This window comes from Streptomyces sp. NPDC091292 (assembly GCF_044757265.1).
Taxonomy (GTDB): domain Bacteria; phylum Actinomycetota; class Actinomycetes; order Streptomycetales; family Streptomycetaceae; genus Streptomyces.
This window is the reverse complement of sequence record NZ_JBIVUQ010000001.1, coordinates 481,047-536,377: the sequence shown is the minus strand read 5'-3', so window position 1 is coordinate 536,377 and position 55,331 is coordinate 481,047. Positions and strand designations below refer to the sequence as shown.

Annotated in this window: 56 protein-coding genes, 2 tRNA genes and 1 pseudogene (2 of these 59 cut by a window edge); 28 read left to right on the top strand and 31 right to left on the bottom strand. The window is 70.4% G+C overall.

Translation table 11 applies throughout. The annotated features are described in order from the left end of the window. The 14 genes from ACIQNU_RS02305 to ACIQNU_RS02240 form a co-directional block, all read left to right on the top strand. Positions 1–3,208: the 3' portion of a hypothetical protein gene (locus tag ACIQNU_RS02305; RefSeq protein ID WP_401359930.1), read on the top strand. The gene continues 149 nt to the left of window position 1, outside the view; the window shows 3,208 of its 3,357 coding nt (coding positions 150–3,357); its start codon lies beyond the left edge, outside the window; its stop codon occupies positions 3,206–3,208. Between the two features lie 4 nt (positions 3,209–3,212). Next, entirely contained in the window at positions 3,213–3,905 is a 693-nt protein-coding gene (locus ACIQNU_RS02300; protein ID WP_401359928.1) for a hypothetical protein, read from the top strand. Continuing rightward, positions 3,899–4,219 (top strand): hypothetical protein, encoded by a 321-nt coding sequence (locus ACIQNU_RS02295; protein WP_401359926.1) that lies wholly within the window; start codon positions 3,899–3,901, stop codon positions 4,217–4,219. The genes ACIQNU_RS02300 and ACIQNU_RS02295 overlap by 7 nt, the downstream gene beginning before the upstream one ends. Before the next feature lie 9 nt (positions 4,220–4,228). Then, entirely contained in the window at positions 4,229–4,579 is a 351-nt protein-coding gene (locus ACIQNU_RS02290) for a hypothetical protein (RefSeq protein WP_401359924.1), read from the top strand. Continuing rightward, positions 4,576–5,010, top strand: coding sequence for a minor capsid protein (locus ACIQNU_RS02285; protein WP_401359921.1), 435 nt, complete (start codon positions 4,576–4,578; stop codon positions 5,008–5,010). Before ACIQNU_RS02290 ends, ACIQNU_RS02285 begins: the two co-directional genes overlap by 4 nt. Positions 5,011–5,019: 9 nt before the next feature. Then, the gene (locus tag ACIQNU_RS02280; RefSeq protein ID WP_401359919.1) at positions 5,020–5,493 is read left to right on the top strand and encodes a phage tail tube protein; all 474 of its coding nucleotides are present in this window, start codon (positions 5,020–5,022) and stop codon (positions 5,491–5,493) included. After that, positions 5,493–6,011 (top strand): hypothetical protein, encoded by a 519-nt coding sequence (locus ACIQNU_RS02275; RefSeq protein ID WP_401359916.1) that lies wholly within the window; start codon positions 5,493–5,495, stop codon positions 6,009–6,011. The genes ACIQNU_RS02280 and ACIQNU_RS02275 overlap by 1 nt, the downstream gene beginning before the upstream one ends. Positions 6,012–6,040: 29 nt before the next feature. After that, entirely contained in the window at positions 6,041–6,214 is a 174-nt protein-coding gene (locus ACIQNU_RS02270) for a hypothetical protein (RefSeq protein WP_401359914.1), read from the top strand. 3 nt (positions 6,215–6,217) lie between these two features. After that, a complete protein-coding gene (locus ACIQNU_RS02265; protein WP_401359912.1) occupies positions 6,218–9,268 on the top strand; it encodes a phage tail tape measure protein in 3,051 nt (1,016 codons plus the stop codon). Continuing rightward, entirely contained in the window at positions 9,268–12,606 is a 3,339-nt protein-coding gene (locus ACIQNU_RS02260; RefSeq protein WP_401359910.1) for a hypothetical protein, read from the top strand. Before ACIQNU_RS02265 ends, ACIQNU_RS02260 begins: the two co-directional genes overlap by 1 nt. Before the next feature lie 12 nt (positions 12,607–12,618). Next, positions 12,619–13,119, top strand: a complete 501-nt coding sequence (locus ACIQNU_RS02255; RefSeq protein WP_401359907.1) for a hypothetical protein — start codon at positions 12,619–12,621, stop codon at positions 13,117–13,119. A 65-nt stretch (positions 13,120–13,184) separates the two neighbouring features. Next, positions 13,185–13,976 (top strand): peptidoglycan-binding protein, encoded by a 792-nt coding sequence (locus ACIQNU_RS02250; RefSeq protein WP_401359904.1) that lies wholly within the window; start codon positions 13,185–13,187, stop codon positions 13,974–13,976. Between the two features lie 20 nt (positions 13,977–13,996). After that, positions 13,997–14,194, top strand: a complete 198-nt coding sequence (locus tag ACIQNU_RS02245) for a hypothetical protein (protein WP_401359901.1) — start codon at positions 13,997–13,999, stop codon at positions 14,192–14,194. A 31-nt stretch (positions 14,195–14,225) separates the two neighbouring features. Next, a complete protein-coding gene (locus tag ACIQNU_RS02240) occupies positions 14,226–14,492 on the top strand; it encodes a hypothetical protein (protein ID WP_401359898.1) in 267 nt (88 codons plus the stop codon). A gap of 684 nt (positions 14,493–15,176) precedes the next feature. Here ACIQNU_RS02240 and ACIQNU_RS02235 read toward each other — a convergent pair. Beyond that, positions 15,177–15,446, bottom strand: coding sequence for an RNA polymerase subunit sigma-70 (locus ACIQNU_RS02235; RefSeq protein ID WP_401359896.1), 270 nt, complete (start codon positions 15,444–15,446; stop codon positions 15,177–15,179). Between the two features lie 308 nt (positions 15,447–15,754). Between ACIQNU_RS02235 and ACIQNU_RS02230 the strand changes: the two genes are divergently transcribed. Continuing rightward, complete coding sequence (locus ACIQNU_RS02230) at positions 15,755–15,919, top strand: hypothetical protein (RefSeq protein ID WP_401359893.1); 165 nt, start codon at positions 15,755–15,757, stop codon at positions 15,917–15,919. 60 nt (positions 15,920–15,979) lie between these two features. Here ACIQNU_RS02230 and ACIQNU_RS02225 read toward each other — a convergent pair whose 3' ends face one another. Genes ACIQNU_RS02225 through ACIQNU_RS02215 form a run of 3 tightly spaced genes read right to left on the bottom strand, consistent with a single transcriptional unit; the run spans position 15,980 to position 17,621 of the window. Then, a complete protein-coding gene (locus ACIQNU_RS02225; protein WP_401359890.1) occupies positions 15,980–16,834 on the bottom strand; it encodes a helix-turn-helix domain-containing protein in 855 nt (284 codons plus the stop codon). A 27-nt stretch (positions 16,835–16,861) separates the two neighbouring features. Continuing rightward, complete coding sequence (locus tag ACIQNU_RS02220) at positions 16,862–17,389, bottom strand: DUF6879 family protein (protein ID WP_401359887.1); 528 nt, start codon at positions 17,387–17,389, stop codon at positions 16,862–16,864. Further along, positions 17,361–17,621 (bottom strand): hypothetical protein, encoded by a 261-nt coding sequence (locus ACIQNU_RS02215; RefSeq protein WP_401359885.1) that lies wholly within the window; start codon positions 17,619–17,621, stop codon positions 17,361–17,363. Before ACIQNU_RS02215 ends, ACIQNU_RS02220 begins: the two co-directional genes overlap by 29 nt. A 233-nt stretch (positions 17,622–17,854) precedes the next feature. On the opposite strand from ACIQNU_RS02215, the gene ACIQNU_RS02210 reads away from it, so the two are divergent. From ACIQNU_RS02210 to ACIQNU_RS02200, 3 genes are read left to right on the top strand one after another with little or no spacing between them, the layout of a single operon-like run. Continuing rightward, the gene (locus ACIQNU_RS02210; protein WP_401359882.1) at positions 17,855–18,277 is read left to right on the top strand and encodes a hypothetical protein; all 423 of its coding nucleotides are present in this window, start codon (positions 17,855–17,857) and stop codon (positions 18,275–18,277) included. Next, positions 18,274–18,453, top strand: a complete 180-nt coding sequence (locus ACIQNU_RS02205; protein WP_401359879.1) for a hypothetical protein — start codon at positions 18,274–18,276, stop codon at positions 18,451–18,453. Before ACIQNU_RS02210 ends, ACIQNU_RS02205 begins: the two co-directional genes overlap by 4 nt. After that, entirely contained in the window at positions 18,450–18,953 is a 504-nt protein-coding gene (locus ACIQNU_RS02200) for a hypothetical protein (protein ID WP_401359876.1), read from the top strand. Before ACIQNU_RS02205 ends, ACIQNU_RS02200 begins: the two co-directional genes overlap by 4 nt. Positions 18,954–18,985: 32 nt before the next feature. Here ACIQNU_RS02200 and ACIQNU_RS02195 read toward each other — a convergent pair whose 3' ends face one another. Then, entirely contained in the window at positions 18,986–19,744 is a 759-nt protein-coding gene (locus ACIQNU_RS02195; RefSeq protein ID WP_401359873.1) for a GntR family transcriptional regulator, read from the bottom strand. A 96-nt stretch (positions 19,745–19,840) separates the two neighbouring features. Between ACIQNU_RS02195 and ACIQNU_RS02190 the strand changes: the two genes are divergently transcribed. Together ACIQNU_RS02190 and ACIQNU_RS02185 are read left to right on the top strand one after the other, a co-directional pair. Then, positions 19,841–20,077: a hypothetical protein gene (locus tag ACIQNU_RS02190; RefSeq protein WP_401359871.1), complete on the top strand. Its 237-nt coding sequence runs from the start codon at positions 19,841–19,843 to the stop codon at positions 20,075–20,077. Beyond that, the gene (locus ACIQNU_RS02185; protein ID WP_401359868.1) at positions 20,074–20,256 is read left to right on the top strand and encodes a hypothetical protein; all 183 of its coding nucleotides are present in this window, start codon (positions 20,074–20,076) and stop codon (positions 20,254–20,256) included. The genes ACIQNU_RS02190 and ACIQNU_RS02185 overlap by 4 nt, the downstream gene beginning before the upstream one ends. 171 nt (positions 20,257–20,427) lie before the next feature. Here the strand turns inward: ACIQNU_RS02185 and ACIQNU_RS02180 are convergent, their stop codons facing one another. Beyond that, entirely contained in the window at positions 20,428–20,658 is a 231-nt protein-coding gene (locus ACIQNU_RS02180) for a helix-turn-helix domain-containing protein (RefSeq protein WP_401359866.1), read from the bottom strand. A gap of 226 nt (positions 20,659–20,884) precedes the next feature. On the opposite strand from ACIQNU_RS02180, the gene ACIQNU_RS02175 reads away from it, so the two are divergent. Continuing rightward, complete coding sequence (locus tag ACIQNU_RS02175; protein WP_401359863.1) at positions 20,885–21,091, top strand: hypothetical protein; 207 nt, start codon at positions 20,885–20,887, stop codon at positions 21,089–21,091. Between the two features lie 80 nt (positions 21,092–21,171). Here ACIQNU_RS02175 and ACIQNU_RS02170 read toward each other — a convergent pair. After that, positions 21,172–21,366, bottom strand: a pseudogene (locus ACIQNU_RS02170) (ComEC/Rec2 family competence protein); the annotation flags it as partial. 199 nt (positions 21,367–21,565) lie between these two features. On the opposite strand from ACIQNU_RS02170, the gene ACIQNU_RS02165 reads away from it, so the two are divergent. Next, a complete protein-coding gene (locus tag ACIQNU_RS02165; RefSeq protein ID WP_401362560.1) occupies positions 21,566–21,748 on the top strand; it encodes a hypothetical protein in 183 nt (60 codons plus the stop codon). 445 nt (positions 21,749–22,193) lie between these two features. Here ACIQNU_RS02165 and ACIQNU_RS02160 read toward each other — a convergent pair whose 3' ends face one another. From ACIQNU_RS02160 to leuS, 4 genes are all read right to left on the bottom strand, one after another. Next, the gene (locus ACIQNU_RS02160) at positions 22,194–23,135 is read right to left on the bottom strand and encodes a helix-hairpin-helix domain-containing protein (protein WP_401359861.1); all 942 of its coding nucleotides are present in this window, start codon (positions 23,133–23,135) and stop codon (positions 22,194–22,196) included. A 366-nt stretch (positions 23,136–23,501) separates the two neighbouring features. After that, positions 23,502–24,347 (bottom strand): DegV family protein, encoded by an 846-nt coding sequence (locus ACIQNU_RS02155; RefSeq protein WP_401359859.1) that lies wholly within the window; start codon positions 24,345–24,347, stop codon positions 23,502–23,504. A 130-nt stretch (positions 24,348–24,477) separates the two neighbouring features. Then, on the bottom strand, positions 24,478–25,293 hold the full coding sequence (locus ACIQNU_RS02150) for a hypothetical protein (protein WP_401359857.1): 816 nt from the start codon (positions 25,291–25,293) through the stop codon (positions 24,478–24,480). Positions 25,294–25,448: 155 nt separating this feature from the next. Beyond that, entirely contained in the window at positions 25,449–28,325 is a 2,877-nt protein-coding gene (gene leuS, locus ACIQNU_RS02145; RefSeq protein ID WP_401359854.1) for a leucine--tRNA ligase, read from the bottom strand. Between the two features lie 568 nt (positions 28,326–28,893). Between leuS and ACIQNU_RS02140 the strand changes: the two genes are divergently transcribed. Both ACIQNU_RS02140 and ACIQNU_RS02135 read left to right on the top strand, forming a co-directional pair. Continuing rightward, positions 28,894–30,282, top strand: coding sequence for a cytochrome b/b6 domain-containing protein (locus tag ACIQNU_RS02140; protein WP_401359851.1), 1,389 nt, complete (start codon positions 28,894–28,896; stop codon positions 30,280–30,282). After that, the gene (locus ACIQNU_RS02135) at positions 30,279–31,886 is read left to right on the top strand and encodes an NADH-ubiquinone oxidoreductase-F iron-sulfur binding region domain-containing protein (protein WP_401359849.1); all 1,608 of its coding nucleotides are present in this window, start codon (positions 30,279–30,281) and stop codon (positions 31,884–31,886) included. Before ACIQNU_RS02140 ends, ACIQNU_RS02135 begins: the two co-directional genes overlap by 4 nt. Before the next feature lie 95 nt (positions 31,887–31,981). On the opposite strand, the gene ACIQNU_RS02130 is transcribed toward ACIQNU_RS02135, so the two are convergent. After that, positions 31,982–32,054: transfer RNA gene (locus ACIQNU_RS02130), tRNA-Ala, on the bottom strand. A 116-nt stretch (positions 32,055–32,170) separates the two neighbouring features. Between ACIQNU_RS02130 and ACIQNU_RS02125 the strand changes: the two genes are divergently transcribed. Then, on the top strand, positions 32,171–33,454 hold the full coding sequence (locus ACIQNU_RS02125; protein ID WP_401359846.1) for a glycosyltransferase 87 family protein: 1,284 nt from the start codon (positions 32,171–32,173) through the stop codon (positions 33,452–33,454). Here the strand turns inward: ACIQNU_RS02125 and ACIQNU_RS02120 are convergent. The 3 genes from ACIQNU_RS02120 to ACIQNU_RS02110 form a co-directional block, all read right to left on the bottom strand. Continuing rightward, entirely contained in the window at positions 33,433–33,666 is a 234-nt protein-coding gene (locus tag ACIQNU_RS02120) for a hypothetical protein (protein WP_255951692.1), read from the bottom strand. The two genes, ACIQNU_RS02125 and ACIQNU_RS02120, sit on opposite strands and share 22 nt — an antisense overlap. Before the next feature lie 3 nt (positions 33,667–33,669). Next, positions 33,670–33,867, bottom strand: coding sequence for a hypothetical protein (locus ACIQNU_RS02115; RefSeq protein WP_401359845.1), 198 nt, complete (start codon positions 33,865–33,867; stop codon positions 33,670–33,672). A 69-nt stretch (positions 33,868–33,936) separates the two neighbouring features. Then, the gene (locus tag ACIQNU_RS02110) at positions 33,937–35,301 is read right to left on the bottom strand and encodes an MFS transporter (RefSeq protein ID WP_401359843.1); all 1,365 of its coding nucleotides are present in this window, start codon (positions 35,299–35,301) and stop codon (positions 33,937–33,939) included. Positions 35,302–35,529: 228 nt separating this feature from the next. On the opposite strand from ACIQNU_RS02110, the gene ACIQNU_RS02105 reads away from it, so the two are divergent. Continuing rightward, entirely contained in the window at positions 35,530–36,402 is an 873-nt protein-coding gene (locus ACIQNU_RS02105) for a helix-turn-helix transcriptional regulator (RefSeq protein WP_401359841.1), read from the top strand. Positions 36,403–36,447: 45 nt separating this feature from the next. Here ACIQNU_RS02105 and ACIQNU_RS02100 read toward each other — a convergent pair. The 7 genes from ACIQNU_RS02100 to ACIQNU_RS02070 all read right to left on the bottom strand — a co-directional run bounded on the left by ACIQNU_RS02100 (position 36,448) and on the right by ACIQNU_RS02070 (position 40,849). After that, positions 36,448–36,520, bottom strand: a tRNA-Ala gene (locus ACIQNU_RS02100). 116 nt (positions 36,521–36,636) lie between these two features. Further along, entirely contained in the window at positions 36,637–37,305 is a 669-nt protein-coding gene (locus ACIQNU_RS02095) for a histidine phosphatase family protein (protein ID WP_401362380.1), read from the bottom strand. A gap of 41 nt (positions 37,306–37,346) precedes the next feature. Next, positions 37,347–37,805 (bottom strand): ribosome silencing factor, encoded by a 459-nt coding sequence (gene rsfS / locus ACIQNU_RS02090; RefSeq protein WP_401359838.1) that lies wholly within the window; start codon positions 37,803–37,805, stop codon positions 37,347–37,349. A 125-nt stretch (positions 37,806–37,930) separates the two neighbouring features. Further along, complete coding sequence (locus tag ACIQNU_RS02085) at positions 37,931–39,721, bottom strand: LCP family protein (protein ID WP_401359836.1); 1,791 nt, start codon at positions 39,719–39,721, stop codon at positions 37,931–37,933. 16 nt (positions 39,722–39,737) lie between these two features. Beyond that, a complete protein-coding gene (gene nadD, locus ACIQNU_RS02080) occupies positions 39,738–40,376 on the bottom strand; it encodes a nicotinate-nucleotide adenylyltransferase (RefSeq protein WP_401359834.1) in 639 nt (212 codons plus the stop codon). Positions 40,377–40,410: 34 nt separating this feature from the next. Continuing rightward, a complete protein-coding gene (locus ACIQNU_RS02075) occupies positions 40,411–40,572 on the bottom strand; it encodes a hypothetical protein (protein ID WP_401359831.1) in 162 nt (53 codons plus the stop codon). A gap of 124 nt (positions 40,573–40,696) precedes the next feature. Next, positions 40,697–40,849, bottom strand: coding sequence for a hypothetical protein (locus ACIQNU_RS02070; RefSeq protein WP_401359829.1), 153 nt, complete (start codon positions 40,847–40,849; stop codon positions 40,697–40,699). 133 nt (positions 40,850–40,982) lie between these two features. On the opposite strand from ACIQNU_RS02070, the gene ACIQNU_RS02065 reads away from it, so the two are divergent. Further along, entirely contained in the window at positions 40,983–42,173 is a 1,191-nt protein-coding gene (locus ACIQNU_RS02065; RefSeq protein ID WP_401359826.1) for a M48 family metallopeptidase, read from the top strand. Here the strand turns inward: ACIQNU_RS02065 and ACIQNU_RS02060 are convergent. From ACIQNU_RS02060 to proB, 5 genes are all read right to left on the bottom strand, one after another. Continuing rightward, positions 42,139–43,215, bottom strand: coding sequence for a hypothetical protein (locus ACIQNU_RS02060; protein WP_401359824.1), 1,077 nt, complete (start codon positions 43,213–43,215; stop codon positions 42,139–42,141). The genes ACIQNU_RS02065 and ACIQNU_RS02060 overlap by 35 nt on opposite strands. Positions 43,216–43,321: 106 nt before the next feature. Further along, positions 43,322–43,948, bottom strand: a complete 627-nt coding sequence (locus tag ACIQNU_RS02055; RefSeq protein ID WP_401359822.1) for a hypothetical protein — start codon at positions 43,946–43,948, stop codon at positions 43,322–43,324. Between the two features lie 88 nt (positions 43,949–44,036). Then, the gene (locus ACIQNU_RS02050) at positions 44,037–45,323 is read right to left on the bottom strand and encodes a glutamate-5-semialdehyde dehydrogenase (protein ID WP_401362377.1); all 1,287 of its coding nucleotides are present in this window, start codon (positions 45,321–45,323) and stop codon (positions 44,037–44,039) included. A gap of 116 nt (positions 45,324–45,439) precedes the next feature. Beyond that, a complete protein-coding gene (locus ACIQNU_RS02045) occupies positions 45,440–45,913 on the bottom strand; it encodes a hypothetical protein (RefSeq protein ID WP_401359821.1) in 474 nt (157 codons plus the stop codon). 139 nt (positions 45,914–46,052) lie between these two features. Beyond that, on the bottom strand, positions 46,053–47,159 hold the full coding sequence (proB, locus tag ACIQNU_RS02040; protein WP_401362374.1) for a glutamate 5-kinase: 1,107 nt from the start codon (positions 47,157–47,159) through the stop codon (positions 46,053–46,055). A gap of 446 nt (positions 47,160–47,605) precedes the next feature. On the opposite strand from proB, the gene ACIQNU_RS02035 reads away from it, so the two are divergent. Further along, complete coding sequence (locus tag ACIQNU_RS02035) at positions 47,606–49,684, top strand: hypothetical protein (protein WP_401359819.1); 2,079 nt, start codon at positions 47,606–47,608, stop codon at positions 49,682–49,684. A 300-nt stretch (positions 49,685–49,984) separates the two neighbouring features. Here ACIQNU_RS02035 and obgE read toward each other — a convergent pair whose 3' ends face one another. The 4 genes from obgE to ACIQNU_RS02015 all read right to left on the bottom strand — a co-directional run. Beyond that, positions 49,985–51,421, bottom strand: coding sequence for a GTPase ObgE (obgE, locus tag ACIQNU_RS02030; RefSeq protein ID WP_401359816.1), 1,437 nt, complete (start codon positions 51,419–51,421; stop codon positions 49,985–49,987). A gap of 182 nt (positions 51,422–51,603) precedes the next feature. After that, positions 51,604–51,861 carry a 50S ribosomal protein L27 gene (gene rpmA, locus ACIQNU_RS02025; RefSeq protein WP_401359814.1) on the bottom strand — a complete coding sequence of 86 codons (258 nt, stop codon included), beginning with the start codon at positions 51,859–51,861 and terminating at the stop codon, positions 51,604–51,606. A gap of 14 nt (positions 51,862–51,875) precedes the next feature. Further along, positions 51,876–52,196, bottom strand: coding sequence for a 50S ribosomal protein L21 (rplU, locus tag ACIQNU_RS02020; protein ID WP_103551359.1), 321 nt, complete (start codon positions 52,194–52,196; stop codon positions 51,876–51,878). 244 nt (positions 52,197–52,440) lie between these two features. Beyond that, on the bottom strand, positions 52,441–55,331 hold the 3' portion of the coding sequence (locus ACIQNU_RS02015; RefSeq protein WP_401359811.1) for an Rne/Rng family ribonuclease. Its footprint extends 1,201 nt past the window's final position; the window shows 2,891 of its 4,092 coding nt (coding positions 1,202–4,092); its start codon lies off the right edge, out of view; its stop codon occupies positions 52,441–52,443.

The following is a 55,331-nucleotide window of genomic DNA, read 5'->3' as shown; positions in this document are numbered from 1 at the left end:
GTACGTGGAGCAGCAACTCGACCCGAACGGCGTCAACGGCCGCTCATACCACCGGCTGTACCTGCGCATCGCCACGCTCCCCTCGGCCACGTGCACGGTCTACGCGGTAGGCCAGAGCGGGTATTTCCCGGTGGCCGTGCAGCTCACGACCACGGGCACACTGCGACTGCGCGACACCCTCAACGCCGTCGACGTAGGCACGGCGTCGGCAGCCCTCGCCACGGGCACCTGGTACCGGATCGAGCTGGACGTGGCCGAGTCCGGCGCGACCGGCACCACCCGGGCCGTCATCGGCTACCTTGACGGCGCCAACTTCTCCGGCACGGCTTTGATCGCGGGCAGCACCGGGTACTCCCGGGTGCGAGCCGGAGTCCAGACCACCGCGACGGCGGACATCTACATCGACGACATCGCGGTCAACAACCCTTCGGGGACGGTCCAGAACGGACTCCCGGGCCCTGGCCGCGTCGTCCACCTGCGACCTGCGGGCGCGGGTGACGCGAACGGCTGGGCAACGGCGGTCGGCGGGACTGCGGGCGCCGCGAACAACTGGACGCGCGTGAGCGAGACACCGCCGGACGACGCGACCTCCTACAACCAGAGCACGACCACCGGCACCACGACGGTGGACGAGTTCGCGGTGTCCTCACCGACAACGGCGGGCATCGGCGCGGACGACACGATCAGCGTGGTCCACGTCGGCGGCCGGATCGGCTCCGACGCGACCACCGCGGCGAGCATCGTCTACCGGCTGAAGAGCCAGTCCGGCGGGACCGTCGCCGAGTCGCCCTCGGTGTCCGTGGCGATCGCCGGGTGGCGCACGCACAAAGCCGCGATGCCGTACGTCCCCCAGCTCACCTCCTACACGGACCCGCAGACAGGGACGGCGTGGACGCGAGCGCGGCTCGCAGGCGCACAGATCGGGTACCGAGGGGATGTCTCGCAGACCACGGTGCGCAGGGTGTCCGGGCTGTGGGCGACAGTGGAGTACCAGCCGCGAACGGTGGTGCAGATCGGCCTTGCTCGGGAGAAGTCCTCCGCTAAGTCCGTCAAGCGGATCGGCATCCTCGCCGGCAAGCTCACTGACGACTTCGCGGACGGTGTGGTCGACTCTGCCCGCTGGCCGGAGTCGTACGGCGGCGTGACCGAGACCGGCGGCCGGGCCCGCGTGCCGTGCGGCCTCGACTACGCGGCCTACGCGTCCGGCAAGGCGTACCGTCTCACCGGGTCGCAGGTGTTGTGTCGGCTCTACCCGGCCACCGGGCCCGGCGGTGTCGCAGAGGCGTGGTCGCAGGTCCTCATCACCACGCTGACCGCTGGTACGGACGCGGTAATCGAGTACAACGGGATCGCCGGCACGCTGGCGATGTCGTCGCGTGTCGGCTACTTCGACCCGGACTATCTCGCGATCCCGTACGACCCGGTCGCGCACGCGTGGGTGAGGATCCGCGAGTCCGGCGGTTCGCTCCTGTGGGAGACCTCCCCGGACGGCGTCACGTGGACAACACGGCGCACGTCCGTCTCCCCCGGATGGGTGTCGGACGGCACGCTTCAGGTCCAGCTCATCGCCCACCGCGACGGCGGGACACCGGACTTCGCGGAGTACGCCTCCTTCAACGCGGCGCCCACGACGACCGTGATCCCGCTCGGTATGGCGGTCGAGACCGGCACCACCCGGCCGATCGGTCACGCTCGCACCGCACACATCGCCGCGGCACCCGCGCGCACCCGCGCTCACTCCGTCGGTCACACGCGCACGATCCACGTCAGCACAGGACGTACCAGCGACCATCCGCAGACGGTCAAGCATGCGCGCACGTTCCACGCGGGCACGGCTCGTGAGGACACACAGACCTTCCCCCTGGCGGCGGGTAGGGCGCTGCGTCTCGGCGCGGCACGGGTGGCGGACGGCGCCCGGCCAATCCAGGCCGGGCGCCTCACCCCCCTCGCCCCAGCGGACACCTCCGAGGCGGCGCACTCGGTCACAGCGGCCCGCCGGATTCGCCTCGGGACTGCGGCCACCGTCGACACGGCACGAGACCTCACTGTCTCGGGCGCCGTCCTCATCGGGGCCGCCCACGAGACCAGCGACGCGGGTCCGGTCACGGCACGCAAGGCCCTCACGCTCGGGGCAGCACCGGCAGTCGAGCGCGGCTCCTCCCTGCGGGGGCACAAGACGGCGACCGTCGGCGTCAGTGCAGTTATCGGCTCCGCGCAGCCGCTGTCGGCGCACAGGCTGATCCCCGTCACGACGTCCGTGGAGTCGACACGCGCTCTGGCCGTGGCCACAGCTCGAACGGTGCGGCTTGGGGCTGCGGTTGAGGCTGCCGATGCACGGGCGCTCATGGTGTCGGGCGCGCTGGTCCTGGGCGCGGCACGGGTACGGGCCGCCGGATGGGCGCTCGTCAGCGGGAAGCGCAAGGCCGTCGGCACGACACGAACCACCGAGTCCGCGAGGACGCTGGTGACGAGCCGCACGGTCGTCATCGGCGCGGCACACGAAACCACCGACGCCCTCACCGTGCTACTCGTACGACGAGCCCAGCTCGGCGTAGCAGGCAGCAACGACACCGCACTGCCGGTCGTCGGCTCCAGCACCCTCAACGTCACAGTCGCACCGGCGGCTGAAGCCAGTCACCCGCTCTCGGTCGGCAAACTGGTCCACCTCGGCCCCGCCCTGGAGGCCGAGGCCACGTGGCCAGCCCGAGTCCGACGGGGAGTCGACGTCGCCGCCGCGCGGGAGTCGGACGCGGCCACCGTCATGGGGCAGGCACGTACGGCCCGCCTCGATACCGCGCGGCTGGGAGAGATCGCAGCATCGCTGGCCGGTCGGTCCTCCGCTCGGCTCGGGACAGCCCGGCAGGCCACCGCCGCCACACCCATGCATCCGGGCCGGATCCTCCGTCTCGGAGCCGCGAGGCAGACGGCACGGGCGGTACTGCTCACTGCTGGGCACGTCGTCGGCATCGGAGCTGCGCGCTGCGCCGTGACGGCCGGGCCGGTGCGGCAACCGTTCCAGACCCGCCTCATCCGTACCGCACGCTGCTCCGACACCGCGCGCGCTGTGCCACCTGAGCGGCAGCGACCGGCCGACCGGCTCACCGCGGCGACTCACGGCCCGGTGCTGACCCCGGCGGCGGTAGGCCCGCGGCTGTCCGCAAGCACCGCAGGGCCTGCACTCAATACGTTCTCTACGACGGGAGGGTGACGGCATGCCCGATGTGGGCGATCAGGTGACCGCAACGCTGACGGTTTCACCGTACGACGGCACGACCGGGGCCACCCTGACGGTGACGGCGCCGGATGGCACGGCCACCGTGCCGGTCGTCGCCACCGACGATGACGGTGCGACGTGGACGGCGCCGGTGACCTACACCGCGGCGGGCCTGTGGCGACTGTCGTGGACGGTGACCGGGACCGGCGCGAGTGTCGAGCACGAGGTCGTGTCCGTCGCCCCGGCCCCGGCAATCACCAGGTCGGGCCGTTCGTACGCGACGACGACGCAGCTCGCCGAGTACCTGCACGCAGCGCCGCCCCTGGATTCGCCCAAGCTTTTGGATGACGCGTCCAGGGCCCTGGACGACGCGCTGAAGACGGCGGTGTACGACACCGACGACCAGGGCCTGCCCACGCATCCTGCGGTCGAGGCAGCGTTCGCGGAGGCGGTGTGCGCGATCGTCGAGTGGTGGGGCGAAACCGGCGATCCGATCGGTGCTGACGGCGGCTGGGACAGCGTGTCGGCCGGACCCGTGTCCCTGTCACGCAGCTCGGGTAGTACGGCGGCGACGCCGATCGCAGCCGGAACACTCCCACCTCGCGCCGCTGCCGCCCTGGGCAGGCTCGACTCGTGTCTGTTCCGGCTCGGGGTGGTTGGTTCCGGATGGTCAGGGGGCGGGCGATGGTGAGACAGGTCCCCGGGTTCCTGCTCCGGCACCGCGTCACCGTCGAGGCGTACCTCGGATCGTCGAGTAAAGGCGACCGGTACGGGGCGCCCGAGATCGTGCGGTGCCTGCTTGACGAGCGCACCCAGCAGGTCACGACACCCGGTGGCCAGGAGGTCGCCTCCAGCTCCTCGTACATCACCAGGCCCGGCCACCGGCCGCCGTTGAACTCGCGCGTGACGCTGCCGGACGGCCGGATCACGAAGGCCATCGCGGTCGGCCGGGTAGACGGCGGCGCCTTGGCGGTGCCGAGCAACACGCAGGTCTTTCTCCAGTAGGAGGTCGTCATGGCGCCGCGCTTCCGGCTCACCTTCAACGGGGCTCCGGTGGCGCGGGAGATCCACGCCGCTGCGGCCCGCGGACTGTACCTCGCCGCCGAGCACGTCCTCACCCAGTCGCAGGCAGTTGTCCCGATCGATGAGGCCGCGCTCCAGCGGTCCGGAACGGCGAGCGTAGATCCGCCGTCGCTGACCGCGGCGGTGTCCTACGACACTCCGTACGCCGTGCGGCAGCACGAAGAGCTGTCATACCGGCACGCGCCGGGCCGGACGGCGAAGTACCTGGAGAGGCCACTCAACGCGTCCCGTACGGAAGTCCTTGCCCTCATCGCCGCGCAGGTGAGGCGGGCCCTGCGGTGAGCGGCTACACCAGCAGCCTCTTGGACGGGATCGCCGGTCTCCTCGCTGAGGCCGGCGTCGGTGTGTTCCGGCCGGGTGGCGCGATCGGTGACGGCGAGACCGGCATCTTCCGCGCGGTGATGCCCGATCAACCGGACCGGGCGATCGGCCTGACCGCGTATCCGGTCGAGGACACCGACCTGACGGACGCGATCACCGGCGTCCAGATCCGCATGCGCGCGGGCCGAGATCCGGACGCGATCGACGACATGGCGGACGCTCTTTGGGACGCGCTGCACAACCGCCAGCACTACGAACTCGGCGGCATCCACGTCGCGCTGTCGTGGCGGCAGTCGCAGGCGTGGATCGGGCAGGACGCGCACGGGCGCATGGAGCTGACCTCGAATTTCTACTTCCGGACCACTCGGCCCGGCTCTCACCTGATCGATTAGGAGGACCGTATGTCCACTCCCACGCCCACGACTGCTCTCGCCCGCAGGTGGCGGCTGGAGATCGACGTGGCCCCGGCCAAGGATGGCTCGGACTGGCAGAACGTGGTCGGTATCACCGACTTCAGTCCGGCGGCCGAGCCGAACATCGAGGACAGCTCCAGCTACGACAGCGACGGCTGGGCCGAGAACACCAAGACGGGCCAGTCCTGGGAGCTGGGGGTGACGATCAACCGGAAGATCAACGACCAGGTCAAGGTGTACCACCCCACCCACGAGGTGTTCCGCGCCGCCGCGTTCGCGTTCGGTAGCGCCTCCGAGGTGCACGTCCGCTACATGGACCGCAACGGCCTCCCCGAGGCATACGAAGGCACCGCCCTCGTCACGTGGGCCCCGTCGGGCGGCGAGTACACCGCGCTGGACCAGGTCGAGATGACCCTCACCGGATCCGGCCCGCTGGTCCCGATCACGAACCCCCTCGCCTGATGGCCGCCGACTTCCAGGCGCTCGATGACTTCCTCGGCGACGGACTCGAACTCCCGGTCCGCGGCCGGGATGGTGTCGAGCGGATCTACCACATCGAGGACCCGTCCGCCGAGGACGGCATCAAGATCGAGCGCATCACCTCACTCGCAGCCCGGCTCGCTGCCGGCGGCGCCGCGCCGGAGGGCAAGGTCCTCGACGACGAGGGGGAGATCGACCTGTACCGGCTGTGCCTCGGCGCGGCGTACGAGCCGCTGCGGGCCGAGGTCTCGTGGTCGATGTTCAAACACGTCGCCCTTACGGTCATGTTCTGGGTGACGACGGACTCCGAGACCGCGCAGCAGTACTGGGCCACGGGCCAACACCCGGGAAAAGCACGGAACCGGGAGCAGCGTCGCCAGGCACAGCGCGGCTCCTCGGCGTCGGCTGCGGCGAATACGACGAGCGGACCGGCCTCTACGAGTGGTACGAGGGCGGCCTCAAAGCCCCGAAGGCGTCGCGGGGGTCAGCGCCCGACCTGAGTTGGGACCGGTTCCTGGAGCAGTGGCCCTTGATCGAGGCCGACCTGCACCAGGCGTACGGCATCGACGTCGAGTCCGGTGTCCTGCGCGAGCGGTCGTGGCGCTGGCTCCAGGTACGCATCCTCGGCCTCCTCTCCACTGAGTCACGTATCGCGCAGCACTTCTCACCACCTCCCGAAACACCCCGCACCCCCAGGAGGTGAGCCGTGGCGCTGACCGTCGGCGAGCTGACCGGATTCATCACGATCGACGACCGGGCCGTCACGCCGGCACTGCGCCGCGCGGAGGGGGCGCTCCGGGCGTCGGGCCGCCGTATGGGCTCCGACGCTGACGACTCAGGGCAGACCGCCGGGCAGCGGCTCGGTGACGGTGTCGTGCGCGGCGCGGACGGGCGACTCCGCAACGCGCGGGGACAGTTCGTGGCTGCTGGGCGGCGTTCTGGTGACGCTGTCGGTGACGGTCTGACGGACGGTACGACCGCAGGTGCCGGCGACGCGGCTGCGGCGGGCGAGTCCGGGCTGAGCAAGCTGAAGATGGCGGCGGCCGGAATCGGTATCGCGGCGGGCGCGGTCCTGATGGACGGCATCACGCAGGCGCTGGAGCAGGGCCAGATCACGGGCAAGCTCGCGGCGCAGCTCGGACAGACCCCGGCGGAGGCACAGCGGTACGGGAAGATCGCGGGGCAGCTTTACGCGAATGCGGTGACGCAGGATTTCCAGGGCGCGGCCGATGTGATTTCGGCGACGATGCGTGCCGGTCTGCTGCCGCCGGATGCGACGAATGCTCAGATCGAATCGATCGCGGCAAAGGTGTCCGACCTTTCGTCCACATTCGAATTGGATCTCGGGCAGTCGGCGAATGCCGTCGGGCAGATCATGAAAAACGGCTTGGCGCCGAATGCTCAGGTCGCGCTCGACATCATGACCAAGGGCATGCAGGCCATGGGTCCACGTGCTGACGACCTGGCCGACACTTTCAACGAGTACTCGACCATTTTCCGGTCGATGGGATTGTCCGCACAGCAGGCAACGGGGCTCCTGAGCCAGGGTATGCAGGCGGGCGCGCGTGACACGGATGTCGTCGCGGACGCCATCAAGGAATTCCAGATCCGCGCCACCGACGGCAGCAAGGCGTCCGCCGATGGATTCGCCGCTCTAGGCTTGAATGCCGAGAAGATGACCGCCCAGATCTCGAAGGGTGGCACGGATGCGTCCGACGGCCTACAGGTGGTCCTCGACAAGCTGCGCGGCATCGATGACCCGGTGAAGCGGAACGCCGCCGCCGTTGGCCTATTCGGTACGAAGGCTGAGGACCTCGGGCAGGCGCTCTTCGCACTGGATCCGTCGAAGGCGGCCGGTGACCTGGGCAAGGTCGGCGGCGCGGCCGACAAGATGGGCAACGCTCTCCGCGACAACGCTGGCGTCGCCGTCGAACAATTCAAGCGCCAGGCGATGCAGAAGCTCGTCGACTTCTTGGGCACTCAGGTCATCCCCGCTTTCCAGAAATTCGCGGCCTTCCTGAGCGAGCACAAGGGTGAAGTCATGGTGGTCGCGGGCGTGATCGCAGGGGTTCTGATTCCCGTTCTGATCACTCTGGGCGTCCAGTCGCTGATTGCTGGCGGGCGGATGGCGGCAGCGTGGTTTATGGCACTAGGCCCGGTCGGCTGGGTGATTCTTACGATTGCCGCTATCGCGCTGATCGTGTGGCAGAACTGGGACAAGATCAAGGCGTGGACACTGGCGGCTTGGGATTGGGTCTGGGGAAAAATCAAGTGGGTCGGAAATGCCATCTGGCAATTTTTCCTCAACTGGACTCTGCCCGGCCTGATCATTAAGCATTGGGACAAGATCAAGTCCGGTGCGACGACCGCATGGAATGCCATCATCGGATGGTTGAAAAAAGTTCCGGGCTGGATCTATCAAGCGTTCCTCAACTTCACCCCCATCGGCCTAATGATCAAGCACTGGAATTCCATGAAGGACGGTGCCATCTCCAAGGGGAACGCACTCCTCTCGTGGGTGCGCGGCTTCCCCGGGGCGATCGGACGCGGCATCGGATCCCTCGGCAGTCTCCTGTACGACAAGGGCCGGAACGTCGTCCAGGGCCTGTGGAGCGGCATCCAGTCGATGGGCGGCTGGATCAAGTCCCAGCTCATCTCGTGGGCCAAGGCTTCGATCCCGGCACCGATCGCGAAGGCCCTTGGGATCGCGAGCCCGTCCAAGGTGACCAAGGCGCAGGGCCGTTGGATCGCGAGGGGCTTGGTCGACGGCCTCACCGGCTCTTCGAAGCAGGTCAAGAGCGCTGCGACCAAGCTCGCTGACATCGTCCGCGACAGCCTCAAGCCGGGCAAGAAGAGGTCCAACGCACTCGCCCGAATCGGCGCCGACTCGAAGAAGCTCCAGAAGCTGGCCAGTCAGGAGGAGAAGCTCGCCGGGCGGCTGAAGACCGCATCGAAGAAGCTCGCCGACCTGATCAAGGCCCGAGACAAGGTCGCCGCGGACGTGAAGAAGGGCGTCCTCGACTCGGCGAACATCACGACCCAGGACACCGGCGGGTGGCCACAGACCGCCGAGTCCATCCTCGCCGGGCTCAAGTCTGATCGGGCCGCCGCCGAGAAGTTCGCGAAGGATCTCGCGCAACTGCGGAAGAAGGGCGTGCGCTCGGATCTGATCGCGCAGATCGCACAGGCCGGAGTCGAGCAGGGCTCCGCAGCTGCCGCAGCGCTCGCGAACGCGACACCCGGTCAGATCAAGCAGATCAACAAGGAGCAGGCCGCGCTCGTCACGGCGGCCGGCAACGCCGGGACCACTGCGGGCAACGCGATGTACGGGGCCGGAATCGCCGCCGCTCAGGGCCTCGTCAAGGGTCTGAAGTCCCAGCAATCGGCGATCGAGCGGCAGATGGAAAAGATCGCTAAGAGTATGTCCAAGGCGATCAAGAAGGCCCTCGGCATCAAGAGCCCGTCGAAGGTGATGGCGCAGGTGGGTGCCTACACCGCGGAGGGCCTGCGGCAGGGCATCGAGTCCGGACGCGGCGCGGTCAACCGGTCGATGGAGTCGCTGGTGTCGACTCCGCGTCCCGGCGAAACGGGATGGGCGGCCAGCGCGCGGCGGGGCGCGGCGGGGCAACGCGTGGTGTTGGAGCTGCGGTCGTCCGGCAGGGCCGAGGACGACTACTTGATCGAGCGGATGCGCCGCGGGGTCCGCACCAAGTCGGGCGGCGACGTGGAGCTGGCGCTAACAGGAAGGAGGGCCTGATGGCGTTTCCCGAGGATGCGCTGGGTGCGACGACGGAGTTTCAGATCGGTGGCGTGTGGACGGATGTCACCGAGTACGCGCTGACGCGTGACGTCATCACGCACAGGCGCGGGCGTTCGGGCGAGGGGCAGGCGGTCGACCCGGCCTCCTGCTCCCTCACTCTCAAGTCGCCCAACGGCCTATTCTCGCCCCGGAACCCACGCTCGCCGTACTACGGGCTGATCGGCAGGAATACGCCGATGCGCGTGTCCGTCAGAGCGGGCCAGCAGCGGCTACTTCTGCCCGATGAGTCCCCCAACGCGCGGGCAACAACCCCGAGCAGCAGCGCCCTCAACATCGCCGGGGCTCTGGACGCCAGGGTCGAGGTAGCCCTCCTCAACTGGCAGATCGGGACCGAGGTCGAGCTGTTCGGCAAGTACATGCCGACCGGCAACCAGCGCTCCTGGCAACTGTCCATCAGCGCCACTGGCGGCCTCAGTCTGCGTGTTTCCACAGACGGCAACGCCGTCGGGCCATCTGTGTCCACAGCCCCGGTGCCGGTCCCACCTTCCGGGCGACTCGCGCTGCGGGTGACGCGCGACAACACGACCGGGACCACGACGTTCTACACAGCGCCGTCGATCAACGGCACGTGGGTGCAGCTCGGCACCACGGTCACCATGCCCACTGGTGCGATCTACGCGTCAACCGCACCGCTGACCGTCGGCGACATCGAGGCTCTGGAGTACACGGCGCCGTCGGGCAGCGTGTACGCGGCCCAACTCCGCAACGGCATCGGCGGCACCGTCGTTGCCAGCGTCGACTTCACCACCCCGGCCATCGGCGCCCCCAGCTTCGTGGACACCACGGGCCTCACCTGGACCCTGTCCGGCGGCGCCGCCATCAGCAACAAACGGACCCGTTTCTACGGCGAATACTCCGACTGGCCGCCCCGCTGGAGCGGCGGCGGCAAGCTCATCACCGTCGAGGGCGAAGGCGCGGGGATCCTGCGGCGCCTCAACCAGGGGAAGAAGCTCCTCTCCTCGACGTTGCGCCGCAGGATCCCCGCGTACAACCCAGTCGCGTACTGGCCCATGGAGGAGGGCTCGGAGGCGACGCAGGCGTACAGCCCCATCCCTGGGGTGAAGGTGTTGGCCGCGTCGAATTTCGCCTGGGCGGCGGACGACACCTTGCCTGGCTCGTCGCCGCTTCCCGTGGTGCAGGTCGGCGCGTCCTTCGTGGCGCCTGTCCCGCCCACGCCTCCCGGACCGTGGCAGGTGGAGCTGGTCTACAACCTCGACACCATGCCTGTTGCCCAGGCGGTCCTCTTGGAGGTGCGGACGACGGGCACCGCGCGCCGTGTCCGCCTCCGCGTGGCCACCGGCAGCGTCCAACTCGATGGCCTGGATGCCGACGACGTGCAGGTGTTCAATACGTTTGTGACCGCCCCTCAGTTCACCGGAGGCTGGACCCGCCTACAGATCAAGGCGGTCCCTGCGGGCACCACGGTTGTGTACGCGATCCGCTGGATTGTCATCGGCGGCACGGGCTTCGGCGCCACCTCAACAATCACGGCCGTGCCTGGGTATGTCACCGACGTCCGGTCCAGCTTCGGCACGGGCCTCGACGGGCTGCGCTTCGGACATCTGGCCGTCTTCAACCGTGAGACAGACGCGCCCTTCAACTCGGCCGACCAGGCATTCAACGGGGAGACCGCTGGCACCCGGATGCGGCGCCTGAGCGGCGAGGAGGGGCTGCCCATACTCGTCACCGGGGTCATCGCCGATCAGGCCCAGGTCGGGCCCCAGCGGCCGGCGACGCTCCTGGAGCAGGTCGAGCAGGCTGCGGAGGCCGACGGGGGCATCCTCGTCGAGGACCGCGAACAACTCGGACTGCGCTACAGGGGCAGGGCGTCGGAGTACAACCAGGCGCCAGCCCTGACGCTGTCGTACCGGTCGCGGGCACTCACGGGGATGGAGCCGACGGACGACGACATGGGCGTCCGCAACGACGTCACCGTGACCAGGACCGGCGGGAGCAGCGGCCGGGCCGAACTCACCTCTGGCGCCCTATCCGTGCAGGACCCACCGGCGGGAATCGGCCGGTACGACGACAGCATCGACCTCAACCTGTGGTCGGACGCGCAGACCCAGCCGATGGCGTACTGGCTGATGCACCTCGGTACCTGGGACGAGGCCCGTTACCCGACGATCACGCTCCGTCTGCACAAGGCGCCGAACCTGATCCCGGCGGTTCTCGATCTGGTCGAGGGCGACATGATCCGCATCACGGATCTGCCGGAGTGGCTGCCGCCCGGTCCGCTTGATCTTCTGGTGCAGGGCTGGACCGAGCGGATCGGGACGCGTACGTGGGAGATCGATCTCGTGTGCGCCCCGGCCGGACCGTACCGGGTGGGTGTGGTCGGTGATGCGGTGCAGGGGCGGGTTGATGCGAACCCGGGCGGTACGGTCCTCCAGGCGGCGGCTGCGGCCGGGGACACGACGCTGACAGTGCATACTCCGGCGGCCGACGCGATGGGGCCCGCCCCGTGGATCACCTCGTTGGGGCCGTCGCCGACGTATCCGAGCGAGTTCCCGCTCGACGCCCGGCTCGGTGGTGAGGTCGTACGGGTCACCGCGAACCGGCCATGGGCCCATGACGCGTTCAACCGAACGGTGGGCGCTGGCGGCTGGGGTACGTCAACCGGCGGGCAGGCGTGGTCGCTGGTGGGCGGGGCGACGTCGGACCGGTCTGTGAACGGTGCTCGCGGTGTCGTGGCCCTGCCGTCGACACCGCCGACGGTGCGGTTCCAGACGGTGCCGGGCGCGGTCGGGGACTGCGAGGTGCGATGCCGGGTGTCGGCGTCGGCGGTGGCCACGGGCGCGCCGCTCATCCCCAGCGTGCTGCTGCGGTATGTGGACGCGTCGACCTACTACCGGGCCAGGGTGCATTTCGCACCCGCAGGCGAGATGTACGTGTCCGTCGCCCGGGATACGACGCAGGTCGGAGCGACTCCGCAGCTCCCGTACTCGTACACGCCCGGCGACGAGTTCGAGGTGCGGGTGCGGTTGACGGGGCATCTGGTGCAGATCCGGGTGTGGCCGGTCGGCGCGCTGGAGCCGTCGGTGTGGCACACGTCGGAGACCGTGGTGACGACGCCGATCGCCAGCGGACTGGTGGGGCTCACCGCGTCCGCGTTCGCTGGGAACACCAACGTGAGTCCGTCGTTGTTGTTCGACGAGTTCGTGATCGTGACCCCGCAGGCGATGACCGTGCAGCGCGCGGTCAACGGAGTGTCCAAGTCGCAAGCTGCCGGCGCGGAGGTGCGCGTCGCGCTGCCTGCCGTGGTGGCCCTGTAGAGAGGGGGCGGTATGGCGTACGAGCCGTGGCAGCCCGGCATGATCATGACGCAGGGACGTCTGGCGCAGTTGTCGCCGACCTGGGCGGACTGGACACCGGTGTGGACCACCAACACGGGCGCGAACATGCCCAGTTTCGGGAACGCGACGATTACTGCGCGCTGGGCGCAATCCGCGCTCACCTGCTTCTTCCGGCTGGAGATCACGTTCGGCAGCACAACCAACTTCGGCGGTGGCGGAACGTCCGACAACTGGCGCGTCAGCCTTCCGGTTCCTGCGGCGACTCTGATGCTGACCGTCGGGATGGGTGAGATCCAGGGGTCGGCGGCGGCGGAGCGGATGCCTGTGCGTGGGCGGATCACAACGGTGACAACGATGGAGATCGAGACGTCCGGCCGGAACTACAACAACACCGCCAACAACAGCAGCGGCTTGATTGACGCGGTGACCCCGTGGACGTGGGCGAATGCGCATGCGATCCGCCTGAATGGCCAGTACGAGACTGCGTCCTGACCGCACCATCCACCCCGCCCCGGAGCCGCCCGGCCCGGGGCTCTGTCATGTCTGGAGGCCCGCTCGTGAAGCTCGTTACCCGCAAAACCCTCGGCTGGCCCGCATCGGCCGCACCCACCCAGACGTCCACCAAAGGCGTCAAGGTCCACTACGAGGGCACCCCGGTCAGCACCAAGCTGCTCAAGGACCACGACGCCTGCGTTGCCGAGGTCAGAGCCATCCGCGCCTCCCACCTGGCGAACAAGAGGGAGAACTACTCGGACATCGCCTACAACTACCTGGCGTGTCCGCATGGTTACCTCTTCGAGGGCCGTGGCATCGGGAGGCGCACGGGCGCCAACGGCAACCAGGACCTCAACCGGGCGCATTACGCCATCTGCGGGCTGGTCGGCAGCGAGGGTTTGACCCAGCCGACCGACGCGATGCTGTCGGCGATCCGCGACGGCATCGAGCTGCTCCGCAAGCACGGCGCGGGCGACGAGATCAAGGGCCACCGCGACGGGTACGCCACCGCCTGCCCCGGCGGCCCGCTGTACGCCTGGGTCCAGAAGGGTGCCCCCCGGCCTGATGGCGGCATCCCGCCCGTCAAGCCGCCCACGAAGCCCCAGTACGAGCCCTTCCCGGGCGCCAGTTGGTTCGCCATGGGCCGCAAGTCCCCGATCGTGCTGGCGATGCGGAAGCGGCTGATCGCCGTCGGGTGCGGGCGATACCAGTCGACCAAGAACCCCGACGTCATCGGCTCCGGCGACAAGGCGTCCTACGAAGCCTGGCAGCGCAAATGCGGCTACACCGGCACCGCGGCGAAGTGGCCGCCCGGACCCACCACCTGGACCAAGCTCCGGGTCCCCAACACCTAACCCGAGAGGAACGATCCATCATGAAGATCTCCAGCATCACCAAGTCCATCGTGGCCGGGCTCGCCGCAGGCGCCACGGCTGCGGTCACCGCGGTCCAGGACGGCGTACTCGATACCGGCGAGGGCGTCACCATCGTTCTCGCTGTGCTCGGCGCCTGGGGCATCACCTACGCGGTGCCCAACCGGCAGCCGTCCGCGCACCCGTCTACGGACGCCTGATCCTGCCCTTACTGCGCGCACGGGAGGTGGCATGGATGCCGCCATGGTCACGGCCGTAGCTGCTCTGGTGGCGGGGCCGGTGGCCGCGGCGGCAGCCATCTACGGCCAGCGCGGCGCGAATCGGGCAGCCCGGGAGGGCGGAGTCATTGGCGGATACGACACCCTGACGGCGCGTCTGGTGGCCGAGCGGGATAAGGCGGAGGCGGACCAGGCACGGGCAGAAGCAGAGGTGCAGACGCTGGAGTTGGAGATCGCGCGGCTTCGGCTGTTGGTCACGCAGCTCGGGGGGTCACCGTGACGCGGGCCGAGTCGGTGCTGTACCGGAGCAGGCACCTGCTGTGGATGGTCGCGGGCCTCCTCATCCTCGGCGGCGGGGTCGCCCTGTCGCTGCTGCTGATCCACCGCGAGGCGGATGCGCGGGCGGAGGTGGCGCGGGAGGCAGACCTGCGTGGGACTGCGGTGTCGACGCTGGCGGGCGACGTGCGGGCGTTGCGGGCGCAGGTGAAGGCCGCGGGCCGTACGCCGGTAGCTCCGGACCCGACGCGTGCGGTGGACGACTTGCCCGCGCGGACGGCGGTTCCTGTGCCGATCCCGGGCCCGCGGGGCGCGGTCGGCCCGGCCGGGACGCCGGGTACTCCGGGGCCGTCCGGGGCGCCGGGCCCGACCGGTGCCGATGGGATACCGGGGAGCGCGGGAGCGACCGGGCCAACCGGCCCGACTGGCCCGTCCGGGGCGCCGGGAGCGACCGGGCCCGCAGGACCGCCAGGACCCGCCGGAGCAACCGGACGAGACGGAAGGGACGGGCAGCCCTGCCCCGACGGTTACTCGCTGCGGGCGCCCTCGTACGACCCGGGCGCGCTCGTCTGCCGGAGGAACGGTGCGCCTGACCCGTCCTCGTCGCCGGGCGGGCCGCAGGCTGCGGGGCTGGATCCGACACGCAGACAGTACGTATGACGCCCCCTCGCCTTCGGGTGGCGGGGCCCTACTTCTTGGTGGTGCGGCTGACGCCCTTGGTGATCTGTGAGACGCGCGGCTGTGAGACTCCGAGGGCGGCGGCCGTTTCGGCGAGGCTCATCGTCTCGCGCATGGTGGTGACGGCTTCCTGTCGTACGGCGCGGAGTTCGGCTTGGAGGTCGGGGACTGCGTCGAGGACGGTGCCGGTGGCGCGGGCGCGGTCGGTGGGGTCGGGGATGGCGGCGAGGGTGGCGATGACGGCGCGGATGGCGGTGGTCGCATCGGGGGTCTCGGTCATGGATTTAAGGGTACCCCTTGACATTGATTTAGGGGTACCCCTAAACTAGTACTACACCGAGAGAGGGGAGGGGAGAAAATGACTCAGACTGTGACCACCATCATCGGACTGGCTCTCAGCGCCATCGGCGCCGCAGGGTCCGTTGCGTGCGCGTGGTACGCCCGCGAGGCTGTAAAGCGTCGCGGACGTCACCGCCGCCGGTGATGGCGGCCGGAGGGGCGCGAAGGTAGCGCGCCCCTCCGGGGTCACAGTCTCTCAGACCACAGCACCGCCCGCCAGAAAGAACCCAGACAGGAAGGAGACCCACCGTGCACCCGATCCTCAAGTACAGCGACGTGATGGGCGTCGCGGGCGGAGGAATCATCCTCGCCGCCGTACAGCCCGCGTGGGGCTGGTGGATCGCGTGGGGCGTCATGGCCGCGACCGTCGTCGCGTCCCACCTGTACCGGCGCCAGCTCGCCCGACGACACTGACGCCGGCACCCGGGGCCCCCTCTCACATCGCGCGAGAGGGGGCCTTCGCCATGGCGTAGTTCAGTGGAGGGCGTCGATAGCTCGCACGATCAGGGCACGGGCCTGCGCGCCGTACACCGCCATACTCCGCAAGCGCTCGAACGTCTTCGAGTACAGGGCGATCTCCGAGGGCTGGGTTACGTCCACCGACGCCGATACCAACTCCACCGAGGCGAGCTTGTCGTCGTAGATGTGGAAGGTCTCTTCAGGCCACTGCGTCCGATCGGGCACCGCCAGCGGAACGATGCCCAGCGATACGGCCGGGAGCGCACCCACGGTGAGCAAGTATCCGAGTTGGGCCGCCATCGCGTCCGCGTCCCCGATCTGGTAGCGCAAGACAGACTCCTCAAGAAGAAACGCGAAGCGGTGTCCTGGCTCGTGGATGACGTGCGAACGGCTCATGCGAGCGCGGGCGGCTTCCGCGCTGTCATCGGTGGGGAGGCCGTGGAAACGGGCAGCGATGCGGAGAACGGCGGTGGCGTAGCCCTCGGTCTGGACCAGCCCAGGCACGACCGTGGACGAGTAGATGCGGAACTGCTCCGTCTCGCGGTAGAACGTCACCAGGCCGTCCTGCAACTGCTTCAACCCGCCTCGGACGTGGTGGCGCCACTCCTTGTACATCGACTCTGCGTTGAGGGACTGAGCGATGAGGTCTTGCGCCTGCTCCTGGTCGCGCGTGGCAGCACACCATTTCCGGATGTCCGTCGCCGTGGGACCAGTGACCGCGTTCTCAATCCGGGACGTCTTCGAGTAGTGCCAGCCGCACTGGCGGGCCAGCTCGACGATAGTCAGCCCCGCCTCCTTGCGCAGGTCGCGCAGCCGTCTGGCGACGGCCTCGCGCGCGGCCTGCGCGGACGATGACGGGGAGCCGGGCATGAACTCTGACCTACCAGCGCTTTCCTGCTAGCGGATCTTGTACTCGTCGTGCGAAATGGCGTGCGCCCATACGGTTGCGAATGCCTCGGAGCACAGCTTGGCCTCGCCGGGGTCATCCGAGATCCGCTGCCCGGCCCACTCTCCGTCACCGGTGAAGTGGTTCCAGCGGATCACGCTGTCATCGAACAGCCAGAAGTCGTTCCCGGGCAGGGCGATACCCGAGGCATGGCGACGAGGGAGCCAGCGGACATCCTCGCCGGCGTGGATGTTGACGACGGTTCCGGAGTGCTCCCAGCGAATGTAGTCGGTGACGGGCTCGGACACGATGCGGGCCCGGCGGACGATCACACCGCGCGCGCCAGCCTCAGAGATGAGGTCGACCCATGATGCCCAGTTCTCTGACGCCGGGTCCGTGTCCCGTTCTCCGGTGCTCAGCCAGAGGGCGAAGTCTTCGGCCTCGTCGCTGACGGCGTACTGGTCTCTCATCTCCAGGTGCACGGCCGAGCGCGTGCACCTGGCCAGGAGATCAGCGAACGTCGGCTCGTTCAACGGCATCGCACGCCTCCCTGATCATGCCCACCATTCGGGCAGGAATACGGATCACGGCCTCGTCGTCCGGGATCCCCGTCGCATGGCCCGGCACCTCGAACGCGGCACACTCCGCTTCCAGTTCAGGGCTCGGCTTCATGCCCTGGAAGATGAGTTCGTTCTGGACCTGATCGACCCACACGGTAGGGCTCTTGTCCTTCTGTGTGCCGGGGTCGATCCCGATGAAGAGTAGTGACATGGCAGCCTCCATCAGTGAGATGGCTTGCATTCTTTGCGTCACGGTGTCGCGGGGTGACGTCGTGGTCAAGGGCGCTAACGCGCCAAAGCCTCAGTGAGTGAGGTGATTTGCAAACATCTGCACATCGCTGGAGGTGGCGTACATGAGGCTTCTAACGTCGACAGGTACGACGAAACCCCGGCGACCGTGTGACCGGCCCCGGGGCGTGGCCGACACTTCCAAGGAGCGCCGACATGGGGAACCGTACAGTCGAAATTCCGTCCTCTGAAGCCGCAGCCCCGGACGCAGCGCTACTGACGGACCGTCTGACCGCGTGGGTGCGGGGTCAGCCGCCGTGTGAGCGGATCGCTGTGGCCGCGCTCATCGAGGAGGACGAGCTGCTGGCGGACGAGTGGGTCCGCGGCCTCCTGGTCACCGAGCACGACGACGGAACGGTCTCGTGCGACTGGCTGCGGTTCGAGGCCCGGTACACCCACGCTCCGGGCCTGACCCCGGCCGACGAGGCGTTCCTCGGCTACATCGTCGCGATCCGCTTCCCCCGCAAGGTCACCTTCTGCGACACCGAGCTGCTGGGCGACCGGCGGCTCGCGATCGTGCTGCGGGCGATGGCCAAACTCGCCGGGTCCGACAGGATCGCCGTGGGGACACGGGTATGACTAGGAGCCTGTTCGCCCTCACCGAGGACGGCGACACGGTGATGTACCCGGACGCCGCCATCGCCTACGAGGCACTGCTCCAGCACACGATCACCTGCGCCCAGTGCAACACGGACCAGAGGAAGTGCGAGCCGGGTACGGCCCTGCGCCGGGCGCTGCGGGAGACCCGCCGGTGACCGCCGCCGGCGAGGACGAGGACCTGACCGACGTCCAGTTCTTCGAGATCCCCGACATACGACTGCTCAGCACCGAGCAGAACGAGGGCACCACCTGCGTGTGGTGCGCCGATCCCCTCGCACCCGGCGTTGGAGTCGACCTGTGCCCCGGCTTCAGATGGGCACCGCGCGCCTGCCTGTCCTGCTACCCGATCCGCGCCGCAGTCGCGAGCACGTACAGGGACCTCTACGCCCACTGGACCACCTGCAAGCAGTGCGAGACCGCCGCCCTGCTGGGGGAACGACTGTGCGACGAGGCCATGCCTGGACAGGCGGCACTCCTACGGGCGCGAACCGCGGCCGACAAAAGCGGACCGGTGTGCTTCTCCTGCCACGACCCCATCACCGACCAGGAACTGACCGGCGGCGTGTTCGCGCCCCTCGAATGGACGGGACCCAGCGCGACTCACAGAGGGTTCATCCACACCGGGGCCTGCATGTGGCGCGAGAGCGCGCTGTGACCGCTGCTGGCGCTGGGCTGGCGTGCCGCGGCTCAGGTCGCGGCGGGTACCTGCCCGTAGACGCTCACCCACCGGTCGCCGCGCATCACGATGTCTGCGGTCTCGACGGGGCGACCGGTGGCCTGGTCGTAGTAGGTCCGCTCGATCGTCATCACCGGGCCGGGCGGGGTCATGCCGAGGGCCTGCGCTTCCTGCCTGGTTGCCATACGGGCACTGACCCGCTCGACGGGATCGCCGACATCGACGGACAGCACCCGCATGCGCGCGGCCACGCCGACGCCCGCGTACGGCCCGACCTCGGGAAGCGCGATCAGCGACTGGCCGGTGAGGGCGAGGGGTTCCCACGATTCGGCGAGCTGCACGGGCAGGTCGTCGGCGAGGTAGACGTACGAGGTGTGCATGATCGGGGCGCCGTGTTCGATCCCAAGCCGAGCGGCGACTCGGTCAGCGGCCTGCTCGGTCGTTGACTCGTGCCGCCAGCTCCCGACCGCGCCCTGCTCAGCCACGCCCTCGGCGAAGGGGCTGTCCTCCGAGCGACGGCGGTGACGCCGGATGAGGAGCGCGGGCATTTCGGAGCCGCGGACGTAGTGTCCGGCGCCGTGACGAGAGATCACGAGGCCCTCGTCTGCGAGGAGTTTGTACGCACGCGTGGCGACGCTGTTGCTGCACGACCACTCGGCGGAGATCTCCGCGACCGATGGCAGGCGCGCACCGGGCGCCAATTCCCCGGACTCGATCCGGACGCGGAGCGCGTCGGCGACCGCCAGGTACATGGGCGTTTCGTCCGTCACGTCCGCCTCCCTTTCGTGTGACCTGCGTGACAGAGTAGTGCCCCGATCGCTACTCTCGTACGAGAGTAAATCTCTCGCACGAGACTTAGGGATGCCGTGCCGTCGATCAACCTGCGCGCAGCCGCATTACGCACCGCGCTGGAGCGCGCCCTCGACGAGCCCGTCCACGTGCTCGTCACACCGGGCGGCATCCGCATCCACGCCACAGCCCCACCAGGAGACGACACCGCCACCTGGACGGCGGTCGTCACCGCCTTGCAAACGGCTGACCGGTGGGGCAGCAGCGACTCGACGGGCGCCCCGGAAATCTGGGCAGAGGTGGACACCCAATGACGAAGAGAGACGTTCCCCGGCTCTGCGACTGGTGCGGCAAGTACGCCGGCGGCACGATCCTCATCCAGATCATCGAGCAGTGCTCCGGGCCTGGCTGGAGCCGGTACGCATGCGCGAGGTGCCGCACCACGTATCACCTCAAGTCGTACCGCCCGGTGGTGTACCGACATGCCCGGTAGCGAGCGGGCCCCGGAGTGCCGCTTCGGCATGCACTGGCTGTGTGCGGGTCGCGGGGCGATACGGCGCGCGGGCGCTCCCGCGTGGGAGGCCCCGCTTCAGACGCTGCACTGTGGCTGCGGCTGCCACGACAAGGCGCCCGCCCCCCAGAGACAGGGCCGTCCGCGCCTGCATTAGACAAGATCGCGGAGGGGTGTGCCGAGGACGTCCGCGATGACGAGCAGATGATCGATGAGGGTCGCATGGGTGCCCTGCTCGATCCGGTTGATCGTCTTGCGGTCGAGGCCGGTCAGTTCACCGAGGCGCTCTTGAGAGATCTGGCGTTCGGTGCGGACGGCGCGAACCCGGTCCCCGATGGCCTGGCGGGCGGCGGGCACCCAGTCGGGCAGGGGATCGGTCGGCACGCGTCCACGCTGGTCGCGTCGATGATCTTTGTCTGTACCATCGTTGGTACATTTACTGCGGACGATCCTGCCGTGAAATAGGACACACGTTCGAGTGACAATTCCGGTTGACCATTGTCCAGCACCGGAATCCGGACAATCATTTACGTGTGCCCGACACGAGTCACCCAGCCCAGCCGCCCACGGCCGCCACGCGCGAGCCCCACACGCTCCAGGCGCCCCGCACATGAACGATCAGGAAGACCACTCGGCGGCCCGTGCACTAACAACCCATCAGGTCGCTCGCCTCGACTACGCCCGCCGCGACCTCGAAACCGCACGGGCAGCCGACCTCGCCACCCTCGAACCGGCTGCGCTCATCCTGATCATCGAACGACTCCGCGCCCGTCTGGACGATGTCCTCCAACTCATCGACGAAACCGATGGGGCATAGCTGCACGTCACAACAAGAAACCCTGTCTCGCGAGCAACGATGATCCCTATTCGTAACCCATCTCTCTTGCCAATATTCGCTCCGCTGACCGCCAGCAAGTGCGTGAGGTCCGTGGCCGCGAACGCGTCGTGCAACTCCGGCGTCACCCGCGACGTGTCACCGACGACCAGCCCCGGCAGCAACGCCCGCGCATCCGGCGCCAGGTCCTCCGTCGCCGCCCGCAGCCCACCCCGCAACCTTCCCGCGAACCGCTGAGTCCCCGACGGCCCCGCCACGACCTCCGGCCCGTCCCGCCCCTTCACCCGCAGCACCGCCGCGATGTCGTCGCCACTCTCGAACGGAGGCGCGAGCCGCGCCGCCACCCGCAACCTCGTCGACGGCAACAGCGCCAGCCAAGCGGCGTCCCGAGCCTGCCCCCGCTGTCCTTCCTCCTTCCCTGCACCAGAGCCCGCCCGGCCCGTCGTGTCCCTGCCCGTGTCGACAATCACCAGCACCGGGGTCCTGGTCGCCGTCACCGCCCCGTCCGCCGTCCTGACCCGGCGCACCTCCGCGTCGATGAGCACGGCCACCGGACCCGCCCGGTCCCCCGTGACCCGGGGCCGCGTACGCCGGGGATCCCCGACCACCTCCACTTCGGCCGTCACCTCGGCGTACTGACGCGCCGCCCCGGGAACCGGCCCACGACGCAGGTCGGCCGTGTGCAGCGCCGCCGAGGTCGCGGAAGCCGCGACGCAGAGCAGCACCGTGGCCCCGGTGACCCGTCCCCACAGCGGCACCCCACGCCACCGGACCCCACCACCGGTGCCCGAACCGCCGCGGCCCCGACCCTGGAATCCGGCGCCCCTGAGCACCTCGGGCACAAGGAGCGCCAGCGCTCCCGTCACGCCCACCGCCACCACGGTCACCGACCATCCGGGCGAGGCCCCGACGACCAGCGCCGCCGTCGCCCAGGCCGCCAGCGCGGGCCCTACCAGGCGCAGGTCGACCGGGCCCTCGCGCCGGGGATGCGACGCCCCGGGACGATTCCCTGAGCCGTCGTGCGCGGCAGTCCGACGCGGTTCCCCTGGTGGGCCCGCCCTGGACCGCACCCCCTCCGGCGCGCTCATGGCCGGACCAGATTCCGCAGATCGGCGAAGCGGCGGTCGCCGATGCCGTTGACCTCGCGCAACTCCTCCACCGAACGGAAACCCCCGTGCTCCGTGCGGTAGTCGATGATGTGCTGCGCCAGAACGGGCCCCACTCCGGGCAGGGTGTCGAGCTGCTGAGCGGTGGCCGAATTGAGCGACACGGGTCCGGTGACCGCGCCCCCGGCGCCCCCGACCGCCGTACCGGTCACGCTCCCCGCACCCGCACCCGCACCGGACGCGCCGGGCGGTCCGCCGACGACCACCTGCTCGCCGTCGACCAGAAGCCGCGCCTGATTCACGCCGACCAGGTCCGTGCCCGGTCGCACCCCGCCCGCCGCTTCCAGTGCGTCGGCCACCCGTGACCCCGCCGGCAGCCGCAGGAGCCCCGGCTCCCGCACCTTCCCACCGACGTCCACCACGATCCGCGCCCCAGCCCCAGCCCCAGCCCCGGCACCCGCACCACCACCCGCCACCGCGCCGGGCACACCACCCGCCTCAGCACCGGCCCCCGCACCCGACTCCGAAGGCGCCGCCCGCACGATCTCCGGCGCCCGCACCGGCTGCGTACGTCCCGTCCAGAAGTGCTGCATCGCCAGGACGGCCGCGACGACCAGGACCACCCCGAGCGCCATCAGACCGCGCCCCTCCAGACCGCACCGCGACTGAAGCCACAGCGGCAGCCGATCCCGGACGGCGAGTGCCGCCCGAGCGCGCCACGAGGGTTCGACCGGCCGGGACGGAGCCTCCGGTGCCGGCTCGTCCCCGGTCTCGCCTCGCACAACCCGGTCGGACAACGGCGGCGGATCCCCACCCACCGGCGCCCTCGGCGGATCGAGCCCCACCTCACCCCGCCCGCGCACCCGCCCGGGTTCGGCGAACAGCGCCTCGGCCCGTCGGCGCAGCACGTCCCCTGCCATGGGACGCCCCCTGCCGTACCCAAGGCCCCGGCGCCCACGGACTCGGCCGTCGGAACCGTGCGCCCGCCCGGGACCACTGGACACTCGGGCTCGCCTGGGCCGCGAAGAAGAGGAGGTAGGAGAAGAGGAAGGCGAAGTGGAAGAGGACAAGGAAGAAGCAGGTCGGGAAGCAGCAGATCGAAGAGTCATGTCTGCGACGGTAGGCACAATCCGCCCACCGCGATGATCTTGCTCAATTCCCGTGGATTACTCGCCAGTTGTGGAAAACTCCGTCACCCGAACCGGTGCCACCCACTTCCGGTAAAGCCGCCCGACGCCGCGCCCCGCACCCTGCGCCCCGCGCCCCGCAGCCCGCATACCCCGCCCTCACCAGGGCGAGACAACGGCCCCCAACAACCCAGGCCCGGTATGCGCCCCGATCACCGCCCCCACCTCACTGACATGCAACTCCTCCAGTCCGGGCACCCGTTCACGAAGACGCTCCGCGAGCGCCGACGCCCGCTCCGGCGCCGCGAGATGGTGCACGGCGATGTCGACACGGCTCGCACCGGCCCGTTCCGCGACGATTTCCTCAAGCCGGGCGATGGCCTTCGAGGCCGTCCGGACCTTCTCCAGAAGCTCGATCCGGCCGCCGTCGAGCTGGAGCAGGGGTTTCACGGCGAGCGCCGAGCCGAGCAGCGCCTGGGCCGCGCCGATCCGGCCCCCGCGCCGCAGATAGTCGAGTGTGTCGACGTAGAAGTAGGCGGAGGTGCCCGCGGCGCGCTTCTCGGCCGCGGTGACGGCCTCGTCGACGGTGCCGCCCGCGTCCGCCGTCTCGGCGGCGGCCAGCGCGCAGAACCCGAGGGCCATGGCGACCATGCCGGTGTCCACGACACGTACCGGCACCGGAGCCCCGCGGGCGGCGAGCACGGCCGCGTCGTACGTACCGGAGAACTCCGAGGACAGGTGCAGCGAGACGATGCCCGTGGCACCGGCGGCGGCGACCCTGCGGTATGTCTCGGCGAAGACCTCGGGGCTGGGCCGCGACGTGGTCACCGGGCGGCGCTTCTGGAGGGCCTGGGCGACGGAGCGGGCCGAGATCTCGGTGCCCTCTTCGAGTGCCTTGTCGCCGAGGACCACGGTGAGGGGCACGGCGGTGATGCCATGGTGCTCCATCGTCCGCTGCGGCAAGTAGGCCGTGGAATCCGTGACGATAGCGACATGGCGGGACATGAGCTGGAGATTACCCGCCGGAACCCCTGGGCGGCAGCCCGGCCCCTGGAGGCGGTACGGACATCACCCTACGGGCAGGACGCCCGCCCCGCGGCCCACTCGGCACGAGGCCCGCGCACCGGCCGTCCGGTCAAGTCGTGCTCTCGGGACGGGTCTTCTTCTGCCACGGGTAGGTGGGCTGCCGTACCGGCGGGGAGATCGCCGGGCGGGCCGGCTGCTGTGCGTCGGGCGACGGTGCGGACGCGCGCGGGTCCGGTGCCTGGGGCTCCGATGTGTGCGGATCCGGCCAGGTCTGGTGGGGCGCGGCGCTGTCGGCTGCCGGGGCGTCGGGCCACGCGGGCGTGGGCGTCGGCGAAGCCTGGGAGTGCGTCGCTCCCGGTGTCGCTCCGGGCGCCGGCTCCGTCGTCGTCCAGTGCCGCAGCGCGCCCGCCTCCATGTCGATCTGGGTGCTCAGCGACTCCAGGTCGTCGTCGGCGAACCGGCGGGCCCGGTCGCGGGCGGCCCAGCGCAAGGAGTCCGCGGCCTTGGTGATCTGCTCGGTGCGCTCGCGCAGGCCGGACAGCCGCTGGGTGAGTCGGATGCGGTCCGGTTCGGTCTCCAGGCGCTTCAGCTCGTGGTCCAGCTCATGGCCGTGGGAGCTGAGCCGGGCGAAGAGGGCGAGCGACTCCTTCAGGGACTCGTCGTCGGCCACGCCCTCCTGAAGCGCGTCCTGCGTGGCCCGCATCGAGGTGCGCAGACGCAGTCTGAGCTGGGCCAGCTCGCCGGCGGGACCGGGCTGGGCGAAGGTCTTGGCCCGCAGAGTGGTGTCCTCCACCGTCCGCCGCGCCTGAGTGATGGTGCGGTCCACGCCCCGCTTGGCGGCGCCGACGACCTTGACGGTCGCATAGACGCCGAGTGCGACGAACAGGACGAAGAGCAGCGCCACGACAGCGATCACGGCTTCCATGACGCTCCTCTCAGGTGGGACACGACCGGGTGGGACACGACCGGGTGGGGCACGAGCCCCTTCCACCGTAAACGGAAACGGCAGGCCGAGGGTTCCAGCCGAACCCCCAACCTGCCCGTAGGGGACTACCCCGAATCGGAGACTGCCCCGGATCCTTACGCGGGCACGATGTTCACCAGCTTCGGTGCCCGGACCACGACCTTGCGGATCCCGGCGCCGTCCAGCGCGGCCCGCACCTTCTCGTCGGCCAGCGCGATCTTCTCCAGCTCCTCGTCGGAGATCGACGGGGAGACCTCCAGGCGCGCCTTGACCTTGCCCTTGACCTGGACGACGCAGGTCACGGTCTCGTCGACCACGTACGCGGGGTCGGCGACGGGGAAGTCCTGGTGGACGACCGAGTCGGTGTGGCCCAGCTTGTGCCACAGTTCCTCGGCGATGTGCGGGGCCAGCGGGGCGACCAGCAGGACCAGGGGTTCGGCGATCGCGCGCGGGATCGCGACCGCCGCCTTCGTCAGGTGGTTGTTCAGCTCGGTGACCTTGGCGATGGCGGTGTTGAAGCGCAGGCCGTCCAGGTCCTGACGGACGCCGTCGACGGCCTTGTGCAGCGCGCGCAGGGTGGCTTCGTCGGGTTCGCCGTCGACCACGGTGACCTCGCCGGTGTCCTCGTCGACGATGTTGCGCCACAGCCGCTGCAGCAGTCGGTACTGGCCCACCACCGCGCGCGTGTCCCACGGCCGTGAGACGTCCAGCGGGCCCATCGCCATCTCGTACAGGCGCAGGGTGTCCGCTCCGTACTCGGCGCAGATCTCGTCCGGCGTGACGGCGTTCTTCAGGGACTTGCCCATCTTGCCCAGCAGCCGGGAGGCCTGCTCGCCCTGGTAGTAGTAGGCGCCGTCGCGCTCCTCGACCTCGGCGGCCGGTACGGCGATGCCCCGGCTGTCGCGGTAGACGTACGCCTGGATCATGCCCTGGTTGAACAGCTTGTGGAACGGCTCGGCCGAGGAGATGTGCCCCAGGTCGAACAGGACCTTCGACCAGAAGCGCGCGTACAGCAGGTGCAGTACGGCGTGTTCGGCACCGCCGACATACAGGTCGACGCCACCGGTCGGCAGCCCCGCGCGCGGGCCCATCCAGTACTGCTCGATGCCGGGATCGACCAGCTTCTCGCTGTTGTGCGGGTCCAGGTAACGCAGCTCGTACCAGCAGGAGCCCGCCCAGTTGGGCATGGTGTTGGTCTCGCGCCGGTACGCGCGCGGGCCGCGTCCGTCGCCCAGGTCCAGGGTGACGTTCACCCACTCCTGGTTCCGGGACAGCGGGGTCTCCGGCTGGGTGTCGGCGTCGTCCGGGTCGAAGGTGCGCGGCGAGTAGTCGTCCACCTCCGGCAGTTCCAGGGGCAGCATCGAGTCGGGCAGCGCGTGGGCGGTGCCGTCCTCGTCGTAGACGATCGGGAAGGGCTCGCCCCAGTAGCGCTGGCGGCTGAACAGCCAGTCGCGCAGACGGAAGTTGACGGTGCCCCGGCCGATGCCCTTGCGCTCCAGCCACTCGGTGATGCGCGCCTTGGCGTCGACCACGCCCAGGCCGTCCAGGGTGACGTCGTCGCTCGCGGAGTTGACGATGGCCGCGTCATAGGAGGCGAACGCGTCGTCCCAGGTGGACGGGTCGGTGCCGCGGTCGTCGCTCGGCGCCACGACGCAGCGCATCGGCAGTTCGAAGGCGCGCGCGAAGGCGAAGTCGCGGGTGTCGTGCGCGGGGACGGCCATGATGGCGCCGGTTCCGTAGCCCATCAGGACGTAGTCGGCGATGAAGACGGGGACCTGTTCGCCGCTGACGGGGTTGGTCGCGTACGCGCCGGTGAAGACGCCGGTCTTGTCCTTGGCCTCGGCCTGGCGCTCCACGTCGGACTTGGCGGCGGCCTGCTTGCGGTAGGCGGTGACGGCGTCGGCGGGGGTGGCGTGGCCGCCGGTCCACACGTCGTGCGTGGACTCGGGCCAGGTGGCCGGGACGATCCGGTCGACCAGGTCGTGTTCGGGCGCCAGAACCATGTAGGTGGCGCCGAACAGAGTGTCCTGGCGGGTCGTGAAGACGGTGATGGCCTCGGAGTCGCCGACGGGGAAGTCGACCCGTGCGCCTTCGGAGCGGCCGATCCAGTTGCGCTGCTGCAGCTTGATGGCCTCGGGCCAGTCCAGGGCGTCCAGGTCGTTCAGCAGCCGGTCGGCGTAGGCCGTGATGCGCATGTTCCACTGGCGCAGCTTGGCCTTGAAGACGGGGAAGTTGCCGCGCTCGGAGCGACCGTCGGCGGTGACCTCCTCGTTGGCCAGGACGGTGCCCAGACCGGGGCACCAGTTGACGGGCGCGTCGGAGGCGTAGGCCAGGCGGAACTCGCTCAGGACGTCGGCGCGTTCGGTGGCGGTCATCTCGTGCCACGCGCGCGGGGAGCCCGGTACGGCGCGGTCGCCGCTCTCGAACTGGGCGATCAGCTGGTCGATGGGGCGGGCCTTGCCGGCGTCCTCGTCGTACCAGGAGTTGAAGATGCGCAGGAAGATCCACTGGGTCCAGCGGTAGTACTCCGGGTCGATCGTCGCGATCGAGCGGCGCTGGTCGTGTCCCAGGCCCAGCCGGCGCAGCTGCCGCTTCATGTTGTCCATGGCGGCCTCGGTGGACACGCGCGGGTGCGTGCCGGTGGCGACGGCGTGCTGCTCCGCGGGCAGGCCGAACGCGTCGAAGCCCAGCGTGTGCAGGACGTTGTGACCGGTCATCCGCTGATAGCGGGCGAAGACGTCGGTGGCGATGTACCCCAGCGGGTGGCCGACGTGCAGTCCCGTGCCGGACGGGTACGGGAACATGTCCATGATGAACTTCTTGGGGCGGGCCACGACGGCCGGGTCGCCGGCCAGGTCACCCGTCGGGTTGGGCGCCTCATAGGTGCCTTCGGCGTCCCAGAAGTCCTGCCAGCGTGCCTCGATGTCGGCCGCCATGGCGGCCGTGTAGCGGTGCGGCGCTGCCACGTCGGCAGCGGAATTCGTCTCGCTCATGATCCCTAAAGCTCCATCGATCGTCATCTGCCAGCGGTCCGGGACCTGTTGGGAGCCCGTTCGGAAATGAAAAAACCCCTCGCACAGGAGGGGGCGCCGCGCCGATTCCGACCGGATCTCTCATCCGTCGGGACTGATCAGCGCGGCCCGCTAAGCAGAAGGCGTACGGCACGCATGGCGCCAGGGTACCGCAGGGCCTGTACGGGCCGCGACGCAGTTGGGTGCCGCCCCCGCGCGCGTGGGGGACGACAGGCGGTGAACCGCCTCGAACGACCTCGACCCATTTGTGAACGATCGATGGCGACGGTGTGAGCAGTCACACACAACAAGCGTTGGCCAACGATTACCGCGCGTACCCACCCCTATCGGGACAACGCCAAGATCATGTCGCCCTTTGATAACAACGCAATAACTGAAAGCCCGTACCCCTCGGTATGGAGCGACCTAGAGTGCCGCCGCGGGACCACTTTGCCGCGTCATTCGGAGTTGCCCCATGAACCCTCGTCGCACAGACCGTCCGTACAGCGCCCCGAGCCCCTGGGCCCGGGGAGGTATGGCGGCCGGCGTCATGTTGCTCATACCCGTGATCGTCCTCATCGGAGGTGATGGTTTCCGCGACTTCCTGAACTTCGGCGCGGGAGTCCTGTCACTGGTCTCGCTCACCTGCTCGGTGATCTGGGGCCTCGTCGCCACGGACCGGCTGTTCCTCAGTACTCGGCAGCGTCTGATCGCGCAGGCCATCCACCGCTCGACCGCGGTCGCCTCGATCGCCTTCCTCTTTCTGCACATCACCGTCAAGATCGCCCTCGACCACACCACGGTGCTCGCCGCCCTGGTCCCCTTCAGCCTCGGTGTGAGCGGTACGGCGGCCCTGATCGGCTTCGGGTCCCTGGCGGCGCTGCTCATGGTGGTGACCGGACTGACGGGCGCCCTGCGCAGCGCGTTCGCCTCGCCCGCGCCGGTCGCGGCCCGCTGGCGTGCGGTGCACACGCTGGCGTACCCGGCCTGGTGCTCGGCCCTGGTGCACGGGCTGTTCGCCGGGCGTCCCGCGAACGGGTGGGTCGTGGCGATGTACTCCCTGTGCCTGCTGGCCGTCATCGGCGCCATCTCGCTGCGCTCCGCGCCCCTCCCGGTGAAGCGGAGGGTCGCCGCCCAAATCCTGGCGGTCCTCCAGCCAGGCGGACGCCCCGGGGACCGTGAGCGCCTGCCGCGCCGGGACACCACCGAGATGCCCCTGCCGGGCGTGGCCGCCCCCGCGCGCGGTGACACGCGCGGTGACACCGGTTCGATGCCGTCCGTCCCCACCGGGCCCCCGCGCGACGAGCGCGACCGGCGCGCATCGCAGGCACCGCGGATGCCCGCGCCGAGCCCGCCCCTGTACGAGGCTCCGCGCCGCCCCTCCGAGCCCCGCCAGACCGGCGCGAGCCTCGGCATGGCGGCGGCCTATCGCGCGGTGTCCATGCCCCCGCCCCCGTACCCCGAGGAGCTGCCGGGGACCTTCCCCGACGACTTCCGCGCCGCACAGGCCTCGTACGGGCCCGCGCAGCCGCCGCCGGACGTCCGGCCCACCGAAGTCCTCCCGCGCGCCGACGAGGGCCTCACCGGCCGCTGGCCGGCCCCTTCCCCGCCGCCCCCGGCCGAGGCTCCCGCGTCCGCGTACGACCCCGCCGACGAGACCCCGTACGCGGGTACCCAGGGCTACGGCGCCCAGACCGCCCAGAACGCCCAGACCTACGGCACACAGGCGTACGCCGGCCCCACGTACGACACCCCCACGTACGACACCCCCTCGTACGGCGCCCCCGACTACGGCACACCGACCCGCGACCCGGCCGCCTACCCGGCCCCCGAGTTTGCCGAACGCCCGAACGATCCCGCCACCGAGCCGCTGCCGGGCCCTTTCCAGGCACCCAGCTCCGGTGAGCCCTGGAACGCTCCCACCGGAGGATTCAAGTGAACGGCGCACTGCCCGACGTCCCCGAGGTCCGTGTGGTCGGCCTCCCTCAGTTGACGTCGGGTTTCGACCTCGTCGAGCGGCTCGACCTGGGCATGCATCTGAAGGTGCACGGGCCGCTCGAACCCATCGGTGGTGAGCAGTTGGCGGCGCTCGCCGAGCGGATATCGCTGAAGGGGCGCGGCGGCGCGGGCTTCCCGTTCGCCAAGAAGCTGCGGTCCGTGGCCGACTCGGCGATCCGCAGGGGCGTGCGCCCGGTGGTCGTCGTCAACGGCAGTGAGGACGAGCCGGCGTGTCGCAAGGACACCGTCCTGATCAACCGCGCTCCCCATCTCATCCTGGACGGCGCCCTGCTGGCCGCCGAGGCGCTGGGCGCGCGCACGCTGGTGATCGGGGTGACGCGTGACTCGACCGAGCGGTCGATGCAGCAGGCGCTCGCCGAGCGCGGGCTGTCCAACCGGCGCGGATCGGCCCTTCGCGCGCGCGTGCAGCGCAATCCGGTACGCATGGTCACCGGCGAGTCGTCGGCGCTGATCCGTTCGGCCGACGGCGGTCCCGCGATGCCGCCGGGCCGCAAGGTGCGGGCGTCGGACTCGGGCGTGGGCGGCGCGCCGACCCTGCTGTCCAACGCGGAGACGTTCGCCCAACTCGCCGTCGCCGCCCGTATCGGCGCCGACCGCTACCGCAACACCGGCCTCCAGGACGAGCCTGGCACAGTCATGCTCACCGTCTCCGGGGCTGTCGCACGGCCCATGGTCCTGGAGGTCCCGTCGGGCGTTCCGCTGCGTTACGTGCTCCAGCTGGCCGGCGCGCCGCCGCTGCCGCAGGGTGTGCTGACGGGCGGCTATCACGGCAAGTGGATGGACGCGACGGCCGCGCACGACGCCGTCGTCTCGCGCGCGTCGATGGACGCGGCGGGCGGTGCGCTCGGCGCGGGCGCGATCCTGCCCATCGGCCAGGACACCTGCCCGCTCGGTGAGGCCCTGCTCGTGGCGCAGTGGCTGGCCGCCGAGAGCGCCGGCCAGTGCGGGCCCTGCTACCTCGGGCTGCCGGCCGCCGCGCGCGGTCTGGAGGACATCCTGAACGGCGGTGGACCGGCCGCCCTGGAGGCGCTGCGGCAGATCACGCAGGCCGTGAAGCGGCGCGGCGCGTGCAAGCATCCGGACGGTTCTGCGGCCTTCATCGAGTCGACCGTGTCGGCGTTCACGGACGATCTCGCCGCGCACGTCCTGGGCAGCGGCTGCGGCCGTCCCGTACAGGGGGTCCTGCCGCTCCAGGACGAGGCGGCGCCGACCGCCGGAGCCGGGGGCGGGGACACCGGGCCGAGCGGTCAGCGGCTGGCGGTCGACTGGACGCTGTGCCAGGGACACGGGCTGTGCGCGGACATCGTCCCGGAGCTGATCCAGCTCGGCCCCGACGGGTATCCGTCGGTCGCGGAGGCGTCGGTGCCCAGGTACTCGCAGGCGCGCGCGGTACGCGCCGTGCGGCGGTGCCCCGCTCTCGCGCTGCGCCTGGAGGAGGACCCGTCGAAGCCCGCCGCGCGGCCGTCGCTGCCCGTGCTGCCTCCGGGCCGTGGCCGCAGGGCGCTCGGCAGCGGCCGGGACTGACCCGGACGACCGGGAAACGGGGGAAAACACCAACGGGGGAACAAAGGCGCGCACGAGAAGAGGGCCACCCGTCCGGGTGGCCCTCTCAACCGCTGTGGAGCTAAGGAGAATTGAACTCCTGACCTCCTGCATGCCATGCAGGCGCTCTACCAACTGAGCTATAGCCCCTTGTGATGCGATTCCGCCCGGTTGTCGCGGCGGCGACGCCAACAGTACACGGTTGGCCGGGGGCACCGCCAAATCGTTTCTGGTCTGTGGTGATTAGGCCGGTACTGTCAGCTTTTGTGACTCTGCTCGCCCTCCCCCGTGTCCGCCCGCGCACGGCCCTCGCCGCGGTCATCTGCCTGCTCTCCTTCACGGCCTTCTGGTACGCCCAGCGCGCGGCCGACGTATCCATGATCGACGTGATGGTCTACCGCGCGGAGGGGGCGACCGTCCGGGCCGGCGGCGACCTCTACGCGCTGCGGGCCACGCCGGTCGGGCTTCCCGCGACCTATCCCCCGTTCGCCGCACTGCTGTTCACGCCGTTGACGCTGGTGAGCACGGAGACCATGCGGACGCTCGCGACCTTGGGGAACCTCGCCCTCGTCGTCGTTCTCGCGCGCTACTCCCTGCTGTTCGTCGGCCACGCGCGCGTGGCGGCCGTGTGGTGGGTCGCGGCGGCGGCCGTCTGGTCCGAGCCGGTGTGGGGGACGCTCCGCTACGGGCAGGTCAACCTGCTGCTCGCGGTCCTGGTGCTGTGGGATCTGACCCGGCGCGGAAGGCACCCCCTCGCGGGCGTGGGCATCGGGATCGCCGCCGCGATCAAGCTGACCCCGGGCCTGTTCATCGCGTTCCTGCTGCTCACCGGCGTGGCGGCGGCCGTACGACAGGGCGGGGGCGTACGGGCCGCGTTCCACGGTCCGGCCGGGGTCTGGCTGCGCCCCGCGCGCGTGGCCGTCGCCACCTTCGCCGGCGCGAGCCTGCTGACGGCCGTCGTCCTGCCGTACGACTCACGCCGTTTCTGGACCGAGGTGATCTTCGATACGAGCCGGGCCGGGCACACGGAGCAGACCGCGAACCAGTCGCTGCGCGGGGTGCTGGCCCGGCTGCTGCACACCGCGGACCCGGGGGCCGTGTGGCTGCTCGCCGCCGCCGTGGTGGGGGCGGCGGGGCTCACGGTGGCGGTGGCGTCCGCGCTGCGCGGGGAGCACGCCTGGGCGGCCGTCGCCTGCGGTACGACGGCCCTGCTGGTCAGCCCGGTGTCGTGGTCGCACCACTGGGTGTGGTGCGTGCCGATGGTGGTCCTCCTCGCGCGCGAGGCGCACCGGAGGGGCGGAGCGGCCCGCTGGGCGGCCGTGTGGACCACGGCGGCCGTCTTCTACTCGTTCGCCGTGTGGTGGGTGCCGCACGGCCCCTGGCGCCCGGAACTGCACCAGAACGCGCCCCAGTTCACGCTGTCGGCGCTCTACACGCTGACCGGGTGCGCCTTCCTGGTGATCGCCGGGCTCCGCGCCCTCAGGAGCGCACCACGGCTCGGCGCCGCACCACCGCCCCCGCGGCGCGCTCAGGCCGTCGCGAACGAGTAGAAACGCTTCAGCGTGCAGTGCTCGTCGAGCAGCCGCCCGTAGATCGGCTCGCCCTCCAACTCGCGGTACGTCTCGATGGGGTCGCCTTTTATGATCAGCGCGCGTGCGCACTCCTCGCACCAGTACTGGTAGTCCGGATTCACCGGTTCCATGTCGCGGACGATCGGCGTACCGCCGCCGCACCAGTCGCACTTTCGCCTGTGTGCACCCATCGATCAGCTCCAGCTGTGGCCGCAGGCCGTGCACACGTAGGAGATTCCGCCGTTGTCGCCGAGCACTTGCGCGACATGGGCAGAACCGCAGGACGGGCAGGTGATGAGGGTCCGGGAGGGGGACTCCGAAGGAGCGGCTTCCGTGCGTGGCTCCGCCACGCCGAGGAGGTGGTCGTCCTCCTCGTGGATGCTCGCAGGCATCACTGCTCCCTCCCGTCGGGCCGCGCTCCCTTCCGGCCGTCCGATTCTGCCACGGTCGGAGCGCCACGGTCAGCGACGCATGCGTACCAGTCCGGACACGGCACCCAGCACACCCGCCGCGGCCAGCGCACAGGCGCACACCAGGAGCGCGTCCCCTGATGTATACGCCCCCGGAGCCCCAACTTCCTCAAGCCGGTTCAGAAAAAGTGTTCCGAAGACCGCGACACCGCTCACCTGACCGAGCTGGGTGACCGTCGTCAGCAGTCCTCCGGCGTCCGCCGCGTCCTCGGGCCTTACCGTCGCCAGTGCCCGCGTCAGGGTGGGGCTGAAACCGAGCGCGAGCCCCGCACCCACACCGCAGTACGCCACGAACACCCACACACCACCGCTTCCCCCGTCCCGCAGCAGCAGCCCCACGGCGAGCGAGGCGAGGGCCGTGAGCGTGAACCCGGCCGGGGCCAGGACCGGTTGCCACCGCGCGGGCCAGCGGCGCCAGGTCAGCCCCACGGCCCCGAACACGAGCGCCGTCGGCACGAACGTGAGCCCCGCGCGCAGGGCGCTGTATCCGAGGGCGCCCTGGAAGTGCAGGGTGAGCGCGAACAGGAAGCCGCTGTTGATCGCCATCACGGTGAGGATCCGGAACACCGCGAGGCCCATCCCGGGGTGCCGCAGGACGTGCGGGGCGATGAGCGGGGTGCCGCCCCGCCGGGCGAGCCGGGACTCGTAGCCGCAGAACAGCGCGAAGAGCACCGCCGACGCGGCCGGCGACAGCCAGGACCACAGCGGCCAGTCGTACTCCTGGCCGAGCACCAGCGGGACCGTGAACAGGGAGACGGCTCCGCCGAGGAGGATCAGACCGGGCAGGTCGAGGGCGCGCGTGCGCCCGCGCGCGTGGGTGTCGTCGCGCGGCAGGACCCTGCGGCCGACGGCGAGCAGGGCCAGACCGACGGGCACGTTCACCAGGAACACCGGCCGCCAGCCGGTACCGAACAGGTCGGCGCTGACCAGGACGCCGCCGACCACCTGCCCGGCGGCGGCGCCGGTGGACAGCACCGCCGCGTAGGCGCCGAGCGCGCGGGCCCGGGACTCACCGGTGAAGGTCCGCTGGATGAGGCCGAGTACCTGCGGGATCATCAGGGCCGAGCCGGCGCCCTGGACGAGGCGGAAGGCGATCAACTCGCCCGTGCCGCCGGCGAGTCCGCACGCCAGCGACGCGGCCGTGAACACCGCGAGCCCCACGAGGTACAGCCTCCGGTGCCCGTACCGGTCGCCGAGACGTGCCCCGGTGATCAGCAGCACGGCGTACGTGATGGTGTAGCCCGCCACGACCAACTGCAACGCGGCGCCGGACGCGTGGAGTTCGGCCCGCAGCGTAGGCGCCGCGACATTCACGATGAACACGTCGAGCAGCGCCATGAACTGGGCGGCGAGCACGACCGCGAGCAGCCGTCCCGGCCTGCTGCCGGACCCGCTGCCAGGCCCGCTGCCGGACCCATTGTCAGTGCCAGGGGTTCTACTGGATGCGGGAGACGATCCCGTCGGGGTGCCTGTCGTCATGGCACCGAGCGTGGGGGCGTCGGGGTACGGGTAACGAGAGCCGGTCGATGCTGGTACCCACAGCACCCGGCAGGGGACGGGACACGGGACGGAAGAGGACCGAGCATGGGGGATGTGACGACTTTGGCCACCACACAGCGCCGTAGGCCGGAGCTGGCCGCCTTCCTGCGCGGGCGCAGGGCGCGGGTGACACCCGAGGACGTGGGCATGCCGCCGGGCCCGCGCCGCCGCACTCCGGGGCTGCGCCGTGAGGAGGTCGCGCAGCTCTCGGGCGTCGGCGTCACCTGGTACACGTGGTTGGAGCAGGGCCGCCCGATCAACGCGTCAGCGCACGTCCTGGACGCCGTGGCGCGAACCCTGCGTCTCGATCCGCCGGAGCGCGAGCATCTGTACCACCTGGCGGAGGTGCCGTTCGAGCCGGACCGCGAGACGGCCGTGCGGACGGCCGGGCCGGAGATCCAGGGCATCATCGACGCGCTGGACCCGCACCCGGCGGTCGTGTACAACGCGCGGTACGACATCCTCGCGACCAACCCGGCCTATCGCGACCTGTTCTTCGTGCCGGAGACCCTGGAGATCGGGATACCCAACGCGCTGTGGATGCTGTTCACGGTGGCCGAGAAGGACTGCCCGGTGGTGTTCCGCGCGTCGGAACTGCCGTTGATGGTGGCGACCATGCGCTCGGCGTACGGGCGGCATGTGGGCGAGCCCGGCTGGGAGACGTTCGTGCGGAGGCTGTCGGCGGCCAGTCCGCTCTTCGCGGAGCTGTGGGAGAGCGGTGACGTGGTGCCGCCGGGCCCGCGCGTGAAGACGTTCCGGCACGCGGCGGTGGGCGAGCTGCGGATGACCTCGGTGTCGCTGTCGATCAACGGGATGCCGGAGTGCCGGATCGTGGCGTACACCCCGGACGACGAGGAGAGCAGCCGACGGGCGGCGGTGCTGCGGGGACTACGGAAGAACGCGAAATCCCGCCCCTGAAGGGACGGGATCGGTGACCGGAATGCTGGTCGGTGGTGCGGGGAGTGGAGCTAAGGAGAATTGAACTCCTGACCTCCTGCATGCCATGCAGGCGCTCTACCAACTGAGCTATAGCCCCGCGTGTTCCTCCCGCTCGGCGGGCGAACAAGAAGAACTTTAGCCTGCGTGGAGCCGGAAAGTGAAATCCGCCGGGGGCGGACCCGGCACCCCGTTCACACGCCCCTGGCCAGGGGCTCAGTCGTCGTCGCCGAGGACCGGTTCCGGCAGTGTGCCCGCGTTGTGCTCCAGAAGTCGCCAGCCCCGCGCGCCCCGTCCGAGCACCGACCAGCAGCAGTTGGAGAGGCCGCCCAGGCTCTCCCAGTGCTGGGTTTCGAGGCCGAGGAGCCGCCCGATGGTCGTACGGATGGCGCCGCCGTGGCTGACCACGACGAGGGTGCCGTCCTCGGGCAGCTTCTCGACGTGGGCGAGGACGACGGGCGCGGCCCGGTCGGCGACCTCGGACTCCAGTTCGCCGCCGCCGCGCCGCACGGGTTCGCCGCGCTTCCACGCGGCGTACTGCTCGCCGTACCGCTCGATGATCTCCTCGTGCGTGAGGCCCTGCCAGACTCCGGCGTAGGTCTCGCGCAGGCTCTGGTCGTGGGTCACGTCGAGGCCGGTGATGGTCGAGAGTTCGGCGGCCGTCGCCGCGGCCCGTTCGAGGTCGGATGCGATGATCGCGTCGGGCCGCAGCGAGGCGAGCAGCCGGGCGGCGCGGCGGGCCTGGCCGAGGCCGGTCTCGGTGAGCGGGATGTCCGTGGAGCCCTGGAAGCGGCGCTCCACGTTCCACGCGGTCTGGCCGTGCCGCCACAGGATGACGCGGCGGCCCTTGCCGGACCGCTGCGCGGGCGTGGAAGCCGCCTGCACATCGGTCACGGCACCGGGCTCCGACCGGTCAGGGGCGCTGCTCAACGCAGCTCACCACCCAGTTCCCGCATCTCCAGGGCCGCGTCGGCGGCCTGCTCCTGGCGTACGTGCTCCGCGCCCTTGCCGCGGGTCGCCTTCGCGTCGGCGGGCAGCTCCAGCTCGGGGCAGTCCTTCCAGAGGCGCTCCAGCGCGTAGAACACCCGCTCCTCGGTGTGCTGGACGTGGACCACGATGTCCACGTAGTCCAGGAGCACCCAGCGGGCCTCGCGGTCGCCCTCGCGGCGGACGGGCTTGACCCCCAGCTCCTTGCTCAGCCGCTCCTCGATCTCGTCGACGATCGACTTGACCTGACGGTCGTTGGGCGCGGAGGCCAGCAGGAAGGCGTCCGTGATCGACAGGACGTCACTGACGTCGTAGGCGATGATGTCGTGCGCGAGCTTGTCGGCCGCCGCCTGGGCGGCGGTGCTGATCAGCTCAAGAGAGCGGTCCGTGGCGGTCACTACGCGGCTTTCGTTCGGCGGGCAGTAGCCCCAAGGGTCTCACGGACCGCCGACGTCAACCCAAACGATTACGCGCTGCCACCACCGACACACTCCTCATGGGCTGCTCCGGACCTACTCCGGGGCTACTCCGGCTTGAAGTCCTGGCCGAGTACGACCGAGACGTCGGCGTTGGCTGCGGGCTCGCCCTTCTTGACCGCCGATGTCGGCAGACCGAGCGTCTTGGCGACCTCGACGGCGTCCTGCTTGCGCGCCGTGTCCCCGTACGTGACCCGGGTCGCCGTCTGCGCGGGTGTCCCGGTACCGGCGTCGACGAAGGTGTAGCCGCCGTTGACCAGGATGATCCGCGCGGACTCGGTGGCGCTCTTGCCGCCCGTGGCGTTGCGGATGCCGACGCGGACGGCAGCGCCCTTCTCGGGGCTCTTCACGGTACCTCCGAGAACGTCCTTCACGACACTGGCGGTGGCCTGCTCGGTCAGGTTTCCGTCGGCCTGGAGCGGAAGGAGCGCCGTCTTGTAGTCGCCGCCCTTGGCGCGGTCGGCGAGCTTGGCGAGGAAGGCGCCGAGGTCCTTCTCCTTGAGCGACGGGTCGAGGATCTGTGCGAGCGACTGGACCGTGGTGGTCGCGGCCGTCGCGTCCGACGACAGCTTGCGCAGCACGCCCTGCATGACCTGCCCGAAGCGGGTGAGCTGGGCGTTCTCCGACTCGTCCGGCGCGCGGTAGGTGGCGTACGCGACGGCCATCGGGCCGCTGAGGGTCTGCTGCTCGCCCTTCTTCACGAGGGGCGCGTCGCCCTTCTTGGCCTTGTCGGCGGGCACGTCGGTGTCGGTGTCGATGTCGATGTTGCCGACGAGTTCGACCAGGTTGTTCAGGTACGGGGTGTCGAGCCGCCAGGTGCCCTCGATCGCGGTGCCGAGGAGGGTGTCGATCGATTCGCGGGTGCCGGTCGAGCCGTCGTCGTCCACGGACTTGCCGAGCGTCGTGGCGGTGCCGTTGTCGTCGGTGACGGCGAGCGCGTTGGGCAGCAGGACCGTACTGCCCTGTTTGGTGGTCGTGTTGTCGACCAGGAGGGCCGTGGAGGTGCCCTTCTTCTTGGTGTTGTGCAGATGGACGACGATCACGTCGCGGTTCTGCGGCCCTGTGGCGTCGGGGGTGCCGGACTTGCTGTCCGACGACAGGCCGGGCAGCTTGCCCGCGTACCAGAGGTAGCCGACGCCGCCGGCGGCGATCAGGGCGAGGACCACGACCAGGGCCACGATCCGGCTGCGGGCGCGGCGCTTGGCCTCCTCGCGGCGCTCGGTCCGGTTCTCGGTGAACTGCAGCCAGTCGATGACGTCTTCGGAGTCGCCGTCGGGCTCCTCGACGAAGGCGAACTGCTCGGTGCGGTAGTCGCGGGGCTCCGAGGGATCGGGGTCGGGCTCAGGACCGCCGCCGGGAGCGGAACCAGCACCAGGACCGGCACCAGGTCCCGCCTGGTACCCGGACTCGTGCGGAGCGGTCTGCTGCGGGATGTACGCGGTCTGCTCGGCGACCCGCGGCTGCTGCCCGGTCCCGGCGGCCTGACCGTAGGGGTCGTACGCGGGCATGGTCCCGGTACCGGGGCCGTCCTGACCGCCCTGCCCCTGCCCCTGCCCGTACGGGTCATACGTCCCATAACCGTCGTACGGAGACGGAGGCACCACAGGCTGCTGCCCCGTGCCGTACGGGTCGTACCCGTAACCCTGCTGCCCTTGCTGAGGCTGCTGAGGCTGCTGGTTCCCGTACCCCCCGTACTCCGGCTGCTGCGGCTGCTGCGGCTGCTGGGGTGGCTGCTGGCCCTGGGGCGGTGGCACCTGGCGGTACACGGGCTGCCCGAACTCGTCGTAGCCGACAAGCTCGTACTGGTCGCCCGTATAACCGTCGTATCGATCGTTCACAGGTGCCCCTCTCGGCTCACTCGCCGCGGTACAGCTCGCGCTTGTCGATGTAGCGGACCACGCCGTCCGGCACCAGATACCAGACCGGTGCGCCCGCGGCGACCCTCGCACGGCAGTCTGTGGAGGAGATGGCCAATGCGGGAACCTCGACGAAGGAGACACCCCCTGCGGGCAGTCCCGGGTCGGTCAGGGTGTGTCCGGGCCGTGTGACCCCGATGAAGTGCGCCAGCGAGAACAGCTCTTCGGTGGAGCGCCAGGTAAGGATCTGGCCGAGGGCGTCGGCGCCCGTGATGAAGAAGAGGTCCGTGTCCGGGTTCATCGCGCGTAGCTCGCGCAGCGTGTCCGTGGTGTACGTCGGTCCGCCGCGGTCGATGTCGATACGGCTGACCGAGAACTGCGGGTTCTCGGCGGTCGCGATGACCGTCATCAGATAGCGGTCCTCGGCCGGGGAGACCTTGCTCTCGCTCTTCTGCCAGGGCTGTCCGGTCGGCACGAAGACGACCTGGTCCAGGTGGAACTGCGCGGCGACCTCACTGGCCGCCACCAGGTGCCCGTGGTGGATCGGGTCGAACGTTCCGCCCATGACGCCGAGGCGGCGCTTGCCCGTACTCACGGGTCCCGGCGCCGGGCCGGTAGGCATGTCCTGTTCTCCCATGCGTGCAGACCCTACCGGCCCGTTCGACGGGCTTTCAGCGGTCCCGGTTGAAGCGGGTGGTCACCCACAGGAGCAACAGCAGTGCCACGAGGGCGCCGCCGCCGGTGAGGTACGGGCTGAGGCTGTTGTGGTTGCCGCCCTTCTCGCCCTCGGCGGCGAGGGTGACCAGCTGGGCTGCGGTGTGGTGGAGGCTCATCTTCGGCAGGACCTATCCGGAGGTGGGATGGGGCAACTGAGGGCCATCGTATGTGGGGGCCGGGCGGGCGGCTCGGTACGGGGGTGCCGAGGGCGGTTACTTGTTGCCGTTCACCTGTTGCCGCTCACTTGTTGCCGTAGCCCCTCAGCAGGAACCACGCCACCAGACCGATGCCCACCACCGACACCAGCAGGACGACCCGGAGCAGGTTGCCCGGTCCCTGGTCCGCTGCCTTGGCTGATTCCGTGATCCACGCGGACGCGGGGAAGTGCTCCATGGCGGTCGACTCCTTACGTGCGCAGCTCTGTCACGTTCCGTGTGCTGCCCTGTCACGGTATCTCCGCCTAGGCTGGACCCGACTTCGGGGGGCGGCCGGCGCGGCCGGACGACAACGCAGACATGGGGGCGTCATGACCGACGACAGCAGGGGCAAGGGCAAGAACAAGGGCAAGGGCAAGGAGCGGCCCGAACCGCAGGACACCGTGCCGAGCAGGCAGCGCCGGCGCTTCCCGGGAATCTCGTCCCGGACCTACGAACACCCGGCCGACCGCTCGGCGCTGGTGGCGCTGCGCAAGCTCACCGGCTTCGACACCGTCTTCAAGGCGCTCAGCGCCCTGCTGCCCGAGCGCAGTCTGCGGCTGCTGTTCCTGTCGGACTCGGTCCGGGTCTCGGACGCGCAGTTCACGCACCTCAACGACATGCTGAAGGACGCCTGCCAGATCCTGGACCTGGAGAAGGTCCCGCCGATGTACGTCAACCAGGACCCGCAGCCGAACGCGATGTGCATCGGCCTGGACGAGCCGATCATCGTCGTCACGACGGGTCTGGTGGAGCTGCTCGACGAGGAGGAGATGCGGGCGGTCGTCGGGCACGAGGTGGGGCACGCCCTGTCGGGGCACGCGGTGTACCGCACGATCCTGCTGTTCCTCACGAACCTGGCGCTCCGCGTGGCGTGGATCCCGCTCGGCAATGTCGCGATCATGGCGATTGTGACGGCGCTGCGTGAGTGGTTCCGCAAGTCGGAGCTTTCGGCGGACCGCGCGGGGCTGTTGGTGGGCCAGGACCTCCAGGCGTCGATGCGGGGCCTGATGAAGATCGCGGGCGGGAACCATCTGCACGAGATGAACGTGGACGCGTTCCTCGCGCAGGCCGACGAGTACGAGGCGGGCGGCGACCTGCGGGACTCCGTACTGAAGATCCTGAACATGCTGCCGCGTACGCATCCCTTCACGACCGTGCGCGCCGCCGAGCTGAAGAAGTGGGCCGCGACCCGCGACTTCCAGCGGATCATGGACGGTCACTACCCGCGCCGCGACGAGGACAAGGACACCTCGGTCACGGACTCGTTCCGGCAGTCGGCCTCGGCCTACGCGAATGACGTCCGTACCTCGAAGGACCCGCTGATGAAGCTGGTCACGGACATCGCGGGCGGCGCCGGGGACCTCGGCGGCAAGGTGCGCAGCAAGTTCGGCAACTTCGGAGGCTCGGGTTCCGGCGGCAGCGGCGGCGGAGACGGTGGCGGAACCGGTGGCAGCGGCGGAGACGGCGACGGCGGCAAGGGCGGCGCTAACGGTTCGGGGGAAGGCTCGGCTGAGCGCTAGCCGCCAGCGTCCCGCAGAGATTCGTCGCACTCCCGGTCGCGTACGGGTCGGTGCCGGCCGGGCCGCCCGCCTTGGCGGTCTGCCCGGCGAGCAGCGGGTGCAGCCGGTCGACGGAGTCGGTGGCGCAGGCGAGTGGCCCGGCCTGCACATAGGAGTTGGCCACCTCGGCCTGGTGCATCCGCAGATCGTCGCGGTCGAAGCGGAACAGCAGCTCGCGGCGGACGGTGAACAGGGACGCCTTCGCGGAGGGTTCGCTGCCGGTGGGGCGCAGCGCGTAGACGAAGGTGTGGTCCGAGGTGACCTCCAGCGTGTCCGCGTTCGTCTCGGTGACGTGCAGGGTGCCCTCCACGCGGATCTGCGTGTCGGCGAGCATGGCCTGTGACGGGTCGAAGCGGACCAGCCAGCCGGTGGGGGCGTGCCGCCCGTCGGACGCCGGCCGGGTGAAGCTCTGGTCGAACTGGTCGAGCTGCTGGGGGTCGAGCAGCAGCCGTACGGGCCGTACGGCGCCGCCGGTGAGGACGTCCGGGTCGAGCGAGGACTCGACCAGGAAGTCCTTGGCGGTGGTCAGGGCGGTGACGACCTGGCTGTCCGAGAAGTGCGCGGTACGGCGGGCCGGCGGCAGGGTGATCCCGTTCGCCCCGATCCGGAACTGGGCGGCGGGGCTGTGCGCGACCAGGTCGCCCGCGCTGCCGCCGGGCACCGGTGAGGTCGGGGCGAGCGGGATGACGGTGATCCGCAGCGGCTCGGCCGCCCTCGCGAGCGGGGTCGGATAGGGCTGGCGTACACCGAGGTAGATCGCGGTGCCGAAGGCGAGGGCGATCAGCAGGACCAGGATCAGCGCCTGCCGGGACATTCCGCGGCCCAGGCCGGGGCGCCGCCGGACGGCGGGGGTGTGGTCGGTGACGCGCTCCTGCGCGGAGTACTCCTGGAGCCGCGCGGCGCGCACGAACGACTCGTCGAACACGACGGATCGGTACTCGTCGTCATTGCCACCGGGAGCGCCCTCGGGTGTCCCCTGCGGTGGGTCTCCTGGCCCGCTCATACCTTCAGGGTAGGTCTCAGGGCGGCTGGGTAAACGCGGGGGAACGCGTCAAGTTCTGTCAGGTTCGCACCAGGCGAAGGGGCCCCGGACGGGTCCGGAGCGGTGGTCAGGGCGTACGCGGTACGGCGGGCACCGGTGACCGTGAGGAGTCGGCGGAGCCGGTGGTTCCGTGGGTTCCGGTGGTGCCGTTGGCCGGGCCCGCCGAGGGGGCGCCCGGAGCGTTCTGCTCGACCTCTGTGCTGGCCGGCGGCGGAACCTGGTCCTGGCGGCCCGACGAAGCGCCCCGATAGACCGCGGCGAAGGCCAGGGCGACCATGCCGACGCCCATCACCAGGGCGAGCAGCCAGGCCAGGGGGCGGTGCCAGCGGGCGTGCACGAGGGGGCCGCCGCCGTGCCGTGCGTAGCGGTCCTCGACGAGGTCCGGGTCGTACAGGTCGTCGTCGAAGCCGTGGTCATGGCCGTACGGGCGGCCGTCGTCGGGGCCGAAGCCTTCGTCGTCGCGTCCGGCGCCCCGGGCGCGGGCCCGGCGGGCCTCCGCCTCGGACGCCTCCGCGCGGGCCTCGGCCGCCGCGAGCAGCCGCTCGACGGCGGTGGGCTCATGGACGCGCGCGGACCTGACGAACTCCTCGTCGAAGACCACGGAGGCGAACTCTTCGTCCGCGCCCCCGCGGTCGTGGTCGTCGTCGGGCTCCCTGCCGTCCTGGAACGGCGTGCCCCCCACGTCGTCCGGCACCTCTCCAGAGTAGACCGGAGGGGGCAATTTGGGCAGACGGTCCGGACATTCGTCTCACCGGTCCGGGCGCCCCTGCCCTTGGGGCACGTCAGCCGCGGATGTGTCCGTCGCCCGTGACGATGTACTTGGTGCTCGTCAGCTCCGGCAGCCCCATCGGCCCCCGGGCGTGCAGTTTCTGCGTCGAGATGCCGATCTCCGCGCCGAAGCCGAACTGACCGCCGTCCGTGAACCGTGTGGAGGCATTTACGGCGACCGTCGTGGAATCGACCAATTGGGTGAATCGGCGGGCGGCCTGCTGCGAGGTGGTGACGATCGCCTCGGTGTGCCCGGAGGACCAGAGCCGGATGTGCTCGACCGCCTTGTCGAGGGAGTCGACCACGGCGGCGGCGATGTCGTACGACAGGTACTCGGTGTCCCAGTCCTCGGCGGTCGCCTCCACGACGGTGGCCTTGGAGCCCTCGGCGTACGCCTGGATCCGGGCGTCGGCGTGCACGGTGACCCCGGCCTCGGCGAGCGCGTCGAGGGCGCGCGGTACGAACGCGTCGGCGATGTCGCGGTGCACGAGAAGGGTCTCGGCGGCGTTGCAGACGCTGGGCCGCTGCGCCTTGGAGTTGATCAGGATGGCGACGGCCATGTCGAGGTCGGCCTGGGCGTCGACGTAGACATGGCAGTTGCCGGTGCCGGTCTCGATGACGGGGACCGTGGACTCCTCGACGACCGCGCGGATCAGCGCGGCGCCGCCGCGCGGGATGAGGACGTCGACCAGGCCGCGGGCGCGCATCAGTTCGCGGACGGACTCGCGGCTCTCGCCGGGGACGAGCTGGATGGCGTCGGCGGGCAGTCCGGCGCCGCCGATGGCGTCCCGCAGCACCCGGACGAGCGCGGTGTTCGACGCGAAGGCCGAGGAGGAGCCGCGCAGCAGGACCGCGTTGCCGGACTTGAGGCAGAGGGCGGCGGCGTCGACGGTGACGTTGGGCCGGGCCTCGTAGATGATCCCGACGACACCGAGCGGGACGCGGACCTGGCGCAGGTCGATGCCGTTGGGCAGCGTGGAGCCGCGGACGACCTCGCCGACCGGGTCGGGCAGCGCGACGACGTCCCGTACGTCCGACGCGATGGCGCGGACCCGCTCGGGGGTGAGCGTGAGCCGGTCGATGATCGCCTCGGCGGTACCGGCCTCGCGGGCTCTGTCGATGTCCTGCGCGTTGGCCTCGACGATTTCCCGGGTACGGACCTCCAGCGCGTCCGCGATGGCGAGCAGCGCGTCGTCCTTGGTGGCCCTCGGCAGCGGCGCGATGTCGGCGGCGGCGGCCTGCGCGCGGTAGGCGGCGCGGGCGACCGGGGACATGTTGTCGTACGGCGAGGCGGCGGAGATGGGCGGGAGCGACGTCATGCGGGAAGCGTAATGCGGCGCCGTGGGACGGTCCGCCGTTGTCCCACACCCCGAGACGGCTGTCAGAGGGGTGGACAGCCTTCCAGGGGCCGCCCGGGTCAGTACGGGTGGACTCCCACGGGCGTCGCCGGGAGCGGGCCGTACCCCTCCGCTATGCGCTGGTGGTAGGTCTCGCGGTCGATCACTTCGAGCCCGACGATCTCCCAGGGCGGCAGCTGCGCGGTCTGCCGGTGCTCGCCCCACAGGCGCAGCGCGACGGCGGCGGCGTCGTGCAGGTCGCGGGCCTCTTCCCAGTAGCGGATCTCGGCGTGGTCGTTGGCGTATCTGCTGGTCAGCAGGAAGGGGTGGTCGTGGGCGAGCTGTTCGAGGCCGCGCCTGACCTCCTTCAGCGGGGCTTCGGCGCCCGAGACGCTGAGTGTCACGTGCCACAGCCGCGGGGCGGCGTCGGTGTCCTCGCCGTCGAAGGTGTCCCCGGCCGCGACGCTCGTCAGGACGCGTTCGTCCCCCACCGCCTTGAGCGTGTGGGAGGTGCTTCCACCGCGGGACGCCGCCCCCTGGCGTACTCGTCTCACGACGGCCTCCTTTACGCAATGGTTGTGCCAATTCCCTGCAACAAAGTTGAGCAGGCCAAGGGTCCCCTCGGGGGCGCTTTTGCAGAACGTCCACCGCTGGGGCGGGCCCGGCGTGCGCCCAGGGCGGCCGTTTCGGCGGCTATGGGTGGAGGAGTACCAGATCGTCCCGGTGTACGACCTCGCGCTCGTACGCCGGGCCCAGCTCGCGCGCCAGTTCGCGGGTGGAGCGCCCGATCAGTTGCGGGATCTCCTTGGCGTCGAAGTTGACGAGGCCCCGGGCGACCGCGTGGCCCCGGGTGTCGCGCAGTTCGACGGGGTCGCCGGCGGTGAAGTCGCCCTCGACGGAGGCGATTCCGGCGGGCAGCAGGGAGGTGCGGCGCTCGACGACCGCGCGGACGGCGCCGTCGTCGAGGGTGAGGGAGCCGCGGGGTGTCGAGGCGTGCTGGAGCCAGAGCAGCCGGTCGGCTGAGCGGCGTCCGGTGGTGTGGAAGTAGGTGCCGGTGTCGCGGCCCGTCATGGCCTCGGCCGCGTGCACGGCGGAGGTGAGGACGACGGGGACACCGGCCGCGGCGGCGATCCGCGCGGCCTCGACCTTGGTGACCATGCCGCCGGTACCGACGCCCGCCTTGCCCGCGCTGCCGATCTCGATGCCGTCGAGGTCGGCGGGGCCGCGCACCTCGGCGATCCGGGCGGTGCCGGGCCTGCCGGGGTCGCCGTCGTAGAGGCCGTCGATGTCGGAGAGGAGGACGAGGAGGTCGGCGTGGACGAGGTGGGCGACGAGGGCGGCGAGGCGGTCGTTGTCGCCGAAGCGGATCTCGTCGGTGGCGACGGTGTCGTTCTCGTTGACGACGGGCAGGGCGCCCATGGCGAGGAGTTTGTCGAGGGTGCGCGAGGCGTTGCGGTGGTGGGCGCGGCGGCTGGTGTCGTCGGTGGTGAGCAGGACCTGGCCGACGCGGACGCCGTAGCGGGCGAAGGACGCCGTGTAGCGCGCCATGAGGAGGCCCTGGCCGACGCTGGCGGCGGCCTGCTGGCGGGCCAGGTCGCGGGGGCGGCGGCGCAGCCCGAGCGGGGCGAGTCCGGCGGCGATGGCGCCGGAGGAGACGAGGACGATCTCGCGCTCGCCGCCGCCCCGGGTCTTGGCGAGGACGTCCACCAGGGCGTCCACACGGTCGGCGTCGAGCCCGCCTGCGGCGGTGGTCAGCGAGGACGATCCGACCTTGACGACGATCCGGCGGGCGTCCGCCACCGGCTGCCTGACGCCCTGCCTTGCCCCTGACACCTGATTCCCCAATGCCGCTCATGTGCCGTGTACGTGTGATGTGCCACTTACGTTGATGCAATCTACGGGAGGCCCGGTGCCGGGCGCCGCCGCGTTTCGAGGGGCGGACGGGCAGCGAACCGGGGCGGGCGGTCCAGCGGACCCGGGCGACCGGAATGCCACGTACCGGTGACCGATGTCCGACCAGCGGACGGCGACGAGGAGAACACCCCCAGAGTTCCATGGCTTTCGTCCCATTTAAGGTGATTCAAGTCACCCAAGATTGCTAGCCGGTGGGCCGAAGTCATACCGTCAGTGGTCGACCTCCTTGCTCGCAAGCGGAATCTCCCGAAGCACCCCCCACCGCACACCCTCACCGCGCACCCTCACCACGCACCCTCACCCATCCGACCCTTCGCCAGGAGCCCAGCCCCGTGCCCTCCGCCGGACTCGCCCCCCGCCGCATCGTGCAGCTCTCCGTGCTGTGCGCGATGTTCGCGTTCTACACGGCCCAGCTCGTCGGCGCCCTGGTCCCGTACGTTCCGGTGTTCGTCACCGCGAGCGTCGCGGGCCTCGCGCTCGACATCTACCTCCAGTACCGGCAGCCAGGGCTGCTCTCGCTGCTCGGCAAGATCCGTCTGGACGTCACGGTCCGCCAGTTGCTGCGCGACATGCTGCTGCTGCTCGGTCTGTTGCGGATCGACGGCATCGAGCCGCTGGAGGAGCAGTCGCCGCTGACGATCGCGCTGCTCGTGTTCTACCTGCTGCACTTCGCCTGCCAGGCCACCGCGGTCATGGTGCGCCGGGTGCGGACGCTGCCGATCATCACGCGCAACATCGACGCGTCGAAGCTGCACCTGACCAAGGCGCCGCCGCGCATCCTGGCCCGCCGGCAGGCGCACCGGCTGCTCATCGGCTCGATCCCGACCACGGTCGGCCTGCTGCTCACCGCGGCCACCGCGGACGCGTACTGGGGCGGCATCGGACTCGCCGTGTCCATCGCGCTGCTCGCCGGCGGCACGCTGTACCTGGCGACCTGGCTGCTGCCGAAGAAGCGCGCGAAGAACGACCAGAAGGTCATGCAGTGGCTCGACAAGTGGCTGGCGAGCTACAAGCCGACGGTCGCCATGTACTTCTCGGGCGGTACGACCTCGGCGTACCAGGCGAACATGTGGCTCTCGACCCTCTCCGACCTCGACGCGAAGCCGCTGATCGTGCTGCGGGAGCGGTTCATGGTGCAGAAGATCGAGGCGACGGACGTACCGATCGTCTGCTTCCCGAAGGTCACGACCCTGTTCTCGCTGGAGAGTTCGACGCTGAAGATGATGCTGCACCCGGCGAACTCCGGTAAGACCTCGCAGGTGCTGCGCATCCCCACCATCAAGCACGCGTTCATCAACCACGGCGAGAGCGACAAGCTGTCCTCCTGCAACCCGTACGCGAAGGCGTACGACGAGGTGTGGGTCGCGGGTCCCGCGGCGCGTGAGCGGTACGCGCTCGCGGAGGTCGGCGTCGAGGACAAGGACGTCGTGGAGGTCGGCCGGCCGCAGCTCGCGCCGATCACGCCCTACGCGGGGCCGCCCGCCGGGGAGTTCACGACCGTGCTGTACGCGCCGACCTGGGAGGGCTGGGACGGCAACCCGGGCAATACGTCGGTGGTGCTCGCGGGCGAGAACATCGTGCGGCGGCTGCTCGCCGACCCGACCGTGCGGCTCCTCTACAAGCCGCACCCGATGACCGGTTCCGTCGAGGCCCGCGCGGGCGCGGCGAACGACCGGATCATGGCGATGATCCGCGAGGCGAACACCAAGCGGTCCGGTGCCCGGCCAGGCGCGGACGCGACGGCCGAACTGGCCCGCCGCACCGCCGCGCTGGACAAGCTCACCTACGCCGAGTTCCGTACCAGCGCGGACGAGATGGAGCGGATGCTGCTCCAGGGCGCGCCGAGCGGCGACCGCGAGGCCGAGATCGCCGAGGCGACGGCGGCGTGGGAGGCGGCGTACTGGGCGTCCCTGCCGGAGTGGGAGCACCAGATCGTCACGGACGTCCGCCCGGCGATCTTCGCCTGCTTCAACCGGGCCGACCTGCTGATCAGCGATGTGTCCTCGGTGGTCTCCGACTGGCTGAGCAGCGAGAAGCCGTACGCGGTGGCCAACACGTCGGGTCTGGGCGAGGCCGCGTTCCGCGCCGGCTATCCGACGGTGTCGGCGGCGACCATCCTGACGCCCGACGCGGAGGGGGTGCCCGACCTGCTCGCCGCGGTCCGCGCGCCCGAGAAGGACCCGTACGCGACGACCCGCGCCGAGCTGAAGGAACACCTCCTGGGCCCGTCGGACCAGCCGTCCCTGGACCGCTTCAACGGCGCCGTACGGGCGCTGTGCGCGTCCGCCGACGAGCGCCAGGTCCGTATGTCGTCCCGCCTCGCGGCGGAGATCCCGGGCCAGCGCTCGGCGACGGACGACCTGGACGCGGACCAGCCGACGGCGGACGAGTCGGACGCGATCACCGCGTAACTCCCTTAGAAACAAAAGCAGTCGGGCCCCGGAAGAAATCTTCCGGGGCCCGACTGCTTGAGCGATCAGGTGCCGTCAGAACGGCTCGAAACCGTCGAACTCCTCATCCGACTCATCCCGCTCCGCCTGCTTGTCCCGGCGCCGCTGGGCGGCCGGACGCGGCGCCTCGAAGCGGTGAGCTGAACCCCTCGATGGCCACCCTCGCACCGCCCGGCCGCAAGCGGCCTCCCAGGCAGCGGGTGACCGCGCCGGACTCCGTCCGCCGACCCACGCAACCCCGCGCCCGGCAAAGACACCCACCTAAAACGGCTCGAACCCGTCGAACTCCTCATCCGACTCATCCCGCTCCGCCTGCCTGTCCCGACGCCGCTGGGCGGCCGGACGCGGCGCCTCGAAGCGGTGGTCCTCGCCTCGGCGGCCGAGCATTTCGGCGCCCGTCATCATGGTGGGTTCCCAGTCGAAGACGACCGCGTTGTCCTCGGGGCCGATCGCCACGCCGTCGCCCGTGCGGGCGCCCGCCTTCATGAGCTGTTCCTCGACGCCGAGGCGGTTGAGGCGGTCGGCGAGGTAGCCGACGGCCTCGTCGTTGTTGAAGTCGGTCTGCCGTACCCAGCGTTCGGGCTTCTCGCCGCGCACGCGGAACAGGCCGTCCTCCTCCCGCACCACCGTGAAGCCGCTGTCGTCCACGGCCTTCGGTCGGATGACGACCCGGGTCGCCTCCTCCTTCGGCTTCGCGGCGCGGGCGTTCGCGACCTGCTCGGCGAGCGCGAAGGACAGCTCCCGCAGCCCGGTGTGGGCGACCGCGGAGACCTCGAAGACGCGGTATCCCCGCTTCTCCAGGTCCGGCCGGACGAGGTCGGCGAGGTCCTGCCCGTCGGGTACGTCGATCTTGTTGAGGACGACGATCCGGGGCCGGTCGTCAAGGCCGCCGTACTGCTTCAGCTCCTCCTCGATGGTGTCGAGGTCGGAGACGGGGTCGCGGTCCGATTCGAGGGTCGCCGTGTCGAGGACGTGGACCAGGACCGAGCACCGCTCCACATGCCGCAGGAACTCCAGGCCGAGGCCCTTGCCCTGGCTGGCGCCGGGGATGAGGCCCGGTACGTCGGCGATGGTGTACACGGTCGAACCGGCCGTCACCACACCGAGGTTGGGGATCAGGGTCGTGAAGGGATAGTCGGCGATCTTCGGCTTGGCGGCCGACAGGACGGAGATCAGCGAGGACTTGCCGGCGCTCGGATAGCCGACGAGCGCGATGTCCGCGACGGTCTTCAGCTCCAGGACGATGTCCTGCGCGCCCCCCGGCTCACCGAGCAGCGCGAAGCCGGGCGCCTTGCGCCGCGCGGACGCGAGCGCCGCGTTCCCGAGGCCCCCGCGACCGCCCTGCGCGGCCACGTACGAGGTGCCGTGGCCCACGAGGTCGGCGAGGACATTGCCCGCGCGGTCGAGGATCACGGTGCCGTCGGGCACGGGCAGGACCAGGTCCTGCCCGTCCTTGCCCGAACGGTTGCCGCCCTCGCCGGGCTTGCCGTTGGTGGCCTTGCGGTGCGGGCTGTGGTGGTAGTCGAGGAGCGTCGTCACGGCCTGGTCGACCACGAGGGTGACATCGCCGCCACGGCCGCCGTTGCCGCCGTCCGGGCCGCCGAGCGGCTTGAACTTCTCACGGTGGACGGAGGCACAGCCGTGGCCTCCGTTACCCGCGGCGACATGCAGCTCGACGCGGTCCACGAAGGTGGTCATGGTTCAGTGCCTCCAGTTACGTACGGAAATGGTGCCGCGCGGCCCGAAGGGGAAAGCCCTACAGGGAAAGCCCCACGGGAAAAATCAGGGGCGGCGCGGACAGTGCCCCTACAGGGACAACACGCGAAAGGCGGACCCGCTTCCCGTACGGGAAGTGAGGTCCGCCTCGCGAATCGAGCAGGTCAGACTGCGACCGGGACGATGTTCACGACCTTGCGCCCACGGAACGTGCCGAACTCGACCGCGCCCGGCTGGAGGGCGAACAGCGTGTCGTCGCCGCCACGGCCGACGCCGGAGCCGGGGTGGAAGTGGGTGCCGCGCTGGCGGACCAGGATCTCACCGGCGTTGACGACCTGACCGCCGAAGCGCTTCACGCCGAGCCGCTGAGCATTGGAGTCGCGACCGTTCCGAGTGGACGATGCGCCCTTCTTGTGTGCCATCTCTCCTCAGTCCCTTACTTCGCAGCCGCGGGGATCTCAGTGACCTTGATCGCCGTGTACTGCTGGCGGTGGCCCTGACGACGGCGGTAGCCGGTCTTGTTCTTGTAGCGCAGGATGTCGATCTTCGCGCCCTTGTGGTGGTCCACGACCTCGGCCTGGACCTTGATGCCGGCCAGCACCCACGGGTCGCTGGTCACGGCTTCCCCGTCGACCACGAGCAGGGTCGAGAGCTCGACCGTGTCGCCCACCTTGGCAGTGGAAATCTTGTCAACCTCAACGATGTCGCCGACAGCAACCTTGTGCTGGCGACCACCGCTGCGCACGATGGCGTACAAGCGGATCTCACTCTCTGTACTCGAAACGGGACCTCTGAAGCCAGCCGCTCACACGGGTCCGGGGACCCGATGATCCGGAGGACGAGCGGCCTCTCCGGCCCGGCCTGACCGGCCCGACCTGGAGGGAGATGCTCAGAGGGGTGGCGCACAAACGCCGACAGCCCAGGTTACGGGGCCCGGTGTGACTGGGTCAAACCGGGCCCCGTCGCCCCTGGAGGCGGTGGAGAGGGTGGAACAGGGCGGGTCAGGCTTCGTCGGCGGTGGCCGTGACGGACGGGGGTGTCGACTCCGCCGCCGCGGTCTTCTTCGCCGTCTTCTTTGCCGCCGTCGCCTTCTTGGCGGTGGTGGCCTTCTTCGCCGTCGCCTTCTTCGCCACGGTCTTCTTCACGGCCGTCTTCTTGGTGGCCGCCTTCTTCGCGGTCGCCTTCTTGGCGCTCTTGCGCGCCGCGGCCTTCTTGGCCGGGGCGGACGTGTCGGCGGCGGCCTCTTCCTCCGCCTCCTCGTCGCGTCCCGCGGCCTCATTGGCCTCGACGGTCCCGACCGGCTCCTCGGCGCGCGCGGGCTCCGGGGCCTCGGCGGCGGGGACGACCACGACGGCCGCTTCCTCGGACGCGGTCGGCGCGGTGGCCTTGCGCACGGCACGGCGGCGGGGGCGGGCCGGGGCCGCGTCCTCGTCGGAGACCGGCTCGGGCGCCGCCACGGGCTCGTCGGCGACCGGCGCGGGCGCCGTCGGCGCGGCGACGGGCACCGTCACCTCGGCGGCCTCGTCGGACCCTTGCGGCGAACCGGCCGGGGCCGACACCTTGCGGGTCGCCCGGCGGCGCGTACGGCCCTTGGGCGCGGCGTCGTCCACCACCGGGGCGGCGGGCGTCTCGTCCACCACGGGGACCGGGTCGGCGACGACGGCCGGGGCGGGTGTGGCGTCCACGACGATCTCGGCGTCGGAGAAGGCGGGCGCGTCGTCGGCGGCCCGCTCGAAGCGCTCGGCGCGCTCCGCCCGCTTCGACGGACGCTCGGCTGCCCGGGGCGCGCCCGCGGGCGCGGACGCCCGGCGGGTGGCCCGGCGCCGCGAACGGCCGCGGCCCGCCGCGGCCTCCGCCTCGGCGACGCTCCCGTACAGCTCCTCGTCGGGCGCGAAGTCGGGCGCGGAGAGCGCGACCGGCTCGGCGACCTCGGCGGCGACCTCCGCCTCGGTCTCGTGATCGTGGTCGCGGTCGTGCTCGTCGCCGGAGATGACCTCGACGGCCTCGTGCTCGTGCTCCGCGCCGCTGCCGCCGCGCCCGCGCTTCTTGCGCTTGCCGCCGCCCCCGGTCGAGGTCGGCTGCTCCATGTGCACGATGACACCGCGGCCGTTGCAGTGGACGCAGGTCTCCGAGAACGACTCCAGGAGGCCCTGGCCCACGCGCTTACGGGTCATCTGGACCAGGCCGAGCGAGGTGACCTCGGCGACCTGGTGCTTCGTACGGTCCCGGCCCAGGCATTCGAGCAGCCGGCGCAGGACGAGGTCCCGGTTGGACTCCAGGACCATGTCGATGAAGTCGATGACGACGATGCCGCCGAGGTCGCGCAGGCGGAGCTGGCGCACGATCTCCTCGGCCGCTTCGAGGTTGTTCCTCGTCACGGTCTCTTCGAGGTTGCCGCCCTGCCCGGTGAACTTGCCGGTGTTGACGTCGATCACGACCATGGCCTCGGTCTTGTCGATCACCAGCGAGCCGCCGCTCGGCAGCCAGACCTTCCGGTCGAGCGCCTTCATCAGCTGCTCGTCGATCCGGTACGTCGCGAAGACGTCGACCTCGGACGTCCAGCGCTGGAGCCGGTCGGCCAGGTCGGGCGCGACATGGGCCACGTACCCGTGGATGGTCTGCCATGCCTCGTCGCCGCTGACGATGACCTTGGAGAAGTCCTCGTTGAAGATGTCCCGGACGACCCGGACGGTCATGTCCGGCTCGCCGTAGAGCAGCGTGGGGGCGTTGCCGCTCTTGGCCTTCTTCTTGATGTCCTCCCACTGCGCCTGGAGCCGCTCGACATCGCGGCGCAGCTCGTCCTCGCTGGCGCCCTCGGCGGCGGTGCGCACGATGACGCCCGCGTCCTCGGGGACGATCTTCTTGAGGATCGTCTTCAGCCGCGACCGCTCGGTGTCGGGGAGCTTGCGGCTGATACCGGTCATCGACCCCTCGGGGACGTAGACCAGATAGCGGCCGGGCAGCGAGACCTGGCTGGTGAGACGGGCGCCCTTGTGGCCGATGGGGTCCTTGGTGACCTGCACGAGGACGGACTGCCCGGACTTCAGGGCGGTCTCGATCCGGCGCGGGCCGTTGGCGAGGCCCAGCGCCTCGAAGTTGACCTCACCGGCGTACAGGACGGCGTTGCGGCCCTTGCCGATGTCGATGAAGGCGGCCTCCATCGACGGCAGTACGTTCTGGACCTTGCCCAGGTAGACATTGCCGACGTACGACGTCGACTGCTCCTTGTTGACGTAGTGCTCGACGAGCACATTGTCCTCAAGGACGCCGATCTGGGTGCGCTCGCCGTACTGGCGGACGACCATGACGCGCTCGACGGCCTCGCGGCGCGCCAGGAACTCGGCCTCGGTGATGATCGGGACGCGGCGGCGGCCCTGCTCGCGGCCCTCGCGGCGGCGCTGCTTCTTCGCCTCAAGACGGGTCGAGCCCTTGATGGACTGCACCTCGTCCGACGGCTGCTTCTCGTCCTTCTTGCGCGGCTCGCGGACCTTGACGACGGTCCGCTCCGGGTCGTCCTGCGTCGGGGCCGTGTCGGTGGACGCGTCGCCCGCCCGGCGCCTGCGCCGACGGCGGCGACGGCTGCTGCTGGAACCGGAGCCTCCGGCCTCGGCGGCCTCGTCGTCGTAGTCGTCGGCGTCGGCGTCCTCGTCGGCGGCGCTCTCGTCGCCGTGCTGTCCGGCGCTGTCGTCGTGTCCGGAGCGCTCGGCTCCGTCGTCGCCGTGTTCGGCGGACTCGGCGCCGTCGGCGTCGGCGGACTCGCCCCTGCGGCGGCGCCGGCCACCCCGGCGGCGGCGCCTGCGGGCGCCCGTCTCCTCGGTGTCGTCGGCCTCGTCGGCGGCGTCTCCGTCGTACGCGGCGCTCTCGTCGGCGGCTTCCGGCTCGTCGGTGTCGG

What these genes read in the sequence shown, in the direction of transcription:
- ACIQNU_RS02300 (WP_401359928.1), top strand. Translation starts at nt 3,213, where the DNA reads ATGCCCGATGTGGGCGATCAGGTGACCGCAACGCTGACGGTTTCACCG.
- ACIQNU_RS02295 (WP_401359926.1), top strand. Translation starts at nt 3,899, where the DNA reads ATGGTGAGACAGGTCCCCGGGTTCCTGCTCCGGCACCGCGTCACCGTC.
- ACIQNU_RS02290 (WP_401359924.1), top strand. Translation starts at nt 4,229, where the DNA reads ATGGCGCCGCGCTTCCGGCTCACCTTCAACGGGGCTCCGGTGGCGCGG.
- ACIQNU_RS02280 (WP_401359919.1), top strand. Translation starts at nt 5,020, where the DNA reads ATGTCCACTCCCACGCCCACGACTGCTCTCGCCCGCAGGTGGCGGCTG.
- ACIQNU_RS02275 (WP_401359916.1), top strand. Translation starts at nt 5,493, where the DNA reads ATGGCCGCCGACTTCCAGGCGCTCGATGACTTCCTCGGCGACGGACTC.
- ACIQNU_RS02260 (WP_401359910.1), top strand. Translation starts at nt 9,268, where the DNA reads ATGGCGTTTCCCGAGGATGCGCTGGGTGCGACGACGGAGTTTCAGATC.
- ACIQNU_RS02255 (WP_401359907.1), top strand. Translation starts at nt 12,619, where the DNA reads ATGGCGTACGAGCCGTGGCAGCCCGGCATGATCATGACGCAGGGACGT.
- ACIQNU_RS02245 (WP_401359901.1), top strand. Translation starts at nt 13,997, where the DNA reads ATGAAGATCTCCAGCATCACCAAGTCCATCGTGGCCGGGCTCGCCGCA.
- ACIQNU_RS02240 (WP_401359898.1), top strand. Translation starts at nt 14,226, where the DNA reads ATGGATGCCGCCATGGTCACGGCCGTAGCTGCTCTGGTGGCGGGGCCG.
- ACIQNU_RS02235 (WP_401359896.1), bottom strand. Translation starts at nt 15,446, where the DNA reads ATGACCGAGACCCCCGATGCGACCACCGCCATCCGCGCCGTCATCGCC.
- ACIQNU_RS02225 (WP_401359890.1), bottom strand. Translation starts at nt 16,834, where the DNA reads ATGCCCGGCTCCCCGTCATCGTCCGCGCAGGCCGCGCGCGAGGCCGTC.
- ACIQNU_RS02220 (WP_401359887.1), bottom strand. Translation starts at nt 17,389, where the DNA reads ATGCCGTTGAACGAGCCGACGTTCGCTGATCTCCTGGCCAGGTGCACG.
- ACIQNU_RS02215 (WP_401359885.1), bottom strand. Translation starts at nt 17,621, where the DNA reads ATGTCACTACTCTTCATCGGGATCGACCCCGGCACACAGAAGGACAAG.
- ACIQNU_RS02210 (WP_401359882.1), top strand. Translation starts at nt 17,855, where the DNA reads ATGGGGAACCGTACAGTCGAAATTCCGTCCTCTGAAGCCGCAGCCCCG.
- ACIQNU_RS02205 (WP_401359879.1), top strand. Translation starts at nt 18,274, where the DNA reads ATGACTAGGAGCCTGTTCGCCCTCACCGAGGACGGCGACACGGTGATG.
- ACIQNU_RS02185 (WP_401359868.1), top strand. Translation starts at nt 20,074, where the DNA reads ATGACGAAGAGAGACGTTCCCCGGCTCTGCGACTGGTGCGGCAAGTAC.
- ACIQNU_RS02175 (WP_401359863.1), top strand. Translation starts at nt 20,885, where the DNA reads ATGAACGATCAGGAAGACCACTCGGCGGCCCGTGCACTAACAACCCAT.
- ACIQNU_RS02160 (WP_401359861.1), bottom strand. Translation starts at nt 23,135, where the DNA reads ATGGCAGGGGACGTGCTGCGCCGACGGGCCGAGGCGCTGTTCGCCGAA.
- ACIQNU_RS02155 (WP_401359859.1), bottom strand. Translation starts at nt 24,347, where the DNA reads ATGTCCCGCCATGTCGCTATCGTCACGGATTCCACGGCCTACTTGCCG.
- ACIQNU_RS02150 (WP_401359857.1), bottom strand. Translation starts at nt 25,293, where the DNA reads ATGGAAGCCGTGATCGCTGTCGTGGCGCTGCTCTTCGTCCTGTTCGTC.
- leuS (WP_401359854.1), bottom strand. Translation starts at nt 28,325, where the DNA reads ATGAGCGAGACGAATTCCGCTGCCGACGTGGCAGCGCCGCACCGCTAC.
- ACIQNU_RS02140 (WP_401359851.1), top strand. Translation starts at nt 28,894, where the DNA reads ATGTTGCTCATACCCGTGATCGTCCTCATCGGAGGTGATGGTTTCCGC.
- ACIQNU_RS02120 (WP_255951692.1), bottom strand. Translation starts at nt 33,666, where the DNA reads ATGGGTGCACACAGGCGAAAGTGCGACTGGTGCGGCGGCGGTACGCCG.
- ACIQNU_RS02115 (WP_401359845.1), bottom strand. Translation starts at nt 33,867, where the DNA reads ATGCCTGCGAGCATCCACGAGGAGGACGACCACCTCCTCGGCGTGGCG.
- ACIQNU_RS02105 (WP_401359841.1), top strand. Translation starts at nt 35,530, where the DNA reads ATGGGGGATGTGACGACTTTGGCCACCACACAGCGCCGTAGGCCGGAG.
- nadD (WP_401359834.1), bottom strand. Translation starts at nt 40,376, where the DNA reads ATGGGAGAACAGGACATGCCTACCGGCCCGGCGCCGGGACCCGTGAGT.
- ACIQNU_RS02075 (WP_401359831.1), bottom strand. Translation starts at nt 40,572, where the DNA reads ATGAGCCTCCACCACACCGCAGCCCAGCTGGTCACCCTCGCCGCCGAG.
- ACIQNU_RS02070 (WP_401359829.1), bottom strand. Translation starts at nt 40,849, where the DNA reads ATGGAGCACTTCCCCGCGTCCGCGTGGATCACGGAATCAGCCAAGGCA.
- ACIQNU_RS02065 (WP_401359826.1), top strand. Translation starts at nt 40,983, where the DNA reads ATGACCGACGACAGCAGGGGCAAGGGCAAGAACAAGGGCAAGGGCAAG.
- ACIQNU_RS02060 (WP_401359824.1), bottom strand. Translation starts at nt 43,215, where the DNA reads ATGAGCGGGCCAGGAGACCCACCGCAGGGGACACCCGAGGGCGCTCCC.
- obgE (WP_401359816.1), bottom strand. Translation starts at nt 51,421, where the DNA reads ATGACCACCTTCGTGGACCGCGTCGAGCTGCATGTCGCCGCGGGTAAC.
- rpmA (WP_401359814.1), bottom strand. Translation starts at nt 51,861, where the DNA reads ATGGCACACAAGAAGGGCGCATCGTCCACTCGGAACGGTCGCGACTCC.